Annotated in this window: 28 protein-coding genes (2 of these 28 cut by a window edge); 17 read left to right on the top strand and 11 right to left on the bottom strand. The window is 63.5% G+C overall.

The genetic code is table 11. The features are described from left to right. Together ABC729_RS21420 and ABC729_RS21415 are read right to left on the bottom strand one after the other, a co-directional pair. Positions 1-2224, bottom strand: partial view of an autotransporter outer membrane beta-barrel domain-containing protein gene (locus tag ABC729_RS21420; RefSeq protein WP_495609639.1) — the 5' portion only. The gene continues 398 nt to the left of window position 1, outside the view; the window shows 2224 of its 2622 coding nt (coding positions 1-2224); it begins with the start codon at positions 2222-2224; the stop codon falls past the left edge of the window. A gap of 128 nt (positions 2225-2352) precedes the next feature. Then, positions 2353-3846 carry a tetratricopeptide repeat protein gene (locus ABC729_RS21415; protein WP_495609638.1) on the bottom strand — a complete coding sequence of 498 codons (1494 nt, stop codon included), beginning with the start codon at positions 3844-3846 and terminating at the stop codon, positions 2353-2355. Between the two features lie 122 nt (positions 3847-3968). Between ABC729_RS21415 and ABC729_RS21410 the strand changes: the two genes are divergently transcribed. Continuing rightward, entirely contained in the window at positions 3969-5846 is a 1878-nt protein-coding gene (locus ABC729_RS21410; RefSeq protein WP_495609637.1) for an O-linked N-acetylglucosamine transferase, SPINDLY family protein, read from the top strand. On the opposite strand, the gene ABC729_RS21405 is transcribed toward ABC729_RS21410, so the two are convergent. Together ABC729_RS21405 and ABC729_RS21400 are read right to left on the bottom strand one after the other, a co-directional pair. Continuing rightward, positions 5824-7596 (bottom strand): tetratricopeptide repeat protein, encoded by a 1773-nt coding sequence (locus tag ABC729_RS21405; RefSeq protein WP_495609636.1) that lies wholly within the window; start codon positions 7594-7596, stop codon positions 5824-5826. The genes ABC729_RS21410 and ABC729_RS21405 overlap by 23 nt on opposite strands. Further along, the gene (locus ABC729_RS21400) at positions 7593-10697 is read right to left on the bottom strand and encodes a glycosyltransferase (RefSeq protein WP_495609635.1); all 3105 of its coding nucleotides are present in this window, start codon (positions 10695-10697) and stop codon (positions 7593-7595) included. Before ABC729_RS21400 ends, ABC729_RS21405 begins: the two co-directional genes overlap by 4 nt. 64 nt (positions 10698-10761) lie before the next feature. Here ABC729_RS21400 and ABC729_RS21395 point away from each other — a divergent pair, with 64 nt between their 5' ends. From ABC729_RS21395 to ABC729_RS21370, 6 genes are all read left to right on the top strand, one after another. Then, positions 10762-13506 (top strand): glycosyltransferase, encoded by a 2745-nt coding sequence (locus tag ABC729_RS21395; RefSeq protein WP_495609634.1) that lies wholly within the window; start codon positions 10762-10764, stop codon positions 13504-13506. A gap of 475 nt (positions 13507-13981) precedes the next feature. Continuing rightward, entirely contained in the window at positions 13982-33565 is a 19584-nt protein-coding gene (locus ABC729_RS21390; protein ID WP_495609633.1) for a cadherin domain-containing protein, read from the top strand. A gap of 85 nt (positions 33566-33650) precedes the next feature. Next, on the top strand, positions 33651-34820 hold the full coding sequence (locus tag ABC729_RS21385) for a glycosyltransferase family 4 protein (RefSeq protein WP_495609632.1): 1170 nt from the start codon (positions 33651-33653) through the stop codon (positions 34818-34820). A gap of 26 nt (positions 34821-34846) precedes the next feature. Continuing rightward, positions 34847-35830, top strand: coding sequence for an ADP-glyceromanno-heptose 6-epimerase (gene rfaD / locus ABC729_RS21380; RefSeq protein ID WP_495610179.1), 984 nt, complete (start codon positions 34847-34849; stop codon positions 35828-35830). 4 nt (positions 35831-35834) lie between these two features. Beyond that, positions 35835-37649, top strand: coding sequence for a glycosyltransferase (locus tag ABC729_RS21375; protein WP_495609631.1), 1815 nt, complete (start codon positions 35835-35837; stop codon positions 37647-37649). Next, complete coding sequence (locus tag ABC729_RS21370) at positions 37646-39499, top strand: O-linked N-acetylglucosamine transferase, SPINDLY family protein (RefSeq protein ID WP_495609630.1); 1854 nt, start codon at positions 37646-37648, stop codon at positions 39497-39499. The genes ABC729_RS21375 and ABC729_RS21370 overlap by 4 nt, the downstream gene beginning before the upstream one ends. A gap of 11 nt (positions 39500-39510) precedes the next feature. On the opposite strand, the gene ABC729_RS21365 is transcribed toward ABC729_RS21370, so the two are convergent. After that, positions 39511-40434 (bottom strand): methyltransferase domain-containing protein, encoded by a 924-nt coding sequence (locus ABC729_RS21365; RefSeq protein WP_495609629.1) that lies wholly within the window; start codon positions 40432-40434, stop codon positions 39511-39513. Positions 40435-40636: 202 nt separating this feature from the next. On the opposite strand from ABC729_RS21365, the gene groES reads away from it, so the two are divergent. Together groES and groL are read left to right on the top strand one after the other, a co-directional pair. Next, a complete protein-coding gene (gene groES / locus ABC729_RS21360; RefSeq protein ID WP_495609628.1) occupies positions 40637-40927 on the top strand; it encodes a co-chaperone GroES in 291 nt (96 codons plus the stop codon). 51 nt (positions 40928-40978) lie between these two features. Beyond that, the gene (gene groL / locus ABC729_RS21355; protein WP_495609627.1) at positions 40979-42622 is read left to right on the top strand and encodes a chaperonin GroEL; all 1644 of its coding nucleotides are present in this window, start codon (positions 40979-40981) and stop codon (positions 42620-42622) included. A gap of 253 nt (positions 42623-42875) precedes the next feature. Here the strand turns inward: groL and ABC729_RS21350 are convergent, their stop codons facing one another. Next, a complete protein-coding gene (locus ABC729_RS21350; protein ID WP_495609626.1) occupies positions 42876-43004 on the bottom strand; it encodes a hypothetical protein in 129 nt (42 codons plus the stop codon). A gap of 190 nt (positions 43005-43194) precedes the next feature. Between ABC729_RS21350 and ABC729_RS21345 the strand changes: the two genes are divergently transcribed. The 7 genes from ABC729_RS21345 to ABC729_RS21315 all read left to right on the top strand — a co-directional run bounded on the left by ABC729_RS21345 (position 43195) and on the right by ABC729_RS21315 (position 51012). Next, on the top strand, positions 43195-43914 hold the full coding sequence (locus ABC729_RS21345) for a hypothetical protein (protein WP_495609625.1): 720 nt from the start codon (positions 43195-43197) through the stop codon (positions 43912-43914). A 138-nt stretch (positions 43915-44052) separates the two neighbouring features. Then, on the top strand, positions 44053-46290 hold the full coding sequence (locus ABC729_RS21340) for an LPS-assembly protein LptD (protein ID WP_495610178.1): 2238 nt from the start codon (positions 44053-44055) through the stop codon (positions 46288-46290). Further along, positions 46290-46682: a winged helix DNA-binding protein gene (locus tag ABC729_RS21335; protein WP_495609624.1), complete on the top strand. Its 393-nt coding sequence runs from the start codon at positions 46290-46292 to the stop codon at positions 46680-46682. Before ABC729_RS21340 ends, ABC729_RS21335 begins: the two co-directional genes overlap by 1 nt. A gap of 194 nt (positions 46683-46876) precedes the next feature. Then, a complete protein-coding gene (locus ABC729_RS21330) occupies positions 46877-47932 on the top strand; it encodes a methionine ABC transporter ATP-binding protein (RefSeq protein ID WP_495610177.1) in 1056 nt (351 codons plus the stop codon). After that, a complete protein-coding gene (locus ABC729_RS21325) occupies positions 47901-48560 on the top strand; it encodes a methionine ABC transporter permease (protein ID WP_495609623.1) in 660 nt (219 codons plus the stop codon). Before ABC729_RS21330 ends, ABC729_RS21325 begins: the two co-directional genes overlap by 32 nt. A gap of 20 nt (positions 48561-48580) precedes the next feature. Next, positions 48581-49363 carry a MetQ/NlpA family ABC transporter substrate-binding protein gene (locus tag ABC729_RS21320; protein ID WP_495609622.1) on the top strand — a complete coding sequence of 261 codons (783 nt, stop codon included), beginning with the start codon at positions 48581-48583 and terminating at the stop codon, positions 49361-49363. Between the two features lie 65 nt (positions 49364-49428). Further along, complete coding sequence (locus ABC729_RS21315; protein ID WP_495609621.1) at positions 49429-51012, top strand: GMC family oxidoreductase; 1584 nt, start codon at positions 49429-49431, stop codon at positions 51010-51012. Here the strand turns inward: ABC729_RS21315 and ABC729_RS21310 are convergent, their stop codons facing one another. After that, complete coding sequence (locus tag ABC729_RS21310; RefSeq protein WP_495609620.1) at positions 51013-54051, bottom strand: efflux RND transporter permease subunit; 3039 nt, start codon at positions 54049-54051, stop codon at positions 51013-51015. A 3-nt stretch (positions 54052-54054) separates the two neighbouring features. After that, positions 54055-55104 carry an efflux RND transporter periplasmic adaptor subunit gene (locus tag ABC729_RS21305; protein ID WP_495609619.1) on the bottom strand — a complete coding sequence of 350 codons (1050 nt, stop codon included), beginning with the start codon at positions 55102-55104 and terminating at the stop codon, positions 54055-54057. 89 nt (positions 55105-55193) lie between these two features. On the opposite strand from ABC729_RS21305, the gene ABC729_RS21300 reads away from it, so the two are divergent. Beyond that, complete coding sequence (locus tag ABC729_RS21300) at positions 55194-55874, top strand: TetR/AcrR family transcriptional regulator (RefSeq protein WP_495609618.1); 681 nt, start codon at positions 55194-55196, stop codon at positions 55872-55874. Here the strand turns inward: ABC729_RS21300 and ABC729_RS21295 are convergent. The 3 genes in view from ABC729_RS21295 to ABC729_RS21285 are tightly spaced (at most 51 nt apart) and all read right to left on the bottom strand, a layout consistent with a single transcriptional unit that may run on beyond the window. After that, positions 55871-56419, bottom strand: a complete 549-nt coding sequence (locus ABC729_RS21295; RefSeq protein ID WP_495609617.1) for a gamma carbonic anhydrase family protein — start codon at positions 56417-56419, stop codon at positions 55871-55873. The genes ABC729_RS21300 and ABC729_RS21295 overlap by 4 nt on opposite strands. After that, a complete protein-coding gene (gene argC, locus ABC729_RS21290; RefSeq protein ID WP_495609616.1) occupies positions 56416-57477 on the bottom strand; it encodes an N-acetyl-gamma-glutamyl-phosphate reductase in 1062 nt (353 codons plus the stop codon). Before argC ends, ABC729_RS21295 begins: the two co-directional genes overlap by 4 nt. Before the next feature lie 51 nt (positions 57478-57528). Next, positions 57529-57671, bottom strand: partial view of a GNAT family N-acetyltransferase gene (locus ABC729_RS21285; protein WP_495609615.1) — the final stretch only. The gene runs 319 nt beyond the window's last position; 143 of the gene's 462 nt are visible here — the last part of the coding sequence; its start codon lies beyond the right edge, outside the window; its stop codon occupies positions 57529-57531.

Raw genomic sequence — 57671 nt, 5'->3', positions numbered from 1 at the left:
GGAAGGCGCTGGGCGTGAGTTGCATACCGTCCAGATCAAGACGGTAACCCGCCTCCAGACCGGCCCCGATGCTGTGCCCGTTCGTGTCGCCGCTGGTGTTGCGCACCTGGGTGCCGATGGTGATGGTCCGGGCCGTTTGATAGCTGCTGAATGTCACCCCAGCTTGTGCATCCACGAACAGCGCCTCCTGGTTCCAGCCCAGATAGGTGCCGATATGATAGCTGTCGATGGAAACACGGCCACTGTCCTGGCGACCGGTCACACGGCTGTCGGCATAGCCGACGGCAATGCCCGCCCGCGCCCCTTCCTCAACCCCGATATCAGCACCGGCCATGGCGCCGGCCATGCGGTGACGGAAGCCGGGATTGTTACCGTCGCTGCTGGTGCGTGCCTTGTTGCCGAAGGCGCGGCCCCAGGCCTGCCAGCCCTGCTGACCCGCGCCGTGCAGCCCGCCCTGACGCGTGGCGATCATGCCGCCGAAGCCACGGCTGACATCGGTCGCCGCCAGCGGCAGGTTGGCACTGAACTCCCCCGACAGGGCGGACATGGCCGGCGGCAACGCCGAAATACCGAGCGGGATCAGCGCGTTGAAAATAGGCTGTGCCGCTGGGTTGCGCGCCGCCTCCAACGCATCCACGGCAGCGCCCACCGCGCGCTGATTGCCGGTCAAGCCGGCCAAGCCAGCGTAAGAAGCAACGCCGACGTAAAGATCGATGCTGTTGGCGCTGTACAGTGCCACGATCCGCCCGCTGGCGGGCAGACCGGCCACAGGCTGGGTGATGGTGGCGAAGGTACCCGTTACACCGCCTTCAGCCTGCACCACGCCCGTCAGGCGCTGCCCCAGGCTGAGCGTGTAGCTGTTGGTGCCAGCCGTTTCATCGGCAGCGTAGGTAATACCGCGCAGCACCGGGGTCAGCGTCACGCCGCTGCCGATTGTGTAGCCATTGCCGGCCCCCGTCACGATGACGCGGGAATAGTTCCCAGCCCCGTTGCCCGTTCCCGGCCCATCAATCTCCAGCACCAACGCGCTGCCGGTCTGCTGCGTCACGGGACCAGTGAAAGTCAGGGTGCCGGGGGAATTGCCAGGCCGGAGCGCACCGGCGACAGTCGTGCTGCCAGACACCCGCCCAGCACCGCGCAAGGTGCCCTGGGCACCCACGGTCACCGGGGCCGCCACCACGCTGTTCACGGAAAGCTGACCATTTTCCACCGCAATCGTGCCGCCCGTCAGGCCACCGGTCACGTTTGCCTGACCGCCATTGCGCACCAGGAAGCTGCCGCCCGCATTTTCGATGGCACCGGAGAAGGAGGTGCGGCCCGTGGTGGCCACCACGAGGGTGCCCAGATTGGTGATCTGGCTGGTGATCGCGTCCTGACCTGCACCGATCAGGGTGAAGGGGGTGGCCGCAGAGGCCGTGTTAACGATGCGGCCCGCCAGCCCGATATTCTGGCCTGCATTATCCAGCGTTCCCCCCGCAGATCCGACATTCAGCACCAGATTGACAGGTTGCCCCTGGCTGCCCAGGGCACCCGTGGTGCCGGGGCGCAGCGTGCCGCCATCGAAGGTCAGGGTGCGCGTGCCGGACAGGTTGCTGCCGCTGCCCGCCGCGTCATCGGTCGTGTAGAAGGCCTTGGTACGGTCGATCACAGCGCCAAGATTGGCGGTGGTGCTGGGCGTGCAGGTCGGGCACAACGCTACCGTGACATTGTCGATATTCTGTGCGGCCCCAAGGCTGTCAGCCACAAAGCGCAGGACCGTCTCCCCGCCAAACGCCTGGACATTGAAGCTGTAGGTCTTCCAGCCCGTGGGGGGCGCGCTGTCGCCGACATAATCGAAGATACGGGCATCGCCGAAATAGGCGCTCAGGCCCTGGCCGCCGTCGCTCTTATACTGAAACGTGATCTGGTAGCGATCACCCAGGCCCGTCGCCAGGGCCTGCGACAAAGTGTTGGTGGAGAACAGAAACTCCGCACTGTTGCCCTTGCCGTCGGCACCGACACCGGCCCGCAGGCCCGCCGGATCCGTGCCGGTCCAACCATCGAACGCCACAGCGTCCGAGCCTGCGACCGTTGTCGCAATCTCGAAATCACCGTTGCAGAGAATGGCGCCGGTGCAGGAAGCGGCATGGGACGGAGAGGATAGCAGAACCGGGATCGTCACGCTCATCAGCAGCGCCGCCTTGATGGTGGCCATGACCACCGACCGGCGAAGACATCCCTTCATAGTTCCCTCCCAAGCCCATTAACCAAATCTAACAGACAAAGCATGTTGGCCGCAGGCATACCATGCCAAGGCGGCACAATAACCGAAATTCCAGCTATAGTGCACAATCTATAGAAAATCTTATGATTTTATGAATTCTGACTGTGAACATAGCGTATCTTTCGGATAGCGCCATCAACTATGGCCTGAGCGATCCGGTCCATCACCGCTGCCCATTCCCCCTGTGACTCCGCGCGAAACACACATACGCAATCATACCAGACCGTTCGCGCGGGATCGTTCATCCAGCGCCAGTCGCCCAGGAACGGCAGCGCCAGGAAGGCCGGCTTTCCCATGGCCCCCGCCAGGTGGATCATGGCGCTGTCACAACTGATGACCAGATCCAGATTGGCAATGATGGCGGCACTGTCCAGGAAGCTGCCATGCTCCCGTTCACGCTCCGCATCCGGGAAAACTGTTATTGGAACGTGACCAGTCCAGTCGTTTAGCTGATCAATCCCCACATCCTGCTGCAAACTGAACAGGCGGACACCGGCTATAGCGGCAAGCGGTGCGAAAGCGGCGAGGGGGATGGAGCGGTCGGCACCGGCCGCCTGCCAGTTAATGCCGATGCGTACACCCCCGTTTCCGATTCGAGACGCCCACGCGGCCACACGGTCTGGCGGCGCATGCAGATAGGGAACCGACGCGGCAGGCACGGTTTGGGGTATGGAGCCGCAAAGTCCCGGCAGGCTCATCAGCGGTGCATGGAAATCCGCGTCCGGCAGCGGATCACCATGACAGATCAATTCATCAATCCCGGAAACACCGCGCAGGATATCGCGCAGCGTGGGCTGACATTCAAACAGGGTCCAGGCCCCCCGATCCTTCAACACCGCCATATAGCGAATGAATTGCAGCGTATCGCCCAGGCCCTGTTCGAAATGCACCAGGATGCGTTTGCCCGTCAGGTCGGAGCCGTCCCAGCGCGGTATGCCTGGCACATCGCGCCGCCAGCGCCATACGGACTGCCGGCACCGCCAGTCATAATGGGGCCAGCCCTGCCGCCAATCGCCCAGCTGAATCAGGCACGTACCCAGGTTCTTGTGATATTCGGCGCTTTGCGGAGCGAGGGCCACGGCCCGTCGATACCAGTGGGCGGCATCACCGACCCGTCCCTGCCGGCGCAGCGCCCCCGCCAGATTGTTGATGATTGTTGCCCCGCCCGGTTCCAGCAGTAGCGCCCGACGATAAGCACGCTCCGCCGCCACCGGCTGGTCCACGGCCATCAGGGCATTGCCGCAGCGGAATGCGGCGTCGGGAAAATCCGGCTTGATCGTCAAGAGACGAGACAACAGGGGCAAGGCCTTCTCTGGCTGACCCGATGCCGCGAGCAGACTGCCCAGCCGGAACAGGATTGGGGGATGATCGGGCCGCAGCCGCAGCGCCTCCGCCTGTACCGGCAGGGCTGCGTCGGCCTGTCCTGCATCCTCCAGCGCAATGCCCAGATTGAACAGGGCCACGGGATGAGCGGCGCAAAGGCGGACAGCGTCGGCGAAACAGGCGATGGCCTGTTGCAGATCACCGGCGGCATGGGCGGCCTGACCCGCCTCCATCGCCCGGCGAAAGCCCTCCCCGCTCATCGGCCCGCCCTCCCCGTCTATCTGCGGCTTCATGGATAGGCATGGACAAGTGGCTTGGCAATAGCGGCAGGTCCCGCCATGCTCCGCCCATCCCACCGTCTCGCATCAGGATGAACCCCGCTTTGCATGCCCCCACCCCTACCGATCTGCTGCGGGCCGCGATGGAGGCATATCACCGGGGGGACATGCTGGCGGCGGACACTCTGTGCGGGGACATTCTGCGGGACTGGCCGCATCATGTCGGTGGCCTGTTCCTGCGGGCTGTGCTGTGCATGGCAACGGGGGATGGTGAGGCGGCGGCCCGGTTGTTCCAGAATGTCCTGGCCCTGGACCCGGCCATCGCCGATGCCCATGGCAATCTGGCCATGATCCGGCAGCGCCAGGGACGGGCAGCGGATGCCGCCGGTCTTTTCCACCGTGCCAGCCTGTTGGCCCCGAACAATCCAGACTGGCGCATCGGCCACGCCCTGCTGTGCCTTGATCAGCCCAAACTGGCCCTTCGCCAGTGTCGGGCCGCATTGTCGCTGGCACCGGCATCAGCCACCGCCTGGCGGGCGTTGGGGCTAACGTTGCGGGCCATTGACCCGGCCAGGGCCGCCGCCGCCTTTGAACGCGCCGTCCGCCTGGACCCGTCGCTGGACGTGGCGGAAAGCGAGGCCTTTGCCTGTCGCCTGCAAATTGCCGACTGGCGTCAGTATGATCGTGACCGGGCACGACTTGAAAGCCGAATTGACAGCGATTACACTGTTCTGCCGCTGCTGACGCAGATTGCGGGGATATCATCTGCGCGACAGCGGCGGGCCGCCGAAACGGTCTGGCGACGGCAGGTGGCCTGGGCCCCCTCCCCCCTGCCGCCCCGCCAACGCCAGGATGGCCGCCTGACCGTCGCCTATCTGTCGGCGGATTTCCACGCGCATGCCACCGCCTATCTGATCACCGGTCTTTTTGAACAGCATGACCGCAGCCGGTTTCGCGTTCTGGCCGGATGTTATGGACATGAGGATGGCAGTGCCGCCCGCCAGCGCATACGCGACGCCGTGGACGGTTTCCACAGTCTGCGCGACCTTGATACCGCGCAGGTTGCTGATTGGGCGGCGGCACAGGGCGTCGATATCCTGGTCGATCTTAAAGGCTACACAGCGGGGGCACGGCTGGACCTGTTGTCGCGGCGGCTGGCCCCGATACAGGTGGCCTATCTGGGCTATCCCGGCACCATCGGGGGCGGTGCGATGGATTATCTGATCGGCGACCCGATCGTGACCCCCGCCGCCGATCAACCCTTCTACCATGAGCGTCTGGTCATCCTGCCACGCTGTTATCAGGTCAATGACAGTGCCCGCCCCCTGCCCCTAACCTCACCTGACCGGGCCAGCCTGGGTCTGCCGGCGGACAGTTTCATCCTTGCTGCCCTGAACGCGCCGCAGAAGATCACACCTGAAATGTTTGCCTGCTGGATGCGGCTGCTGCGCGCTGTGCCAGATGCCTGCCTGTTGCTCTTTGATCCAAAGGGCGCGGCAGCGGCCAACCTGCGGACCGCGGCGGCGCGGGCCGGCATCGACCCCGCCCGGCTGGCATTCGTCGGCCCGGCCCCGCTGGCGCAGCATCTGGCCCGATACCGCGTGATCGACCTTTGCCTGGATACGTTCCCCTATACCGGCCACACCACAACATCGGACGCGCTGTGGATGGGCGTGCCGGTGGTCACGCAGCAGGGTGACGGTTTCGCGGCGCGCGTGGCGGCCAGTCTGCTGCACGCTGTCGGCCTGCTCGATCTGATCACAGATGATGCTGCGGGATATGAAGAGCTAGCCCTCTCCACGATCCGTGACCGGGCACGAATTTTGGCGCTGAAAGCTCATCTGGAGAGGGTGCGTGGCACATCGGGGCTGTTCGATACAGCCGGGTTCGCCCGCGATCTGGAGCGCGCCTTTCGCCTGATGTGGGAACGGCACCTCGCGGGGTTGCCGCCAGAGACGCTTATTGTGCCGCCACAAGACTGACCAGCGCGTCACGGACGCGCATCATCACTGGCCCCCAATCGCCGGCCTTTTCCTGCCGAAACAGGCGCATGCTGGGATACCAGAATGTCTGCTCCCCGCTCTGCCGCCAACGCCAATCGGCATTCAACGGTAGGACGGTCCAGACCGGCCGCCCCAGGGCACCCGCCAGATGCGGCGGGGCCGTACAGGAACTGATGACAAGGTCCAGATTGGCCATGATGGCGGCCGTATCGGCGAAATCCGCGACCTGGGGCCCCAAGTCGGTGAAGTTCGCCCCCAAACTGCCGCCCAACCGTTCCATATCCCCCCGCCCAACGCCCTTTTGCAGGGCAAAGAAGGAGATGCCTAGTACGTCCAGCAAGGGCATGAAGGCAGCCAGCCCTGGTGACCGTCGGTGATCATCCTTGAAATCGGGATTGCCGGCCCAGACCAAGCCCACCTTTAAACCAACGAACCCTGCAAGCTGACGTGACCAGTCCGCGCTCAACGCCGGCTCAGTGGACAAGTAAGGCACCAAGTTCGGCGCTTCGTCCACTCCCAGCAGATGCGGCAGGCTCAGCAGGGGCACATGCGCATCATGGGGCGGCAGCGGGGCACCATGGATGATAATAGCCCCTATCCCCGGCAGGGTGGTGAAGATGCGGGCCAATGCCGGGGCGCATTCCACCACCACCCGCGCGCCGCGCCGCGCCAGCAGCGGCAGATAGCGGGCAAACTGAATACCATCCCCCAAGCCCTGTTCATCATGGACCAGAAGGGTCAGGCCCGCTGCGTCACCGCCGGCCCATGCCGGTGAGGGATAGTCACGCCGATGCGCGGGGAAGTCCCGCAGACGGGTGCGCCATTCATAGGCCGCGAAGCCGGCCCGCATCTCCCCCTTCAGCAGCAGACAGGTGGCCAGAAGCGTATGCGATTCCGCATGGTTGGGATCGGCCGCCAGTGCTGCGCGGCAGAATTCCAGGGCCTCATCAATCTGATTCTGGTTGCGCTTAGCCAGTCCCAGGTTCAACCAAGCATCGGCGAAATCAGGCTTCACCCGGATGGCCCGGTTCAGCCAGCGGACAGCTGCCGCGTCGCTGTCACCCAACTGTGACAGTGACAGGCCCATATTGTTCATCACCGCCGCTTCGTCTGGCATCAGGACCAGCGCCCGCTGATAGGCCGCAATCGCGTCGGCATATCGGCGCAGGTTCTTCAGCACGACACCCAGATTGGCATGCGCCCTGCCATCCTCCGGCGTCAGGCGCAGCAACTGCCGCCAGATCGGCTCTGCCTCCGCATGCCGGTCCAGGGCCATCAGGGATGTCGCCAGCAGAAAACGCTGCAAGGTGGCATCCGGCACCAGCGCGATGTAGCGACGCAATGGCTCCAGCGCGCCCGCATGGTCGCCCCGGTCCAGCAGCACGCTGGCCAGATTATGCTGGGCCATGTCCAGACCAGGGTCGATCAGGACCGCTTCCCGTCCCGCCACCTCTGCCTGATCCAGCTGGCCCAGGGCACGCAACGCCGCGCAGAGATTGGAAAAGCCGGCGGCGTTCTGATGCCTCTGCCGCAAGGAACGGGCCAGAAGGGGGACGGCGGCCCGTGCATCCTCCTGCAGCAACGCCGAGACGCCCAGCGCCATCAGGATGTCCGGGTCCTCCGGCCGCTGTTCCAGCGCCTGACGGAACAGCATCTCTGCCGCTGGCAGTTGCCCCGCATTCTGAAGTGCGATGGCCCTGGCCATGAGGTCGTTGGCGGTGACGCTCACCTGCCCGCCTCCGGCGCGATCCAGCCCATCCGCTCAAACTCGCCCCGGCGGGCACGCAGGGTTGCGGGGAAACTGTCATCAATGGGCACCCGCGTCAGAGCCGTCCACATGCCAGGGATGCCCCCCTCCTCAAACCGACCCGTGGCAAAGAACTTTTCCAGCCGGGCGCGGTTGACATCCCCGTCAAGGCCGAAACTGCCCATCATCTCGCGGTGAGCATAGGCACCCAGTTTGGCCAGGAACCGTTCCATCCCGCCCATCCAGGTAAAGTGCCAGCCGGCGGTGGGAATGGTCTGCCCAATCCCCTGCTTTGCCAGATAGCGCATATTGTTGGCCCCCACCTGCCGCACCAGCGCGAACGGGGCCGCCGCCACCGAAACCCAGGGGTCAGGTGCCCGCAGGTTCAGGAAATAGAGATGGATGTCCAGATGCGGGGCGAACAGCGATGGCCCGTCCGGCCCCGCCGCGCGCAGGCGCTGTATGGTTTCGGGCCGCAGGATTTCATCTGCGTCGCTGATCACGACCATGTCGGCGGGGCCGGCCTGGGTCAGGCCGCGCATGATCGCCTGACGCTGATGCCCCTCCCGCACCCAGGCGAAGCCACCGGGATCATCCTCCACCACCACATGGATGATCTTGTCAGCGTAGCGCGCAAACCGTTCGCGGTTCTCCGCATAGTAAAGCGGTTTGGGCGCGCCGGCATGGGTATAGGTGGCCTCCACCAGCACGAAATGATCAACCACCGGCGACAGTTCAGCCAGCCGTATGTCAAGCAGGTCCAACTCATTATAGAACTGGAAACAGTCGTACAGCTTGCGCCCTTCCGGCGGCGGGGTGGGCAGTGGCGGGGCACCCCGCCCGGTGGCGGCAAACCAGGCCAAAAAGGCATCGTAGCCCCGAAGTGAGCACCACATCACCGACCGCTCCGCCTCGTCATTCCCCTCCAGATGCATCAACCCTTCGATCTGCGCGATCAACGCCGATGCCTGTTCCTGCCAGCCCGCCCCCAGGCGGCCATTGGCCCCGTCGGTCAGGACCTGTCCCAGATTTTCCAGCAGCAGCCGCTGCGACAGCGCCATCCGCGCCTCTGCCAGACGCTGTCCGGCGGCAGGCCCCTGCTCCAGTTCCGCCGCCTGACGCAGCAGCTCCACCTGCTCCGCCCGACGTCCAGCCAGACGCTGTCTTGACGCGACCATGCGCAGCAGTAGTGCACGGCGGGCCGTCGGTTCCGGTGTGACGGCGGCCTGTCGGGCAAGGCTGGCATCGCCACCCAGCGCCCCAGTGATCAAGGCCATGGCATGGAAGAACGGTGCGACAGCGTCCACACCCTCGGCGGCCTGTGCGTTCAGTGCTGCCTGTTCCGCCGCATCCAGCCAAGTCTGCAGCAGCCCCCGCGTCTGTCGAGAGGACAGGATGATGGCGCTGTCGATCCGCAGCACCTGCGCCGCCAGTTCCAGGGTCAGCGCGTGATCGCCCAATGCCTGGGCCGCGATGGCCGCCGCCAGCCGGATGCCGGCGTCGTCGGGCGCCAGGTCTGCGGCCAGCAAACAGGCAGAAAGCGTCGCCGCCGCGTCATCCGCCGCCCTGGCCTGCGACGCCAGGTGCCGGACAGCGGCGGTCAGTTGGACGGTCCAGCCGGCATTATCGGACAGCAGTGGCTGTATCCCGCGCAGCGCCGCGATACGAGCGGCAGGCGATGTGCCGTCCGTACCTGTCACCACCCCGGTCAACAGGGCTGGCATCAGGTCCTGCCATTCCGCCGGGGGCAATGGCTCCAGGCGGCAGGCGTGGCCCAGGGACAGCAGCGCCGCCGTATGGTGCGCCAGCGCCGCCTGCACCTGCGCCAGCACACGCCAGACACCGGCATGGGCGGGGTCCAGCGACAATATCCGCTGGCACAGGTCGGCCATGGCGTCCTGGTCATTCAACGCCATGGGGCGCCGCAACTGACCCAGAAGGTCGGGGATCTTCTGGGTCAGCGGCTGCCAGCTGGCGGGGTCGGACAGAAATGAGAGCCAGCGCTGCGCCTGCCGCGTCCAGCCATGTTCAGCGTCAACATGCTGTATCTGCGCACGCCGGTGGTTCTCCGCCGCTTCCGGCTGTTCATGAAGGCGGCGCAGTTCCGCCACCAGGGCGTCGGCAAACCGGGCGGCATGCTGGCCTGGGTCCGTCGGCACGGGGATCAGCCGCGCGAACCCCGCTGCGGTTTCGGGTAGGGCACCCAACTGGCTTGATACGATAAGGCACCCCGCCGCCATCGCCTCCATCACACTGATGCAGGAGGTCTCGGCATAGCGGTTGGGGTAGGCCAGCGCCGTCACCTCCCGCAGGGCCGCCGCCAGGGCAGGCTGCGATACGCTGCCCACATATTCCACCCCCTCGATCGCCCGGCAGCGATCATAGAGCGCGGCGTAGGGATCACGCTCTACCGGCACGCCATAGGGTTCCAATGATGAAAATATCTTCAGCCGCGTTCCCGGTATCGCGGCACGGATCAGGGGCATCGCCGCCAGCAGCACATCCAGCCCCCGGAACGGTGTGCTGGTATAGGCCAGCACCGGCGGCCATTGTTTGGCGGCGGTGATGCTGTCCTTTGGCGCGAACAGCCCGGCAAAGCAGGGGGCCGGGGCGTTGCGGGCGATATGGCAGCGATGACGGGGAAGCCGGAACCGCCGGATATAATCCTCCCGCTGCCACCGGCTCACGAAAATGAATGCGTCCCACAGGCTGGCAACATCGGGGTCAGCCAGATTGGCGATGGCGGGCTGATCCCCGGCATGCTGGGTCCACAGCACAAACCGGCAGCCTCCATCACGGGCTGCGCGAAGGTTGCGCGCACTGTCGCTGTCGCAGCCGCCCATCACCACCAGCACATCAAACCGCGCCAACAGGGAAACGGGCATAGTGCCATAGTGTCGGCACATAACGCCGTCCGCCATCCCCGGCGCAGAGGTGCCGTTCACCAGTGTGACATCTACGCCCATCCGGGCCAGGGCAAGCGCCAGATAACAAGCGGCAGACTGCGTGCCACCCAACGGCGCAGCCTGCATTGTCTGCGGCGTGTAATCGCCAAATGTTGTGTCGAGGAAGGCTAGTCGCATGACCTTTTGAACCACAACGGCATTCAGCTTTTCGTTCCTGTTAGCATAGTTTGGTTGCTATGGAATGCGTGACGAGATCGGCATGGGCACGGCTATGCGAATGAACCCGGTGGAATGCCGCCGCCTTCTGACGGAAAACCCCGCCGATGCGACCGCACTTCAGCATCTGGCGGCACATCTGCGTGAGGCGGGCGACGGGCTGGCCGCGATGCGGCTGTTCCGACGCGCTGCCCGGCTGCATGAAAAGCAGGAGATCCTCAACCAGCAGATCGACGCCACGCTGCATGTGGCGCTGAACCAGATTTCCGCCCTGCTGGACCCCGGTCGGTTCGACGAGGCGGCAGCCCATCTGGAATGGTTGGCGACATTCATCCCGCCCTCCGGCCATCTGGCCCGGCTGCTGGCCACGGTCTGGCTGATCCTGGGACGGGAAGGTGATGCCATTGCCGTGCTGCCAAAGGCGGGTGCGGTCGCGCCGCCAGACAGTGGCATCGGAATCGCGCTGTCCGCACTTGAAACCCATCGCCAACAATATGGGAGCATCGGCACCGTCGTCATCCCGGCGTTCAAAGCTGCGAACACCATTGCCGAAAGCCTGGACAGTATCCTGACCACGCTGGCCCATTACCAAAGCGCCTCCGGCCGGGAAGATGCGCGGGTGCATATCGTGGTGGTGGACGATGGATCACCCGACGATACCGTGGATGTCGTCCGCTCCTGGGGGCGCGCGCATCCTGAACAGGGACTGACGCTCATCGCCAACAACCAGAACCGGGGTGCTGGCCGCGCACGCAATGCGGGTGCGGCGGCGGCGATGGGCCCCTATCTCTGGTTCCTGGATGCCGATGACCTGTTCCTGGACCGTCATTTCCATGTCACCGCCGGCGCGCTTGACGCCAATCCGCAGTGGGATTATGTGCGCACGGACATGCTGTTCGACCGGATCGACGATCAGGTCTCCAGCGCATGGCGCGACGCCTCCATCCGCACCTATCCCTGCAATCTCTGTATCCGCCGCGAAGCACATCTCCGCACCGGCGGGTTCCCGGAGGAAACACCGTTCTGGCCCGCCACTGCCGATGATGTCGCCTATTCCCGCGCCATCTCACAATTGTTGCAGGGCGTGAAGATCGGCATCAAGACAGTCTTCTACCGGATGAGTCCCGGCAATGTGCTGGACCGGATGCAGGCGGAAATGGTCAGCGGACGCGCCCCTGGAGAAGGAGCGAAAGTTGATGGCCGCTTCATGGCGATTGAAATTCTGATCCGCCGTCGTCTGCACGCGCTGTCCGTTGGGCCGGACGTGGGAAAACGCAACCGCACCGGCACCGCCGCCAGCTTGATGACCTTGGCCGGCGAGCGGACAGCGGCGGGTGATCATGCCGGTGCCCATGCCTTACTGCGCCGGGCCACGGATATTGATGCTGATCTGCCTGCCGCATGGTTCGAACTGGGCATGGCATCGCACCGCCTTTCGCGGCGGGCGGAGGCGAGATCCGCCTTTGCCCGGGCGGTTGGTCTGCATCCCCGTCTGGCACCGGCCCGCGTCAATCTCGGCCTGATACTGCTGGAGGATGGGGACGTGGCGGCTGCCCTGCCGCACCTGCACCACGCGGTGGAACTGGCTCCTGGTAACGCCAATGGGCGTTTCCTGCTTGCCCGTACCCTGCGCCGCCTGGGGCAAAGACAGGAAGCAGAAGAACATCTGAGAGTGGTCATGGCCGCCGAACCGACAAAAGTCGAGTATCAGGCGGAGTGGTCGGGTCTGTTACTGGAAATGGGTGACGCATCAGCCGCGCTGGCGGTCGCTGACCATGCCATCGCGCTGTCTCCCGGCCACTATGACGCGCATGCGGCGAAGGCCGCCGCGTTGGAGGCATTGGACCACAAGCCTGAAGCGCTGGCCGCCTGGGATCAGGCCATCGCCTGCAATGCCGGTTTCGGAGAGGCCTTCACCCGCCGTGCCCTGTTGCTGCTGGAACGGCAATGGGGACTGGCACCAGCCCCTCGTGAACCGGCAAGCACGCCGGAGCGGCGGCTGGCCCTGACGCGGTTGGGCAGCAATGGCCGGTTCGGCAACCAGATCCTGCAATATGGCGTGGCCCGCCTTTATGCCGAACGCCATGGCCTGACCTTGGAAACGCCCCCCTGGATCGGGCGGCATCTCTTTGACCTGGATGACCCACTGCCGGGACCTTCACTGCCACGCCTGTCGGAGGAAGAGGCCGGGCTTGCCGCCGGCCTGTCGGCCAATGCCGCAGCGGACGCCGCCGGGCATGACATCGACGGCTATTTCTGCGGCGATACCGGCCCCCTGGCACCGAATGCCGCTACGTTCCGCCATATCTTCACGCAGGGCCAGCGCTGGCGCGACCGTTTCGATCAGGTGCAGGCGCGACTGCGGCAGGCCGGCGACACGGTTGTCTGTCTGCATCTGCGGCGGGGTGATTTCGGATGGGGGCCGTTCTGGATCGCACCCGAAGCCTGGTATCTGGAATGGCTGGACGGGCTGTGGCCCACCCTGCGCAATCCCGTTCTCTATATCGCGACCGACGATCCCAGCCTCATCGCCGCCTTTGCACGGTACAGGCCCGTCCCCTCGCTTGGCCTGCCACCTGTGGATGGGGCTGGTTTCCTGGATGACTTCCAGGCCCTGTGCGCCGCCGATGTTCTGGCCATTTCCAACAGCACATTCTCCTTCACCGCCAGTCTGCTGAATGACCGCGCGGTGGGGTTCTGGCGGCCGGACCGCGCGCAATCAGGCCTCGTAACCTACCAGCCCTGGGCCTCACCTGTCCTTTTGGGGTAACTCATCAAGATCAGCAATTTTCTCTGTTAACAAGTACACATTAACCGATTTACACCAAAAATAAGAAATCAAGAAGTTTGGTTAAAATTTATCTTTTTCTCTGGCTTCCTATCCCAAGGAATAGTTCAGAACCCTTATCGCCCCCGCCCACGTCTCCCCGCAATCTGCGACATGTATCCCGAAGATATACCTGTAGTCTGCTCGCCTGCTGGTTTTTATGTTTCCGTCGCCGCACCGATAGGGTAATACGACAGTATGAGTTATTGTCAGACCGATTCTGTCGGTCGGACCAGGACCTACGCCTTTGGTATAGGCAAGGTCCCTGCGGGTGGGACGAGGAACGGATATGGCTGCTGGCGGTACGTTGACCCTTTCGGGTGGCGCGGACGTAACCCTCTCAACGGGTACCGTCTATTCCTTCGTCAGGGGGGCTGGCGGCTCTCAGGGCCTCGTACTCAGCAGCGCCGGTCAGACCATGACCGTGACGAATATCGATCACCTTTACGGCGTCAGAAGCGTCACGCCGAAGGAAGTGATCACGCTGGGTGGCACCGCCGGCAATACGCTGGGCGTGCAGCATCTGGAAACCATCATCGGGAACAAGGGTGCCGACACCCTGACCATGTCGAGTTTCGGCAACACGATGCTTTTGAGCAACGTGGAGACCCTGATCGGTGCCAGTACGGGCACCGAAATCATGACCCTGTCCGGCACAGCCGGCAATACTGTTGCGATCAGCTTCATTGAATCGCTGATCGGTGACAGTGGTAACGACATCGCCATCTCCACCAACAGCAACGGCACCACCACCGTCATCGGTCTGTTCGAAACGATCATCGGCAACGGCACCTTTGATCTGCTGGCCAGCGTCGGCACGCTGAACGGCAACACAGCACTGGTCATCGGGTTCGATGTGATCCTGGGCCATGGCTCCAAGACCGATGTCTATACGCTGGGTTCCGGCGGCAACACGATGGGCATCTCGTTCGTCGATACGCTGATCGGCAGTAGCAGCTACGACGTCGTTACCAACGCCTATAAAACCGGCACCATCGAGACCCGCACCGGCGGCATGTCGATGAACGTGTCGGGCATCGAGTATGTGGCCGGTGGTTCGAGCGGCAAGGACATGCTGATCCTGGCCGATGCCAGCACGACCATTACCATTGCCGATATCGATACGCTGGTCGGGTCCAGCGGCGGTCAGGATGTCGTCACCATCGAGGAACGGCGGGCAACGCCGATCTACGGCACCACGGCGCTGGTCACCGCGACCAGCATGGGCACGATGTTCATCTCCCTGGTCGAAACCCTGATCGGGTCGGCCGGAGCAGAAGTCATCTGGATGACTGCGCCCGGCGCCAGCGCCGGCACCACCATGGGCATCAGCCTGATCGATACGCTGATCGGCTCCTCGACCAGCACGGTTGATTATGTGCGCATCCTGCAAACCGGTGGCAGCACGACAAATGTCGCGCTGGTGGACACCCTGCAGGGTACGGCCAGCACCGACATTGTCACGATGTCGAAAATCGGCAGCTTCACTAACAGCATGCTGATCCGGGATATCGAGACCCTGATCGGCGGCTCTGGTACCGATCACATCTCCTTCACCAGCGCCAGCACCCTGACGATTGCTGCGATCGAAACGCTGACGGGCAGCAGCGGCATCGACAGGGTTCAATTCCTGGCCACCGACATCACGCAAGCCGTGATGTACAACATCGAGACGCTGACCGGCGGCAATGTCAGCAACATCATCACGCTGGGGGCCGGGTCGACCGTCAGTGTCGACATGCTGGGCACGCTTGTCGGTTCCTCTACGACGGACATTGTAAACCTGTCCACTGCGGCCACCAGCTTGGATGTCCGCAGTGTCGAAACGCTGGTCGGCAGCAGCTTTGTCGATAGTGTCTATTTTGGTGCGGACGGCACGCAGGGCGGCACGATCTCCGTTTCCTTGGTCGAAACGCTGATCGGCAATGGCGTCAACACGGTGGCGCTGGCCGGCAGCAGCGGCCAGACCGTCATGGCCGCCTTGCTGTCAACGCTACAGGGCAGCAGCGGTCGGGATATTGTCACGCTGGCATCCAGTGGCAACACCACCCAAGTCGTGGGTGTTGAAACGCTGATCGGCAGCGGCGGCTCCAACACCATCACGTTCGGCGACAGCAAGGCCACAATCTTCGTGTCCGGCGTCGACACTGTTGTCACAGCGTCGCAGACGCTGGCTCTGGCGGGTGCCGCACAGACGATTGTTATCGGCGGCGTCACCAATATTCTGAACATGCCCGCCACAGGCGGCAGCAGCAACGTCATCCTTCCGTTTGAAACCGTCATCGGCAATGCCAGCACCGACATCGTCACCCTGGCGCAGACGCAGGGCACGACGCTGGCCGTGCAGCTGCTTGAAACCCTGATCGGCAGCAGTGCCAACGAAGTGGTGACGGTCACCGGCACCCATGGCAGCACGATGCTGGTAAGCCAGGTGGAAAGCCTGACGGGCGGCAGCAATTCCGACACCGTCCTTTATGGCACGGCCACGACCAGCATGGCCGTATTGGGCGTGGAAACGCTGATCGGCAGCAGTGGCACCGATATTGTCACCCATCTGAATGCCAACGGCTTCACCATCGCGGTATCGCAACTGGAAAGCATCGTCGGCAATGCCGGCACCAATGTCATCACCAGTACCGGCAGCACGGCCACCCTGGGCTCCACCACCAGCGTCTCTTTGGTGGAGAGCCTGACCGGCGATGTCGGGGCCGACACCGTCATGTTGGATGCCGCCGGCAACACCATTGTTCTGGCCCTGGTTGAAACTGTCCGTGGTGGTGCCGGAACGGACGTGGTCAGCCTTGCCAGCGGCGGCAGCACGCTGACTATTTCCGGGATCGAAACCCTCACCGGCCTGAGCAGCGGCAGCGATGTTGTTACCATCGCCAGTGGTGGCACGACCCTTTTGGCCACCGGCATTGAGACGCTGCTGGGCGGCACCGGCACTGACCTCGTCACGCTGGGTGGCAGCGGCCAGACGGTCACCGCCGGGAGTCTGGAGTCACTGGTCGGTACTGCCGGCAATGATCGTGTCGTTCTGGCATCCGGTGGCAACACCCTTGCCATCACCCTGGTTGAAAGCGTGACAGGCGGTGACGGCAACGACACCGTCTCCCTGTCCGGCACCGCCAGCAGCACCGTGTCTGTCAGTCTGGTTGAAACCCTGATCGGCAACAGCGGTGTCAACGCGCTTACCCTTTCCAGCGCGAGCGGCAACACCCTCTTCCTGTCGCTGATCGAAAGTCTGGTCGGCAACAGCGGCAACGACGTGGTCGCCAGCACCGGCGCCGCTGGTTCCACCGTCAACATCACAGCTGTTGAAACGTTCCTGGGTGGCGGCGGCAACGATCTGGTGACCCTGGGCGGCTCCGGTGCCACCGTCACCGTCGGGGGGGTGGAAGGCCTTACCGGCAGCGCCGGCACGGATTTGGTGAATTTCCTCAGCACCGGCGGCAGCATCGCCGTCTCGCTGGTGGAAAGTCTGGTGGGCAGTACCGGCAACGATCAGGCCACCCTGTCATCCAGTAATGGTAACACCGTCAGCGTCACCGACCTGGAACGGATTATCGGCGGCAGCGGTACGGACCGGGTGACGGTTGTCGGCGGCAGTGGTGCCACGATCCAAATCTCGTTGATTGAAAGCCTGACCGGTGGTGCCGGTACAGAGGTCGTCACCACGACCACCAGCGGGGCCACACTCGCCCTGCAATTGGTCGAAACACTGGTGGGCAATACGGCACAGGACAGCGCCATCCTGGCCGCCGGCGGCAACAGCGTCTTTGTCAGCAAGGTTGAAAGCATTCTGGGCGGCAGCGGCGCAGATACGGTGTTCGTCGGCACCGGTGGCAATACCCTGGTTGTGTCACAGGTCGAAAGCCTGGTCGGCAATACCGGTGCCGATGTCGCGGTCATGGGTTCGGGCGGCGGTACCATCACGGTCAGCAATGTTGAAACCCTGATTGGCGGCACAGGCAGCGACAGCGGTACGCTGGACGGCAACAGCGGCGGCACCTTCACCGTCTCGCTGATGGAAAGCCTGACAGGCGGCAGCGGCACCGAGATTATCACGCTGGGTAACGGCGGGGCGACACTGGCCGTGTCGCTGATCGAAAGTCTGGTTGGCGGCACCGGCACCGACATCGCCGTCCTGGCCGACGCTTCCGGCAACACCCTGTCCGTTACCGGCATTGACGGCGTTACGGGCAGCAGCGGCAATGATCTGGTCACTGTCAGCCAGACATCGGCCAACACCTTGACCATTTCCCTGGTCGAAACCGTGCGTGGCGGCAGTGCGACTGACACGGTGGCGCTGGGTGTCGGCAACAATACGCTGACGGTCGATCTGGTGGAAAACATCGTCGGCAACAGCGGCACCGATACGGTGCGCCTGTCCGCGAACACCAATGGCAATGACCTCACCGTCGCGGCGGTCGAGCGTGTTCTCGGCGACGCTGGCGGCACCATTGACCATGTCAGAATGGCCACAGGCGGCGGCACCATCGCCGTGTCGCTGATCGAAAGCCTGACCGGCACGCTGGCAAATGATGTCGCCTCCATCACGGATAACAGCGGCAGTACTGTCACCGTCTCTCTGATCGACAGCCTGACCGGCGGCAGCGGTACGGACATTGTGGGGCTGGGCGGTACTGCTGGCACCACCATCTCTGTCACGTCGATTGAAAGCCTGACCGGCAGCAGCGGTGCCGACAGCGTGAGACTGGGTGGGCTTGGTGGCACACTGACCGTCACCGGGGTCGAAAGCATTACCGGCAGTTCCGGCAATGATGTGGTGACTGCGCGCAGTGGCAGCGGCACCACCGTCACCCTGTCCGTCTCACTGGTGGAGACCCTGGCCGGCGGCGATGGGACCGATATTGCTCTGTTGGGCAGTGGCGGCAATACGATCACCACAAGCCTGCTGGAAACCATCATCGGCAATACCGGCAGTGATACGCTGTTGTTCGATGCCAATGGCGGCACGATCAGCGTATCAGGCCTGGAAAGTCTGGTCGGCGGCGCCGACGTTGATGTGGCAACCATCCGGGACACCACCGGGACCGTTTTTGTCACCGGCCTGGAAACCGTCTACACGGCCAACGCCACCTATAATCTGGCCGGTGCCACGACCTTCATCGTGGTCAACCCGCCAGAAAGCATCCTGACGGTCCCGAGTGCCAGCGGCAACACGGTCACCGTCGATGCCTATCAGACAATCATCGGTCAGGCCGGGAATGACGTTGTCACCTTCACCCAATCCTCCACTCTGGCCGTGCGGCTGCTGGAAAGCCTGATCGGCAGTACTGGTCAGGATGTCGTTGCCGGCACCGGCACGGACGGGGCCACCCTGAGTGTTTCCAATTTGGAGACACTATTGGGCGGCTCGGGCCTGGACAAGGTGACCCTGGCCGACGGTGGCAACAGCATCGCGGTGACGCTGTTGGAGAGCCTGACCGGCGGCACCGGCATTGATGCCGTACAGGCGCAGGGGACGAGCGGCTTCACCATGTCGGTGGAACTGCTGGAAACCATCACCGGCAATGGCGCCATCAATGTCATCACCGATACCGGCTCCTTCGGCTCCACCCTGTCGGTCAGCGGCCTGGAAACGCTGGTCGGGAATATCGGCCAGGGCACAGACGTTGCGATCCTGGACAATGGCGGCACCACGCTGCGGGTCGGTGAATTCAGCAGCCTGATCGGCGGCACCGGCACCGACATTATCAGCCTGACCACCCATAGCAGTACGCTTTCGGTCTCTGGCATCGAAGCCGTCATCGGCAGCACCGGCCATGATCAGGTCAACCTGACGGATGCCGGCGGCGTGACCATCACTGTGTCGCAGCTGGAAACACTGACGGGCGGCACTGGGGCCGATCTGGCCAGGTTGGGTAGTGACGGCAACACATTCCAAGTCGCCGGCATAGAGACGGTGGCAGGCGGTTCCGGCTTTGATGAATTGCTGGCCTTCTCCGCCGGTACAACGCTGAGCGTGTCCAGCATCGAGAAGTTCACGGGCACCGCCGGCACAGACAAGCTGACAATGGCCGACACAACGGCCAGCACCATCACGGTCGGCCTTGTGGAGAGCATAACCGGCGGCGGCAGCATTGACACGGTTGCACTGGGCGCGGGTGGCAACACCATAGCCGTCTCCCTGATTGAAAAGCTGGCGGGTGGAAGTGGCGTTGACGTGGCGTCGCTGACAGCCGGCACCACGATCACATCTGTCGGCGTGGAAACGCTGATCGGTGCGGGTGGCAGCAGCGTTCTGACGTTGACCGACCCGGAGGCCACTATCTGGGTAGTGGGGATCGAAACGGTCTATACGCCGAATGGCACGATCACGATCACCGAACCCGATCTGAGCAATGGCCGCCAGATTGTTATCAGCAATCAGATCATCAATCTGCCCAGCGGCAACGACATCTTTAATTATCGTACCGTTATCGGCAGCGGCGGAACGGATGTCGTCACCTTCACGAACCCCTCCACCATGTCGGTGGAGGCGGTGGAGACTTTGATCGGTTCCAGTGGAACCGATCTCGTGACCACCACGGGGCCCGCCGGCATCACCATGCTGGTGTCGTTGATTGAAAGCCTGAATGGCGGTGCGGGCCTGGATCATATCCAGTTGGACACCACGGCCGGCACCATGGCGGTGTCTCTGGTAGAGACGATTGTCGGCGGCACCGCCACCGATACGGTCCTGCTGGCAGCATCGGGCAACACAGTTGCCATATCGCTGGTGGAAAGCCTGATCGGTGGGGCCGGCAAGGATGTTGTGACCAATGCCGGCGGTGCAGCCACCTTCTCCGTCAGCGCGCTAGAAACTCTGGTCGGCGGCAGTGGTGCCCAGTTTGTCACCTCCACCGGCACATCAGGCTCCACCATGCTGGTGGAAGAGGTCGAAACCCTGCTGGGCGGCACGGGCATTGACGATGTGACCTTGTCCGCATCCGGCAATACGATGAGCCTCGGCGGCGTTGAGACGCTGCGGGGTGGTGCTGGTACCGACGTCCTGACCCTGTCGAACTTGGGCAACACGATCACCCTAACGGCGGTGGAAGCCCTGACCGGCGGTTCGGGCAACGATCAGGTGACCCTCGGCACGGGCGGCAACACGATCACGGCCACCGCTATTGAACTGCTGAAGGGCGGGGCTGGAACTGACATTCTGACGATTGGTGCTGGCGGCAGCACCTTCGCCATCGCGCTGGTCGAAACACTGACTGGCAGCGGCAGCATTGAAGCGGTGACCAGCACAGGCACCGCTGGCGTTACGCTCCTGGTCAGCGCCATCGACACCCTGATTGGCGACACCGGCACCGACATCGTCACGGTGGATGGCAATGCCGGCAACACCATTACTGTCGCGTTGCTGGAGACCTTGACCACCGGCACGGGACAGGATGTCGTCCGCTTTGCCGACAGCCGCGACACCACCCTGCTGGTCATCGGCGTCGAGACACTAATCGGCGGCACCGGCAGTGACAATGTCATCCTGACAACGGCGGGTACCACCACCACCGTCTCCCTGATCGAACAGCTGACGGGCGGGGCCGGCACGGACAATGTGACACTGGCAGCCGCCACGACACTGGCCGTTTCGCTGATTGAGACGCTGACCGGCTCGTCCGCGCTGACGGATGCCATCAACGGCACCGGAGCGCTGGGCTCCACCCTAACCATATCCAAGGTTGAAACCATCATCGGTGCGAGCGGCACCGACGTTGTTACACTGACGGACAGCGGTAACACGGTTTTTGTGGGCCTGCTGGAAACCCTGATGGCCAGCAGTGGTCAGGATGTTGTCGGCTTCACCAGCGAAGGGGCCACGGTCGCGGTGGCCGGGGTTGAACAGCTGATCGGCGGTGCCGGAACCGATGCTGTGACCCTGACCGACAGCGGCAACAGCGTCACCATCCAGAATCTTGAAAGCGTGACCGGCAGCGTGGGCCAGGATGTTGTCACCTTCGCCGCTGGCGGCAGCACGACGCAAGTCTCGTTGGTCGAAACCCTGGTGGGCGCGTCCGGCATCCAGGCGGCTATTCTGAGCAGCCTGGGCGGGACGCTGGCCTTCAGTATTGTGGAAACGCTGCTGGGCAGCGGCACCGGTATTGATGTGCTGACGGCCGCAGCAACCAACAGCACTTACGTTGTCGGTGCCATTGAAACCCTGATCGGTGGCAGCGCAACCGATAGGGTCACCCTGGCCAGCGGTGGCACCACGATGATGGTAACGCTGGTGGAATCGCTAACCGGTGGCATCAGCACCGACGCTATCAGCCTGGGTAATCAGGGGAATACCATTAACGTCTCGCTGCTGGAGCTGTTGATCGGCGGTAGCGGGAAAGATGAGGTGACCCTGCGGTCCGGCGGCAACAGCATCCAGGTTGGGGATATTGAGACGCTGACCGGCGGTTCCGGGCTTGACGAGGTAAGCCTGGCATCATCCGGCACCACCCTTGGCTTGACGCTGGTCGAGACGATACTGGGCGGTGTAGGCAAGGATGTCGTTATAACCCTCAGCAACAGCGGCAACAGCGTTTGGATTTCCGCGCTGGAGACGCTGATTGGCGGCACGGGCACGGAAGTGGCTACCGTGACCGGCACTGCGGGCAATACCCTGTTGCTGGACAAAATTGAGAGCTTCATCGGCGGTACCGGCACTGACGTGATCGTCATGACCGATGGCGGCAGCACCACAACGATACGCGGTGTCGAGACGCTGACAGGTGGAACCGGCGCCGATATCGTCACCCTCTCCACGGGCGGCCATACCCTCAGCATATCGGCTGTGGAGACACTCACCGGTGGCAGTGGGCTTGACAATGTCACTCTGGACAACGCCGGCAATACCATTCAGGTCTACCGACTGGAGACGCTAACCGGCGGCACCGGTGTAGACGTTGTCAGTTACAATAGTACCGCAGGCAGCACAATCGTCATCGGGCTCCTGGAAACGCTGATCGGGAGCAACGTTTCCGATGGTGCCTTCCTCCACAGCGCAGGCAACACGCTGAACATCAGTGCGTTTGAACGATTGATCGGCACCGGTGACGGGATTGACGTGGTCACCTTGGCGGCGTCCAGCACGGTGACAATTGCTGAGCGGCTGGAAACACTGATCGGTTCCAGCGGAACGGACGTCGTCAGCAGCTTGGGGACGTCCGGTGCCACAATGCTTGTGTCATCGTTTGAATCGATCATTGGTGGCAACGGAACACATGTCGTCACCCTGGCCAGCAGTGCAACCGTCCTGGTGTCGTCCCTGGAAACGCTGGTGGGCGGTACCGGTATTGACGAAATGAAGATTTCCGGCAGCGGCGCTACCATCGCGGTGTCGCGCGTTGAGACCATTACCGGCAATAGCGGCTTAGATGCCATTACAAGCCTTGATACGGGCGGTGGCACCCTGTCCGTGCATCTGGTCGAAGCCTTGACCGGCAATAACGGTCGTGATGTCGCTATCCTGACCAATACAAATAACACGATTTCCGTCAGCCTGTTGGAGACCTTGACCGGCGGCAGCGGCAATGACGTTGTCCGCCTGAGCAGCAGCACCATGACCACCAGCCTGGTGGAAACCCTGGTGGGTACTGGCAGCGGTGCCGCCATCATCCTGGCGAGCAGCAGCGGCCAAACGCTGATGGTGTCCGCCTTGGACACGTTGGTCGGCGGTGCGGGAACCGACGTGGTCACGCTGTTCGGAACCTCCGCCAATCAGACCACCTTGGTCAATTTCGAGACCATCGTCGGCAGCGCGGCGACAGATGCTATCACCCTGGGCAGTGGCGGCAGCACGCTGCGGTTCGAAGCGCTGGAGACGCTGGCAGGTGGTGCCGGCAAGGATGTCGTCACAGCGACGGTCAGCGGCACCTTTGCCATCGCCCTGCTGGAAACCCTGACGGGTGCCAGTGGCACAGATGTCATCACGAACACGGGCAACGGCGGCATTACCGTGGCGATGCAGGGCATCGAAACGCTGATCGGTGGCTCTGGCAATGACGCCGCCAGCCTGACAAGCACCAGTGCCAATGACATCAGGGTCTCGCAGATCGAAACCCTGATCGGCAACAGCGGCATCGACAAAGTGACGCTGGCCAACGGCGGCAACCAGATACTGGTATCGCAGTTTGAGACCATCATCGGCGGCACCGGCACCGACGTTGTGACGCTCGAAGCCACTTTCGTCGTGGTCGACAGCGTCCCGGTCCTGCAGAGCAATGTCATCATTTCCGATGTCGAGACGATCATCGGCGGCAAGGGCAGTGATACAGCAACCCTGACCAGCGGCAACGATATCGTCACCGTTTCGCTGATGGAGAATATTGATGCCGGGGCCGGTGACGACCAGCTGTACATGGCCAGTGGCGGTGGCACAATCACAGTCACCAACCTGGAAACCCTGATCGGTGGGAGCGGTTATGATGCCGCCACCCTGGGTGGCACGTCCGGCAGCACCATCCGGGTCCAGGCGCTGGAGGAACTGACCGGCGGTTCAGGCACCGATATCGTCAAACTGGTGAGCCCTGCCACCAGCGGCAGCACGCTCACCGTCTCGCTGCTGGACACGCTGACCGGCGGCGATGGCAATGATGTGGTCGTGCTGAAAGGCGTTTCGGTTGACCGGCAGGAACTGGACGGCAGCACGACGGTCACCGTTTCGCTGCTGGAATCCGTCATCACCATCAACGATGTCGAAAGTGTCATCGGTGCCAGCGGCACCATCGATATCGTTAAGTTGGGTAACGCTGGCGGCACAACGCTGAGCGCCATCGGCCTCGAAACGGTCATCGGCAACAGCGGTAACGACGTCGTCACCTTCACCGACACCGGCGCCACCATCCTGGTGTCAGGCCTGGAGACCGTCTATACGCCGACGGAAACGCTGTCGCTGGGCGGTGCGCTGACGACGGTCACCATCTTTGTGCCCGCTACGATTCTGTATCTCCCGTCAGCCGGTGCCACGGTCAGCGTGGACGCCTATGCGACCATCGTGGGCGATGTCGGCAAGGATGTTGTGACGCTGAGCAGGGGTGGTGGGTCGAAGGTGGCCGTGGAACTGCTGGAGACCCTGACGGGCAGCAGCTTTGTAGAGAATGTCACCGTTTCCAGCAGCAGCGGCTCCACCATGCTGATTTCGCTTCTGGAGACACTCACGGGTAATACCGGGCGGGACGTCGCTACACTCGGTTCCAATGGCAACACACTGGCCTTTTCACTGTTGGAAACGATCCAAGGTGGCACTGGGACTGACTATGTACAGGCGCTGAGTGGTGCCGGCTTCACTACCGCCGTGACGCAACTCGAAACCCTTATCGGTAACGGCAGCCTGAATGTCGTTACCTCGACCGGGTCGGGCGGTAGCACCATGGTCGTGTCGCAGCTGGAGACGCTGGTTGGCGGGCAGGGCCTGGATATTGTAAGCCTGTCCGGCGGCAGCACGCTGGCTGTCTGGCTGCTGGAAACCGTCATTGGCGGTTCAGGTGGGGACTTCATCACCGTTAAAGGCTTGAGTGCTACTGCGGGCAGCATCAACGCCTATCTGGATGGCCAGGCGGGCAATGACACACTGGTCGGTGGCCTTGGTAACGATACCCTGGCCGGCGGCAATGGCAGCGATACGCTGACCGGCGGCGCAGGCATCGATATGTTCGATATCGGCAATGGCGATACGGTTACGGACCTGGCCGAAACGGAGCAGCTGCGCATAAGCGGGTCTGTTTTCACCGAAAATCAGCTGACCCTGAGCAGCAGCGGCAATGATGCCATCCTTAGTTTCGGCGGAAATCAGGTTGTACTGACCGATCGCGCCAGTCTGACGCTGGATAATCTTTACGTGACGGAGAGCGGTGGCTCGACAGTGATCGCTGTCGATACCACCGCCCCGGCCATCCGTTCGACGGTTGTTAACGGCTCTGTTAACCCCAGCAGCTCTACCGCCTCCTTTACCGTGAAATTCTCCGAGGCGGTAACCGGCATTGGAGTGTCGAGCTTTGTTGCCGTGGACGTGTCCGGTTACAATAAGTCGATTTCGTCCTCTATTCTGTCGGTTACGGGCAGCGGCGACACCTACACGGTCAATCTGGGCAAGATTTCGGGCGAGGGCACCCTACAGCTCGGCGTGGTTCCCGGCAATGTCCGGGACTTGGCCGGCAACCTCGTCACCGCTACCAGCGTAAGCAATTCCTACTCGGTCGATACTGTCGCGCCGACGAACATTGCTAACTCCTTCGTTCCTGTCGTGGAGGGCGCTGCTGCCGGCACCACGGTTGGCTACGTCACCGCCAGCGATATCAGCGCCCTCACCTACAGGCTGGTGGATAGCGCAGGCGGACGCTTCGCGATCAACAGCAAGTCAGGCCTGGTCACTGTCGCGGACGGTAAACTTCTCGATTTCGACAAAGCCACCAGTCATTCGGTGACCGTGGAGGTTTCCGACGGAAATCTGACATCGACACAGGCATTGACCATCAGCATCACGAACGTTCCGCCGAGCATCCCCACAGACAAGGACGCCGCGGCCGACAGCGTGATTGAAGGTGCGGCCAACGGCACCGCCGTGGGGATCACCGTCAATGCAATCGACGGCGGCAGCGCCTCCCTGGTGTACACCCTGACAGACGATGCCGGTGGGCGCTTCCAAATCGATGCCAAAACCGGTGTGGTGACCGTCAAGGACGGCACTAAACTGGACTTTGAAACGGCATCAAAGCACACGATTGTGGCCCATGTCAGTGATGGCCATTCCGGCATCAGCAATCAAACCTTCACCATCGACGTCACCAACGCGCCCCCGACAAAGCCGCTGGATAGCGATAAGACCGCCAACAGCGTGACGGAAGGGGCCAAATCCGGCACGCTGGTCGGGATCACCGCGCAGGCGACCGATCCCGGCAATACCGTCGTTACCTACAGTCTTTCGAATGATGCGGGCGGATTGTTCCAGATCGACGCCAAGACAGGCATTGTGTCTGTCAAAGATGGCGACAAGCTGGATTTCGAAGCATCGGCCAGCCACGCGATCACTGTTCTGGCCAGCGACGGCAAGGGCGGCACCAGCACCGAAACTTTCACAATCGACCTGCTGAATGTTGTGCCGACCGTGCCGGTCGATGATGAAAACATGGCCAACAGCGTGGTCGAGGGATCCAAGGCGGGCGCCACCGTCGGCCTGACCGTCAAGGCTACAGATCCCGGCACCACGCCAGTCACCTACAGCCTGACGAATGATGCCGGCGGATTGTTCCAGATCGACGCCAAAACAGGTGTCGTGACGGTGAAGGACGCCGAGAAGATCGACTTTGAGACGGCAGCCAGCCATTCCGTCACGGCGCAGGCCAGTGATGGCAAAGGCGGTGTCAGCACCCAGACCTTCACCATCGCCGTCACCAACACGCCCCCCACTCTCCCGGTCGATCAAGATACGGCCGAGAACAGTGTGAAGACGGGGTCAGAAGCAGGCACATCCGTCGGGATCACCGCCTTTGCAACAGATCCGGGCACGACCCCTGTTACCTACAGCCTGCTGGCCGATGCCGGCGGCCTAGTTGCGATCGACGGCAAGACCGGTGCCGTAACCGTCAAGAATGGCGTGAACTGGACAGGCGTCCAAACCGGCGACCGTACCGTTACGGTGCAGGCCAGCGATGGTAAGGGCGGCTTAAGTCAGCAGAGCTTCACCCTGGCCGTCCAGGCCCAGACCAAGACGCCCAGTGCGCCGGTCCTGGCCAGCGGCAGCGATACCGGTATTTCGACCACCGACGGCATCACCAAAGCCGGCAGCCTGGTTCTAACCGGTACGGCAGAGGCTGGCGCAAAGGTCAATCTGCTGGTGGGCGGCGTCGCCAGCGGTCTGAGCGGCATTGCGGACGTGAATGGCGTCTACAGCATCACCTTCAACGCCAGCGCCACGACAGGTCCCCTGACCCTGAGCGCCACCGCAACCGGCAAGTCCGGACTGGTGAGCACGGTCAGCACCCCGACCACAATTACAGTTGATGGCCGGGCACCCACCGTGACCGGCGTGTCGGTGGTCGGCACCCCGGCACCGGGCAGCACCAGCCTGACATGGCGTGTCAGCTTCTCCGAAGCCGTCAGCGGCGTCACCGCCGGTGCCTTTGGTCTGGGTGCGACAGGCACGGCAAAGGGTGACATTGGCGCTGTCACTGTCGTGGACCCGCAAACTGTCGAGGTAACGGCCACAGGCGTGACCGGCGGCGGCACCCTGACACTAACAGTCGGTGGTTCCGGCATCACCGACGTCGCCGGTAACTCCATTGCTGGTGGGATTTCAGGCGCGCCCTTCATCGTGGGGCAGAGCCAGATCACGGCCACGGGTCTGTCGCGCGATCTCTCTTATGTGGAAGATGGTGGGGCCGTGTCCCTGGCCGGCGCCACCCTGACCGCGGCACCGAACGCCACCCTGACCGCAACCCTGACCTTGGCCGACCCGACAACGGGCCGGATTGAGGGTGGGGGCATCTATGATGCCACGTCGGGCATCTGGACCGCCACCGGCACGATGGCGCAGATCAATGCGGCGCTGGCAGCGGCCAGCTTTGTGCCGGCCCTAAACAATGACAAGCCAACCAGCGTCAGCCTTATCGTCACCGATAATATCGCCGGTAACGCACCTGTCGGCGGCACCATCACGCTGGCGGTCACGTCGGTCAATGATGCCCCGGTCATCGGAACAGCCATCGGCGATCAGACCGCGTCGGAAGGCAAGGCCTTTACCTTCACCCTGCCCGGCACGACCTTCAAGGACGTCGATACGGGCGACACGCTGACCTTGTCCGCCTCCCTGGCGGGTGGCGGCGCCCTGCCCGCCTGGCTGATCTTCGACGCTGCCACGGGCAGTTTCGGCGGCACGCCCGGGTTCAATGACGCCGGCAACCTGGGCATTAGCGTCACAGCCACCGACAAAACCGGGGCCTCTGTCACGCAGAGCTTTACCGTCGCCATCGCTGACGTCAATCAGGCCCCGAAGGCCGTGGATGACGCCGGCAGCGTCCGTGAAACCGGCGTCCTGACCGGGTCCGGCCTGTTGAGTAACGACACCGATATCGACATCGGTGACACCCGCACCATCATCGGCGTCAATGGTGGGGACGGGGTTGGCAGTCTGATCAGTCTGGCCTCTGGCGCGAAGGTCCAGGTCAATGCTGACGGCACCTACACCTATGATCCCAACGGCGCGTTCAAGGCGTTGCCGCTGGGTGGCAAGGGCCAGGACAGCTTCACCTACACGATCGCCGACAAGGGCGGCCTGACATCCACGGCCACCGTTATCATCACCATCGATGGTGAGAATAACGACCCGGTCATCCAGGCGCCCAAGCAGGTGGTCATCGCCAAGAACTCCGGGGCCATCGGCCTTTCCATCGACATGCCGGTCGATCCGGATGGCAATCAGTTATCCGTCACCATTGGCGAACTGCCGAGCAACGGCGTCCTGCAATATGCCGATGGCCGCGCGGTTGCGGCCGGTGCCGTAGTATCGGCCACTGAACTGGCCGGTCTGGCCTTCCGCGTCAATCCCGGCTTCTCCGGCTCGGCCGGGCGCGTCGTCTACTCCGTCAGCGACGGGCAGCGCAGCATTGCCAGCGCCGTGGATATCAGCATCGCGGAAGAACAGCTGATCGCCATCGGCGTCAGCAGCGGCGCGGCGTCGGTGCAGGTGGAACCGGCGGGCGACGCCCTGGTCGCCTATCGCTTCACAATCAGCCGCACCGCCGGGCAAACTCCCGCTATCGATGGCACGGTCACCGTCGGCTGGCGCATTGACGAAAGCAGCGGCATCGACCGGTTCGACTTCGCGGGGGACACGCTGCCATCCGGCACGGTCACTCTGGCACCGGGCCAGTCCACCCAGGAAATCACCATCCTGGTGAAATCAGACACCCTGATCGAAGGGGATGAAACCTTCACGGTAAAGCTGGAGGGTCTTTCTTCCTCCGGTCTGGTCCTGACCCCGCGTATCAACGACCCGTCCAGCGTATCGGGCACCATCCTGGATGGCGCACGCGACCGCCTGCCGCCGCGGGTCACAGGTGTTTCCGCCCCACCTGCCGGCACCTACTTCGCAGGCGACAGCGTCGAGATCAGCCTGACCTTCAGCGAGGCCGTGACGGTCACCGGTACGCCCGCCCTGGCCCTGCTGGTGGGCAATGCCAGCCGCCAGGCATCCTATGTCGGCGGCTCGGGCGGCTCGGTCCTGACCTTCCGCTATGTCGTGGGTGAGGGCGATGTGGACAGTGACGGCATCTCCGTCTCCGGCAGCATCATCAATGCCGCCGCCATCAAGGATGCGGCGGGTAATGCCGCCCTGCCTGACTTTACCCTGTCGGGCGCCAGTTTCGGTGGCGTTGTCGTCAACTTCATCCGCGGCAAGACCGTGGACGGCTATATCAGTGGCGCCCGCGTCTTCGCGGACGCCAATGGCAATGGTGTCCTGGATGCCGGCGAGGCTTCCTCCGTCACCGACGCCACCGGCAACTACACCATCGCCGGCGGCAGCGGTGCCTACATCATGGTGGGCGGCACCGATATCTCCACGGGCCAGACCTTCGACGGCGTGTATGAAGCGCCGGCCCGCGCCACCGTCATCAACCCGCTGACCAGCGCCATCGTCGGCCTGGCGGGCAAGCAGGCCAGCGTCGCAGCCAATCAGGCAGCGTCGGCTCAGCTGAAGGCGGTGCTTGGCATTGATGCTGGCCTTGACCTGATGAATGTCGATCCGCTGCAGGCGGCGACGGCATCGGGTGCCAACACCGCGCAGGTCGCGGCGGCCGTGAAGGCCCAGGCGGAGGCGGTGAAGATCGCCAACCTGATCGTGGATGGTGCCGCCGTGATGAACGGTGCCGCCACCACCACGCTGGGGGCTGGACAGGCGGGCCTTGCCATCCTGGATGCGCTGGCCGATGCTATCCGGGCCGTGCCAGTCGGGGCGACCCTGAACCTGGCCGACCCCGGCACACTGGCCACCATCCTGCGCGGGGCCGCCTCCCGGCTGCCCGGTGTGGATGCCGCCAAGGTCGGGGCCGTTGCCGCCAATGCCGGTATCATCATCGCGGCGGCCAATGCACAGGTGAATACCGCCGCCGCAACAGCCGACCCGACGGCAGCCCTTACCGCAATCGCCCGCGTTCAGGTCGTCGCCCAGACGACAACAGTCACGGCCCTGCGCAACGGCACCGCCGCCGGCAACCTGGATGCCGCTGTCGCCGCCCTGACGGGCAGCAGCCTGGATGCGGCGGTGGCCGGGGCGCAGGTTGGAACCGTCATTCCCACCCGTCTTTCCATCACAGCCGTCGATACGGCAAAGGCGGAGGGCGACAGCGGCTTCACCAACTTCACCTTCCAGGTCACCCGTTCGGGCAGCGCCCTGGGGGCCGCAACGGTCGATTACCGGGTCAGTGGCAATTCCGGTCTGGACACCACCGATTTCGGGGGCACCCTGCCCGCCGGCACCGTCAGCTTCGCCGCTGGCGAAACGGTGAAGACCATCACGGTCCGGGTGACCGCCGATACCGTCATCGAACAGGATGAACGGTTCACCGTCACCCTGTCCAACCCGTCATCCGGCATGGATATCCTGGTCGCCCAGGCCTATGCCACCATCGTGAATGACGACCCGGCCAACCCGCGCCTGTCCATGCCCACGACCACCGCCGTCCTGGCCGGTCGCAGCAGCATGGTGAGCGGTATCGCGGTTCAGGCCGCACAGGGCGGCACCGTCACGGTCACTCTGGTCGCCACGGGCGGTGCCATCACCCTGGTCGGCCCGGCCAGCCAGAGCCGGGGCAGCGGGGCCGTCACCCTGACGGGCACGCTGGCCGATGTGAACGCCACCCTGGCGGGCCTGTATTTCACGCCCAACAGCGGCAGCACAGCCGGCAGTATCCAGGTTGTGGCTGGCAACAACACCCTGCCGCGCAGCGACGTGGCAACGCTGGACCTGCGCGTGGCGACGGCACCGGAAAACATCCTGCCCGTCAAGCCGCTGGTGACTGCCGGTATCGCAGGCGAGATCATCGGCGTCAGTGTCGCCGACACCGACAGCCCAGTCCTGACCGTCACCCTGACCCCCACCGATGGTATCGTCAATGTGACCGCCATGGGTGACGTCACTGTCACGCGCAGTGCCAACGGGGTGCTGGTCCTAAACGGTGCCACCGCCGCCGTGAAACAGTCGCTGGCGACGATGGAGTTCACGGGCCTGTTGGGCAAGCCGGATGCATCGCTGCGGATTGAGACGGACGATCATGACCCTGTCACGCCCAATGACAGCGACATGATCCTGATCGAGGTGTTGCAGCCGCCGCAGACGGTAATCCCCGATGGCATCAGCATTCCGCGCGGCACCAGCGCCCCGATCAAGGGCATCAGCGTCGCCGACGCCGACAGCCCTGTCCTGTCGGTAACGCTGACGCCGACCAGTGGCACCGTGGCAGTGACCGCCGCCGGCACCGCCACCGTGACCCAGGTCAGCAATACCGCGATCCGTGTCACGGGCAGCGTGGCCGATGTGAACGCCACCCTGGAGACACTGCTTTTCACCACCATCGACGGGGTGGAGACGGCACAGCTTCTGGTCCAGACCTCCGACCTGGACGCCCGCACCTTGGACAGCGAGAAATTGCTGACCATCCGCGCGGTGGATGATGTGCTGCGCCTGCCGGCCGCTGGTGCCACGCTCAGCATCGACCGCTATGCCACGGTCATCGGCAATATCGGCCAGGATGTCATCACCCTGGCTCGCACCGCCGGCACCACCATCGCCGTGACACAGCTGGAAACGCTGATTGGCAGTGCCCAGAATGACGTGGTGACCAGCACCGGCAGCGTCGGTTCCACGATGAGTGTGGAAATGCTGGAAAGCCTGACGGGTTCGCCGGCCACCGATCTGATCTATCTGGGCGGTGCCTCCAGCACCATCTGGATCCAGCAGATCGAGGAACTGGTGGGCAGCCGTGGCCGCGACCGCGTCACCCTGGGCGATGGCGGCAACAGCATGACTGTCTCCGCGCTGGAGACGCTGATCGGTGGCCGTGGCCTGGATCAGGTCACGTTGGCCAGCGGTGGTGCCACCCTCTCCGTTGAGGGCATTGAAAGCCTTATCGGCAGCAGCGGCACCGACTTCGTCTTCACCGGTGCCGTGGGTGGTACGCTGTGGGCAAAGGGTATTGATGTCCTGGTGGGCGGTGCCGGCACGGATGCCGTCCGTCTGGCCGATGGCGGCAACAGCCTGCTGGTCCGTGGTCTGGAGACCCTGACCGGCGGCAATGGCACCGACATTGTGACGATCGGCAACAGCGGGGCCACCATGCTGGTCAGCGGGATCGAAACCCTGATCGGCGGCGCATCACGGGAAGTGATTACCCTGGGCAGCCAGGGCGGCACCATCCAGGTCAACGGGGTCGAAACCCTGACGGGCGGTAACGGGGCGGACGTCGTTACCGTGGCCGACGGCAAGGCCATCCGCTTCGAAGGCGGGGCCGGTGCCGATCAGATCGCACTGGGTACCGGTCAGGTGGCAGACCAGATCGTCTATCGCAATGCCGGTGACGGTGCGGCGGCGGGTGCCAATATAGGCTTCGACCGTATCACCAACTTCCAGACGGCTCTGGACAGTCTGGCCCTGGTCGGCAGCCTGCGCAGCCTGTTGGACCGCAACAGCGACGGGATTGTGCAGGGGGCCGACCGCGCCACCGGGCAGATCGATATGGCCAATGACGAGGTGGTGCGCCTGACCACCACGGCCAGCAGCCTGACCGATGACAGCCTGATCGCCATCCGAACCGCCATTGGCGCCCTGAAGAACCCCAGTGCCGGCGGCAGCGTCATGGTCCTGGCCAGCGACAATACCGATACGGGTGTCTATGTGATCACCAAAACTAATGGTGAGCAGAGCATCACATCTGGGGAGATCAAGCTGCTGGGTGTCGTCTCCAATGCCAAGCTTGGAACCGGCAACCTCACCTTCGGAGGATAGTTCCGGGTACTGACAAGGGGGCCGGCTGGTGCCAAGCTGCCAGCCTGCCCCCTTTATCCGGTGGTCGTTGCTTCGGGGATTGGATTTGGCGCGTAATCTGGCACTGACCTGGCAATTGACGGAAATCCATGGCTGGGGCCTGGTGGGTGTCCACACCGCCCTGTGTCTGGTTGACCGGAACCAGCCACCGCTGCTGCTGGAGAAACCAGCCTTCATCACCATGCGCCCGTCCACGCGGGAAAAGCTGGAACCGCTGATGGATGGCTATAACCAGATTTCAGCCCTTTCCGCCAAGCATGGCGGCAAGAAGCTGAAGCTGCATGACTGTACGGCCCTGCATGCGCTGGGGAACGGCTTCATCCCCGGCCCTACCAGCGACCTCTATCACGGAGAGGCCAATATCGGCGTCATCGCGTTCGAGGATACAAGTCTGGACAAATCCACCCTGGAACGGGCCCGCCAATATGACCGGATCATTGTTCACTCAACCTATAACAGGGACCTGCTGTCCCAGCGCGGCCTGCGTGATGTGCGGGTGACGTTCCAGGGTGTGGACCCGTCCGAGTTGCCGCTGCTGCCCCGCACGGGCCTATTTGGTGACCGGTTCGTGGTGTTTTCCGGTGGCAAGATCGAGTATCGCAAGGCCCAGGACGTGGTGCTGGCGGCCTTTCGCATTTTCCATGCACGCCATCCCGAGGCGCTGCTGGTCACGGCCTGGCACAACGCCTGGCCGCATACATCCGCCGACATCGTGGAATCGCCCCTGTCGGTCAGCGCACCGCGCATCGACACTGCAACCCACCGGCTGCGCATCACCGATTGGGCGGCCGACCATGGTGTGCCTTCTAATGCCTTTGTCGATCTGGGTTTCCTGACCCGTGCGCAGATCGCGCCCATCCTGGCCGAATGCCATGCCGCCCTGTTCCCCAACCGGTGCGAGGGGGCGACCAATCTGGTGGCGATGGAGGCCATGGCCTGTGGCGTGCCCGTCATCCTGTCCGACAATACCGGCCATCGCGACCTGATCGGTGAGGAGAATTGCCTACCCTTGCGCCAGCAGACCCCCGTCCCCAACCCGCACGGCGCACGCCAGGGTTGGTGCGAAAGTTCAGTGGACGAAGCCGTGGCGCATCTGGAAACGCTGTATGCGAAGCGTCAGGAGGCGCGGGCCATTGGCGACCGGGGCAAGATCTTCATCCGCACCGAACGCACATGGCGGGATTTCGCGGAAAGCTTTATTGATGCGGCAGCTTGACCCACAGGTATGACGCGATGACGGGCTTGATCCTCATAACCGGCGGAGCCGGCTTCATCGGTTCCAACCTTGTCGCGGCACTGGCCGCGCGGGGGGAGGAGGTGGTGGTCTGCGACCGGCTGGGGTCGGGTGACAAATGGCGCAATCTGGCCAAGCATCTGGTTTCCGGCTTTGTGGCACCCGATCAGCTACCGTCTTTCCTGACCAATCGTGCCGGGTCGGTGAAAGCCATCTTGCATATGGGGGCCATCTCCGCCACCACGGAAACCGACGCGGACCTGATTGCCGATACCAATATCGGTGTTTCCACTCTGCTGTGGGACTGGTGCAGCGGCCATGACGTGCCCTTGATCTACGCATCGTCGGCGGCGACCTATGGCGATGGCAGCCAGGGTTTCTCTGACGATAATGACCCGGCGATGCTGGCGCGGTTACGCCCGCTCAACGCCTATGGCTGGTCAAAGCTCGTCTTTGACCGGTTCGTGATTGATCAGGTCCGGCGTGGCCGCCGCCGCCCGCCACAATGGGCCGGCCTGAAATTCTTCAATGTCTATGGCCCCAACGAATATCATAAGGGCGAGATGATGAGCGTGGTCGCCAAGAACCATGCCATCGCCGCCGCCGGGGGCCGCGTCCGCCTGTTCAAATCACACCGCCCCGACTATGCCGATGGCGGCCAACTGCGCGACTTTGTCTATGTCCGCGACTGTGTGGATGTTGTGCTCTGGCTGCTGGATCTTCCTGGGGTCAGCGGCATTTTCAATGTCGGGTCCGGTCAGGCCCGATCCTTCGCCGATCTGATCACGGCCCTGTACCGCGCCGTGGGCCGGGAGCCCGCAATCGATTATGTCGACATGCCCGACCATCTGCGCGCCAAGTACCAGTATTTCACGCAAGGCCAGCTGGACCGGCTGCGCGCCGCCGGCTACACGGCCCCTATGACGGCGCTGGAAGACGGAGTGGGTGATTATGTCCGCCACTTCCTGTCGCAGCCCGACCCCTACAGGTAACGCGATGGACGCCTATACCCACGCCATCGCCCTGCATCGCGCCGGTCAGGTCGCCGAGGCCACCGTCGCCGCCCGGCGTGCCGTGGCAGAGGCACCCGGCGACCCCATGGCCCACAATCTGCTGGGCGTCTGTCTGACCACGGGGCAACCGACGGCGGAAGGGATCGACATTCTGCGCGCCGCCGTCGCACGCTGGCCCGACCATGAGCATCTGGTCACCAACCTTGCCATCGCCCGGCTGAATGCGGGGGAGCAGAAGTCGGCCTGGCGGTGGTTGCGGCATCTGGCCGTACTGAACCCGGCCAGCGCCGTCGCCTTCGACCGGCTGGGATTACTGTGCAATACATGGCGGGGTGACCGGGAGGCCGCAACCCGGCTGGCTGACCGTGCGGCGCGGCTGTCGCCGCAGGATGAGGGCATCCGCATCAACCAGTCCCTGGCCTGGGCTCCGCATGATCTGGACCGGACAATGAAGGCGCTGGACGCCGCCGTCACGCTGAACCCACAGAACACCTACGCCTATGTGCAGCGGGCGGGTGCGATGATGCGTCGTGGACAGTGGCACGCAGCCCTGCACCCGCTGCGGCGCGCGTTGAAGATCGACGCCAGCCATGATGACGCCATCAAGCATGCGCTGCGCTGCCAGCGCTACCACGCTGCCGGCCAGTCTGCGGCGGCCCGCGGGCCCGGCCCCGGTGACGGTATCCTGCTGCGCGGTCCCTTCTCCACAGCGTCGGGCTATGCCCATATGGGGCGCCGCTATATCCAGACCTTGCGGCAGCAGGGCGTGCCCTTGCAGGTGGTCGGTATCTTCGGGCACGAAACCTGGAGCGAGGAACCGCTGGAGGCCCCGGTGGGGGCCAAGGCCGCCATCAACATCATGGTCCCCCTGGCCGTCGAACCCATTCCCGGTCTGACCACCATCCTCTATTCCATGTTCGAAGGGCCGCGCATCTCCCCCACCTGGGCGAAACAGAGCCTGAATGCCGACATGGTGATTGTCCCAACGGAAAGTTCCCGTCTGGCCTGGGCCAGCCAGGGCTATCCCGAGGATCGGATCCGCGTATGCCCCCTGGGCGTGGATGCGGAACCGGCGGCTGCCGATGCGCCGCCGCTGGTTCTGGTTGATGGCAGCGGGCGACAGGTGGCCAGCTATCGCCACCGGTTCCTGAATGTCTCTGACGCGATCCCGCGCAAGAACCTGGACGGGGTGCTGCGCGTCTGGCTGCGTGCCACCAACCGGGGCGATGATGCCGTCCTGATCCTGAAGCCCGGCAAGGGCGGGACAGAGGCGGCGCGACGGCACCTTCAGACCATCGTCCGTCAGACACAGGAACATGTGGGCCGTTCCTTCGCTGATGCCGCCCCCATCGTCCTGGTCGACCAGCCGTTGAGCGAGGCGGAAATGACAGGCCTGTTCCGTGCTGCCAATTACTATTGGAGCCTGTCGCATGGCGAAGGCTGGGACCTGCCCTTGTCCAAGGCGGGGGCCATGGGAATGGGTCTGATAGCACCTTCCCACAGTTCCTATCTTGATTACCTGGATAGCCGCTTTGCCCGCATGATCCCGTCCACTACCGGCCCAGCCCACCTGCCCTACAGCGCGGAACCGTGGGAGCCCTTCTTCGGGCTGGACTGGTGGAACCCCGATGAGGACGCCGCCGCCGGGATCATCGCCGACATCATTGCCGGGCGCGACAGCACCCTGCCCGATGCCAGTGCCCATCTGCTGAGCAATTTCACCTGGGGCCAGGCAACGCATAAACTGCGTGCCATCCTGGCCGATGCCGGCCTGCTGCGCCAAGGGAGCACGCCTTGACCGACCTGTTCGAAACGGCGCTGACCCGGCATAAGGAAGGAAGGCTGGCAGAAGCAGAGGCCCTGTATCGGCAGGTGCTGGTCACCAATCCCGATCACCCTTATGCCAACAATAATTATGCCATCCTGCTGCGCGCCCAACGGCGCTGGTCAGATGCTGTAGCCTGTTACGAGCGGGCCGTGCGCGCCAATCCCGACGATGCCCAGGTTCTGAATAACCTGACCTGCGTGCTGTCCGACATGGGGCAGGAAACACAGGCGGCCAAGGTCGCGATGAGGGCGGTCGCGCTGAAGCCCGACTATGCCGAGGCCTGGTTCAATCTGGGCAACATCCTGCGCGACCTGGGGGGAGCCGATCAAGCCCGTCAGGCCTATCGCCGCGCGGTCCGCATCCGGCCCGATATGGCAGAGGCCTGGTCGAACCTGGGCGACATGCATAAATCAGCGTCCGAGCTGACCCAGGCTATGGAATGCTATCGCACGGCCCTGCGCCTGCAGCCCGGCCTGCCGCAACCCTATGTCAATCTGGGGGAGGTGCTGAAAGAACAGGGCCGCGCCACGGATGCCATCACCTTGCTGCAACATGCGCTGGAGCAGCACCCGACCCTGTCATTGCTGCATTCCAACCTGCTGTTCGCCCTGCATTACACGCCGCATGTACCGCCGGAAGTGATTTTCCGTGCCCACCGGCATTGGGGTGAGCGCCATGCCGCCGCCCTGACCCCGGCTGCCCCTTCCTTTGCCAATGACCGCACACCGGACCGGCGGTTGCGCATCGGCTATGTCTCCCCGGATTTCTGTGGCCACGCCGTCTCCTGCTTTCTGGAACCGTTGTTGCGCGGACATGACCGGTCGCAGGTGGAGATCTTCTGCTACCCCATCTCCCGCCGCAATGATGCCGTCACCGACCGGTTCAAGGCCATTACTGGCCACTGGGTCCCCCTGACCGGGCTGACCGATGATGAGGCTGCCGACCGTATCCGCGCCGACGGGATTGATGTCCTGGTTGATGTGGCGGGCCATACCTGTGATTGCCGCCCGCTGATTTTCGCCCGCAAGCCGGCGCCCATCCAGGTCTCCTGGCTGGGCTATCCCGACGGCACGGGCATGACCGCCATGGATTACCGCCTGACTGACGCCATTGCCGACCCGCCGGGTGTCACTGATGGCTGGCATGTGGAGAAATTGGTCCGGCTGCCCGATGGTTTCCTGTGCTTTCGACCGGCACAGGAAACGGGTGCGCCAAGCCCCCTGCCCGCGCGCCGGAACGGCCATGTCACCTTCGGTTCGTTCAACAACAACGCCAAGATCAGCCCGGAAGTGGTGGCGCTCTGGTCCGCCCTTCTGCACCGTGTACCCGGTTCGCGCCTGATCCTGAAAAGCCGGCCCTTTGCCGATCCGGCCACAAAGGCCCGCTATCAATCACTGTTCACCGCCAACAAGATTGCGTTGGACCGGGTGGACCTTCTGCCGCAGATCCCCGATCAGGGCGATCATCTGCGTGCCTATGACCGCGTCGATATCGCCCTGGACCCATTCCCCTATAACGGGACGACCACAAGCTGTGAGGCCCTGTGGATGGGGGCACCGGTGGTGACCTTACGCGGGACCCACCATGTCGCCCGCGTCACGGCCAGCCTGCTGCACCGGTTGGGGTTGGACGAACTGGTGGCCGATACTGAAGACGCCTATCTCGACATTGCCGCCGCGCTGGCGGGTGATCTGGACCGGCTCGACGGTCTACGGCGAGACCTGCGTCAGCGCATGAAGGACAGTCCGCTCTGCAACCCCGACCGTTTCGCCGGACAGGTAGAGGCGGCCTATCGGCAGATGTGGCACGACTGGCTGTAGGCCACAGCCCCTCAGTGCGGCTTTACACCCGTCGACTGCTCAATACTGTTCAATGCTTCGGCCAGCCGGTGTGAGGCGCTGCCGCGCTTGGCCGGCTGCTGCTGCACGCTGGCGTCGGGCGACCATCCGGCCAGGAAGATCACCTCGAACGTGGCCGGCACGGTGCCGTCTTCCTCGCGGAACAGGTCCATGTAGCGCTCGGCGGCACGCACGATGACCTCACGCCGCGTCGGACGCTTCAGGCGCGACAGGGCGGCGTTGGTTTCCCCCATGCCGCGCAGATCGCGCATCAGTCGGAACGGGTCGGGATAGCTGACCGTCAGCGTGTCCATATCCGCAACCGGCAGGGCGAATCCGGCACGTTGCAGCAGGCCCGCCGCATCGCGCAGACCGGCCATGGGGCTGATCCGGGCCGAAACACCGCCCGTCACCTCCATCTCCGCCTCCATCAACGACCGGCGCAGCTCAAACAGACTGTCCCCACCCAGCATGGCGGCAATGAACAGCCCGTCGGGCCGCAGCACTTGACGCGCTTGGATCATGGCACCCGGCAGGTCGTTTACCCAATGCAGCGACAGGTTGGAGATGACCATGTCGAAACTGTTGGGCGCAAAGGGCAGGACCTCCTCGTCCGCGGCCAGGGCCGGGCTGCCGGTATTCGCGCCGGCCAGCCGCGCCATGGCAGGGGACAGGTCGGCATGCACCATGTGCGTGATACCATTGCGCCCCTTCAAGGCGGCTTCGGCCTCACCGCCATGGCTGCCCAGACTCAGCACACGGGGAAATTCCCGACGGATCATGTCCAGCCGTTCGCCCAGCCGTTCCGCCACCTCGCGCAGCAAGAAATCATGGGCGGAAAGCCCCGATGCCGCGCGGTCGCGCCGCTGGCGGATCAAAGGGCGGTCGAACAGGAACATCGTATCGGCGTCGCTCATGCCCTTGCCATACTCCGGCGGACGGCCGCTGGCAACCCATCCCGCCGCCGCTCTTCCGCTGTGTCATGGCAACTTCACTGATTTATGACAGAGCGCTTCTTGACAGTTGGGGGCGGGATGATTAGGTCATTGGCACTCACCGAGCGTGAGTGCTAACAACAGGCTCACGCCAAACCCTTTTGCCTTTTCAGGGAGAGATCCTATGAAGTTCCGTCCGCTGCACGACCGCGTCGTGGTCAAGCGCATCGAGTCCGAACAGAAGACGGCCGGCGGCATCATTATCCCCGACACTGCCAAGGAAAAGCCCCAGGAGGGCGAGGTGGTCGCCGTGGGTCCGGGTGCCCGTGACGAGGCTGGCAAGCTGGTCGCTCTCGACGTGAAGGCCGGCGACCGCGTCCTGTTCGGCAAGTGGTCCGGTACCGAAGTGAAGATCGACGGTGTCGAATACCTGATCATGAAGGAAAGCGACATCATGGGCGTTCTGAACGCCTGAGTCGGATCACCGATCCATACCTGACAACAACGAAATTCAGAGGATAGAGCAATGGCTGCCAAGGAAGTAAAGTTCGGCTCCGACGCCCGCGCCAAGATGCTGCGCGGCGTGGACATTCTGGCCGACGCCGTGAAGGTGACCCTGGGTCCGAAGGGCCGCAACGTCGTGATCGAGAAGAGCTTCGGCGCTCCTCGCATCACCAAGGACGGTGTCTCGGTCGCCAAGGAAATCGAACTGTCTGACAAGTTCGAGAATATGGGCGCGCAGATGGTCAAGGAAGTGGCGCAGAAGACGGCCGATCTGGCTGGCGACGGCACCACCACCGCCACCGTTCTGGCCCAGGCCATCGTCCGTGAAGGTGCCAAGGCCATCGCCGCTGGCATGAACCCGATGGACGTGAAGCGCGGCGTTGATCTGGCCGTTGCCACCGTTGTGGCCGACATCCAGTCGCGTTCCCGCAAGGTCACGACCAACGACGAAATCGCCCAGGTCGGCACCATCTCCGCCAACGGCGAAGCCTCCATCGGCAAGCAGATCGCCGAGGCCATGGCCCGCGTCGGCAACGAAGGCGTCATCACGGTTGAAGAGGCCAAGAGCCTGGAGACCGAGCTGGACGTCGTCGAAGGCATGCAGTTCGACCGCGGCTATCTGTCGCCCTACTTCGTGACCAACGCCGACAAGATGGTCGCGGACCTGGAAAACCCCTACATCCTGCTGTTCGAAAAGAAGCTGTCGGGCCTGCAGGCCATGCTGCCGGTGCTGGAAGCCGTCGTGCAGTCCTCGCGTCCGCTGGTCATCGTGGCCGAAGACGTGGAAGGCGAGGCGCTGGCCACGCTGGTGGTCAACAAGCTGCGTGGCGGTCTGAAGATCGCTGCCGTCAAGGCCCCGGGCTTCGGTGATCGTCGTAAGGCGATGCTGGAAGACATGGCCATCCTGACCGGCGGCCAGGTCATCAGCGAAGATCTGGGCATCAAGCTGGAAAACGTGACCCTGGACATGCTGGGTCGCGCCAAGAAGGTCACGATCTCCAAGGACAACACCACCATCGTTGATGGTGAAGGCGCCAAGGCCGACATCGAGGCCCGCATCGCCCAGATCAAGGCCCAGATCGAAGAGACCACCAGCGACTACGACCGCGAGAAGCTGCAGGAGCGTCTGGCCAAGCTGGCTGGCGGTGTTGCCGTTATCCGCGTCGGTGGTGCGACCGAGGTTGAGGTGAAGGAGCGCAAGGATCGCGTTGATGACGCGATGCACGCCACCCGCGCCGCCGTGGAAGAAGGCATCGTCGCTGGCGGCGGCGTGGCCCTGCTGTACGCCACCAAGAAGCTGGAAACCCTGGTCGCCCCGAACGCCGACCAGAAGTTCGGCGTGGACATCGTCCGCAAGGCCCTGCAGGCCCCGGTCCGTCAGATCGCCCAGAACGCCGGCTTCGACGGCTCGGTGATCGTCGGCAAGCTGCTGGAGCAGGCTGACACCAACCACGGCTTCAACGCCCAGACCGGCGAATATGGCGACATGTTCAAGTTCGGCGTCATCGACCCGACGAAGGTCGTGCGCGCCGCCTTGCAGGACGCCGCCTCCATCGCCGGCCTGCTGATCACCACCGAAGCCATGATCGGCGAAAAGCCGCAGCCGAAGTCCGCTCCGGCCGGTGGCCCGGGTGGCATGGGCGGCATGGGCGACATGGACTTCTAAGAAGTCCGACGTCGTTCAGCCGAACAGGCCTGAATGCGAAGACCCCCGCCGGCGTGATCCGGCGGGGGTTTTTGTTTTAAGATTGTTGCATTTCTTGAAACTGATAACGGGCTGTGGGCCTGTCCGGCGGCCGCCCGTGCCGCCGAAGTTTGACATACCGATGAGTCGGCATCCTAAGCCACGGGACCAGATGATAGCCCAAATTCATTATAAGCCGCGTTATAGCCTTTAAACGCATATTCCGAACATGATTTTATACGAGCGCCGCCAGCACAATTAAGTCATATTGATTGTCTGCGGTGAAGTGTCCAACTCCAGCCTCAATGGGACATCCCTCACTGTAAATCGTCGGGTTGGCCACCTTGTCGAAAAGGGCGCTCATGACCAAACGCCTTCCTCCCCCACCGACTCAGTCGCGGCGGCCGGAGCGGAGATTCGCCCCTCCTCCCGTTGCCCCGATGCGCCCCATGCCGGGCGGCATTGTGCAATGCAAGCCAGTCGTCAAACCAGCAGCACCTTCGGCACACCGCTCGGGATTTCCCGCGCCACCGCCAACCGCCCAAATGAAGCCCTTGGCCGGAGCAATCAAGAAGCCGCCAACCGCCTTCATTGCACCCGGTCGCACAGCGCCAGCCATTCAGAAAATGGAGCAAAAGCTACTGGATGTGGACGACCAGCCCCGATCATACGGGCTGGCGATCGGGCCCAGTTCAGCCACCTTCACATTCACCAAAGCGGGACCACCCACGCCACCAACTAAACCCAAATACGATGGTGGCGAGGTTCCGAAGTTGCACAAGGATGCTGGTGACACTGCGCGTCAAGTCGTTAAGCTTACAGTCGGCGATGGCATCAGCATTGATGGTACCTATACCGCTTATCGCGAAAACGGAGAGGTAATATTCTCTAATAGAATCTACGTAACAGCAGAATATCGTTCGTACACAAAGGTAACTGGCTTCTGGTGCTGCAAGCGAAGAGTGAGAACACCCGTTGCGATGGTGCATTATATGGCAGCAGACCCACCGCAGCAGGGTGTCGGCGCGCTCATGGTGTATGTATTCGCGGGCAAGCTCGAACAAGACGGCGTCAGAATGGTCGCCAGCGGGACGCATACACCCGCCGCAGACGGTCTTATCCGGGCAATGGGTGCCCAACGGACTTCGGCGCCCGGTGGTTACGTAGAGAGCGTTGAAGAAGGCGCGGTTACTTTCTTCACCGCCGATCCCGGAGCGTCCAAGAGAAGTGCAGAGGTGAAGTTCAGGCAGAGCGGCTGGACACGCTCTGCCTGAACCTATCGGACAATATCCAGCCTACCCCTTCTCCCGCCTCTATGTCCCACCTGCCTCCCCCCGGCATCAGTTGACAGCGCACCCTTCGTCGGGGACAAGCTAGCACCCGTCGACCGTAAGCCTGAGACGCTGTTGAAAATGCATCCTGCCTGGACCTATCGCCGCCTGCTCCTGTCCACGGTGCTGGCTTTCGGCCTGTCGGGTGCGGCGCTGGCTCAGCAGGTGCCGACGGCTGGCAAGGCCGACAAGGCAACGGGTCAGCCGGTGCTGCTGTCTGCCGACAGCGTGGATTATGATGAAGACCTGGGTGTCATCACGGCCCGGGGCAAGGTGGAACTGTCGCAGGGCGGGCGGCTGCTGCTGGCTGACAGTGTCAGTTTTTCCGAAAAAACCAATGTCGTCACCGCGTCCGGCAATGTCTCCATCATGGAGCCGACGGGCGAGGTGATGTTTGCCAACTACACCGAACTGACCGACGACCTGCAGCAGGGCTTCGTGGATCAGGTCCGCATCCTGCTGTCCGACAATTCCAAATTCGCGGCCCTGCAGGGGGAGCGGCGCGAGGGCCGCTATACCCGCATGGAGAACGCGGTCTATTCCCCGTGCGAGCTGTGCGCGACCGATCCGACGCGTCCGCCCATCTGGCAGATCCGGGCGGCCCGCATCACCCATGATCAGCAGGCCCACGATGTCTATTACCGTGATGCGACGCTGGAGGTGGCGGGCGTGCCCGTGTTCTGGCTGCCCTTCTTCGGCCATCCCGACCCCACCGTGGAACGGCGCAGCGGTTTCCTGACACCGGGCGGCGGCATCAGCTCCGACCTGGGCACCTATGCAAGGCTCTATTATTTCTTCGACATTGATGAGAGCAAGGATTTCACCCTGGAGGTGACGCCCAGCACAGAGGACGGTTTGCTGCTGGGTGGCGAATACCGGCAGCGCTTCGCAACCGGGTCCATCACCGTGTCGGGCAGTGCGGTCTATACCGACCGGGCGCGGGAAACCACGGGCGGCGTGGTGGAAAAGAAGGAATTCCGGGGACACATTTTCGGCACGGGCCGGTTCGACATTGATGAGAACTGGCGCTGGGGTTTTGACGCGCGCCGCGTGACCGATAACACCCATCTATTGCGCTACGACTACAGCAAGGAAGATATTCTGGCCAGCCGCGCCTTTGCGGAGCGGTTCGAAGGCCGCGACTATCTGGCCCTCAATGTCTATGATTTCCAGGATCTGCGCCCCGGCAACCCGGAGGAGGAGCCGGTCGTTCTGCCCATGGTGACCTACAGCGCGCTAGGCGAACCGGGGGGTCTGCTGGGCGGTCGCTGGTCCGCCGATGCGGGCTTCCTGTCGCTGCTGCGCTCATCGGGCAATGACACCCGGCGCGTGTCGTCCGCCGCCGGCTGGCGCCGCGATGATATTACCGGCTTCGGCCTCGTTTCCGTGCTGAAGGCGGAGGCGCGCGCCGATGGCTATTGGGTGTCGAACCTGCGCCGGGCCGACGGCAGCGTCGAACCGGATGACAAGGTGCGGTTCCGTGCCTTCCCGCACGCCGACTGGACTGTCTCCTATCCGCTGGCGCGCCAGGATGCGACGGTGCAGACCCTAGTCGAACCCATGGTCATGCTGTCGGCGGCCCCGAACTACGACAATAATTCCAACATTCCGAATGAGGACAGCCAGGATATCGAGTTCGATTATACGAACCTGTTCCGTGCCTCGCGCTATCCCGGCATCGATCGGCTGGAGGGCGGGCAGCGCCTGACCTATGGCGTGAAGGCGGGGTTGTATGGGTTTGGCGGCGGCTCCTCCACCCTGTTCTTGGGCCAGAGCCAGCGGCTGGAAGGTGACGCGGATTTCCCCGGCGGCTCCGGCCTGCGTCGCCGCAAGTCGGACGTGGTGGGCAAACTGGAACTGACGCCCAGCCCGTGGATGGACATTTCCTACTCCTTCCGGCTGGACAGCGAGACGGGGGCGCAGCGCCTGCATGATGTCTATGGCGTGTTCGGACCGTCGCAGTTTCGGGTCTCGGGCTCCTATGTCTATCTGGACAAGCTGACGCAGGATGGCGGCCTTGCCACCCGCAACCGCGAAGAACTGACGCTGGGGATCTCGTCCGCGCTGACCGACCGCTGGTCTGTCGGTCTGGCACACCGGCGCGATCTGGCCCCCGGCGGTGGTCCGGTCCTGTCCAGTGCCAGCATCACCTATCAGGAAGAATGCCTGACCTTCTCCCTGGTGGCGGAACGCGACAATACGCGGCGTACCGGCATCGACCGTGGTGACCGCGTCTTCTTCCGCGTGGCCTTCAAGAACCTTGGTGAATTCATGAGCCCCGCCCTTTCCGGCTCCGTCTTTGGCCCACAGGATCGCTGATGGAACAGCCGACGATCAGCGACGAGGACCTGTTCCGCTGGCTGGGCTTCCTGGAGGATTATGCGCGCGACTGGGACCGCGCGTTTGAGAACCGGCCCGGCTATTTCACGCAGGAATATTGGTATCTGTTCGTGGGCTGTACCGTCGGTTACTGGCGTGGCTCCCCCCTGACGGTCAGTGCTGCCTGCCAATCCATGAAAAGCGGGTCGAACCGCACCCGCGAAGACCGGATCAAACGGGCCGTCGATGACGGCTATCTGGAAAAGCGCCGCGCCGACCTGGATGGCCGCAACGCCCTGGTGGTGCCGACGCCAAAGCTGGAACAGGTCATCCGCGGCCATTTCCAGCGCACCCTGCACATGGCCCGGCAATCTATCGGACAGGGCAATTAATACAAACCGTCTGTGTAATATGCGGCACATCACATATCAGCCGCGTAAATTCGCCGATTGTCCATATGCCGCCCCCACTTCACTCTTTGCGGCAGCAGCAATCCAGGGCAGGATCGACCAACGACCGCCCGATGAGTGACATGGACCCGATTGTGACAGGACAGGACGCGCCCGGCGACGCCCCCCCGATGGGCATGGTGCAGCTGGCGGGCATTGCTAAGACGTTCCACGGCAAGGATGGCCGTACCGTGACGGCCCTGGCCGGCATCAACCTTGATATTGCGCAGGGCGGCATCACCGCCATTGTCGGACCCAGCGGTGCCGGCAAAAGCAGCCTGCTGCGCGCCGTCAATCTTCTGGAACGGCCCGATGCCGGCACCGTTATTGTCGGCGGTCGCGACCTGACCAGCCTGGATGAGGCGGCGTTGCGCCGCGCCCGGCAATCCATTGGCATGATTTTCCAGCATTTTAATCTGCTGGCCAACCGCACGGTGGCGGGCAATGTCGCCCTGTCGCTGGAACTGGCGGGCTGGCCGGCGGCCAAGATCGGCCCCCGCGTGGCCGAACTGCTGGACCTTGTCGGGCTGACCGACAAAGCGACGCAATATCCGGCCGCCCTGTCGGGTGGGCAGAAGCAACGGGTGGGCATCGCCCGCGCACTCGCCCCCAACCCTCAATTGCTGCTGTGTGATGAGGCGACATCCGCGCTGGACCCCGAAACCACGCGGCAGATCCTGGCCCTGATCCGCAAGATCAATCGTGAACTGGGGCTGACCGTCCTGCTGATCACCCACGAAATGGCGGTGGTGCGCGAAGTTGCGGATCAGGTGGTGGTGCTGGAGGCGGGCCGCATCATCGAACAGGGACCGGTGGCCCAGGTCTTCGCCCATCCCCAGCATCAGACGACCCGCCGTTTCCTGCTGGGGGAGACGGGCACGGAATTGCCACCTGCCCTGGCCGCCCGCCTGTCGCCCACGCCTGTTGGCGATGGTGCCACCCTGATCCGCCTGCATGCCGTGGGTGATCTGGCAGCAAGCCCGCTTCTGTCCGATCTGGGGGCCGCCGGTATTGGCGTGCGTCTGGTGGCGGGGCGGGTGCAGCCGCTGGGCGAACAGCCCTTTGCCGGCCTGATCGCCGCCCTGACGGGTGATGCCGGCGCCATCCACACCGCCATCCACCAATTGCGCGCCCAGGGCGCGGAGATCGAGGTTCTGGGCCATGTCGCCACAGATGCTGTCACTGCTGGCTGACGCCACGGTTCAGACCCTGCTGATGGTTGCGGTCGCGGGCGGGCTGGCCACCTTGGCTGGCGTGCCGCTGGGGCTGTTCCTGGCCCTCTCAGGGTCGGGCGACCTGCTGCCCAAGCCGGCCTTGCAGCGCACGGTCGGCCTGATCGTGAATGCCACCCGCTCCACCCCCTTCATCATCCTGGTGGTGACCATCGTGCCGCTGACAAGGTTGTTGACCGGCACCTCCATCGGCACCGCTGCCGCAACGGTACCGCTGACCCTGGCCGCCATCCCCTTTATTGCGCGGGTGGTGGAAGGGGCCGTGCGGGAGGTGGATAACGGCCTGCTGGATGCCGCCCGCGCCATGGGGGCGAAGCCGGCTCAGGTGGTGACCAAGATCCTGCTGCCCGAAGCGCGGGCCGGCATCGTGCGCGGCCTGACCTTGGCCGCCGTCAATCTGGTGGGCTATTCCGCCATGGTCGGCGCGGTGGGTGGTGGCGGTCTCGGTGATCTGGGCATCCGTTATGGCTATCAGCGCTTCATGCCGGAAATGATGCTGGCTGTGGTGCTGATCCTGATCGTCGTCGTGCAGGTCCTGCAATCGGGTGGTGAGGCGCTGGCCCGCCGCCTGGACAAACGTAACCCTTGAGAATGTGAAGGCCCGAAACCATGCGCATTTCCGCCCTGCTGGCCGTTACCGCCGCCCTGCTGGCCGCCGCCCTGCCCGCCCAGGCAGAGAAAGTCCGGATCGGCGTCACCCCCGGCCCGCACGCCCAGATCATGGAAGTGGTGAAGAAGGAAGCAACGGCCCAGGGTCTGGACCTGGAAGTGCTGGAATTCAGCGACTATGTCGTGCCCAACGCCGCCCTGGACAGCGGCGACCTGGACGCCAACAGTTTTCAGCATCAACCTTATCTGGATAACCAGATTGCCGACCGGGGTTTCAAGCTGGTGACCGTTGGCAAAACGGTGACCTTCCCGTTGGGTATCTTCGCGGCCAAGGTCAAGTCGCTGGACGCCCTGCCCAAGGGGGCCAAGGTCGCTATCCCCAACGACCCCACCAATGGCGGCCGCGCCCTGCTGCTGCTGGCCCATGAGGGCCTGATCAGCGTTGACCCCAAGGCGGGACTGAAGGCCACCGTCCTGGACATCACCCAGAACCCGAAGAACCTGAAGATCGTGGAACTGGACGCCGCGCAGTTGCCGCGCAGCCTGGGCGATGTCGACGCCGCCGCCATCAATGGCAATTACGCGCTGGAAGCCGGCCTGGACCCGGTGAAGGATGCCATCGCGCGGGAACCGGCCAACGGCCCTTACGCCAATGTCATTGTCGTGCGCACCGCAGACAAGGACAAGCCCTGGGTAAAAAAATTGATTTCTGTTTACAATTCAGCCCCAGTAAAAAGCTACATAGAGACCACTTTCAAAGGCGCTGTTGTTCCAGCCTGGTAACCCCTTTTCTTTCCACCCAACCCGTGAGACGCTTTACGATAATGTAAAGAAGAACGGTGTCAGGGATGGAAGTGGATTACCTTGTTATCGGTGGCGGGTCGGCCGGCTGTGTCCTGGCGGCCCGACTATCCGAGGATTTCAGCCGTCAGGTGGCCTTGGTTGAAGCTGGGGGCACCGATGACCAGTGGGTGGTGCGAACGCCGGCGGCACTGGTGGCCATGCTGCCGACCAAGCTGAATAACTGGGGGTTTCAGACGACGGTACAGGCGGGGCTCGCAGGCCGCCGCGGATACCAGCCACGCGGTCGTGTCCTTGGTGGGTCCAGTTCGACCAACGCCATGGTTTATCTGCGCGGTGCCCCTGAAGATTATGATCAGTGGGCAGCTGAAGGTAATTGCGGATGGTCCTTCAATGAGGTGCTGCCCTACTTTCGGAAGTCGGAACATAATGAGCGGTTCGACGATGATCGTCACGGCAAGGGCGGACCGCTGAATGTTGCCGACTCCCGAACTGGAAACCGTGTCACCGAGATGTTCGTCCAGGCCGGTATCAATGCCGGTCTTCCCAGGGTGGATGATTTCAATGGCCCGTCACCCGAAGGCATCGGCATCTATCAGTTGACCCAGAAGAATGGGGAACGCTGGAATACCGCACGGGCCTATCTGGACCCCGCACGATCACGGCCAAACTTGGCAATTCTGACAAGAAGCCGCGCGTCACGATTGACCCTTGAGAACCGCCGGGTGACCGGAGCAGTAATCCGCCGCAATGGCGCCGATATGCACGTAAAGGCGCGGGCCGGTGTGGTGCTGGCCGCCGGCGCCTTTCAGTCGCCGCACCTGCTTATGCTGTCCGGTATCGGCCCTGGACAGCATCTGATAGACGCTGGAATTCCGGTTCTGCACAACCTGCCCGGCGTGGGCGGGAACCTTCAGGACCATGTCGATTACATTTTCAGCTTTCGGGCGACGCATCCCGATCTGGTCGGCACCACACCGTCCGCTGCCAAACACCTCATGCAGGAGCTATTCCGATATCGACGTGATCGGATGGGCATGTGGACAAGCAACTACGCCGAAGGCGGCGCTTTGTTCCGTCGTAATGACGCCTCTCCCAGGCCTGACTTCCAATTACATTTCGTTGTGGCCATCGTCGAAAATCACGCACGCCGCATCCGCCTGGGGCAGGGCTTTTCCTGCCATCTTTGCCTTCTGCACCCCAAGAGCAGGGGGACTGTCCGGTTGGGGGGGGCGGACCCGCTATCCGACCCCGTGATTGATCCCAACTTCTATGATGACCCGCGTGATCTGGACGCGATGGTGGACGGTTTTCGGCTGACCCGTCGTCTATTGGACGCCGATCCGCTGCGTCGAGTACGGGGTGCCGCCCTGCACGGCGAACTGCTGGAAGAAGACGCGGACATTCGTGAGGAGCTGCGGCAGCGCTCCGACACGATCTATCACCCGGTTGGGACATGCCGGATGGGAACCGACGCTGACGCCGTGGTTGATCCACATCTGCGCGTCCACGGCATTGACGGGCTTTGGGTGGCGGACGCCAGCATCATGCCAACCATCATAGGCGGCAACACCAATGCGCCCACCGTGATGATTGCAGAAAAGGCGGCGGACATGATCCGACGGGTATGATCAATCCACCTCCTTAGGTGCCAGCAGCAGATACATGGCTGGCGTCACCAGACGGGACAGGACCGTGGACGACACCAGCCCACCGATAATGACGGCGGCCAGGGGGGAGTAGAGGCCCGAGCCGCCCAAAGCCAACGGCATCAAGCCGCCAATGGCCGTAACGGAGGTCAGGAGGACGGGCAGGAACCGCACCTCCCCCGCCTCCTCAATCGCGGCCTTCAGCGGCGTGCCGGCCCGGCGCAGCTGTGTGGTGAAATCGACCAGCAGGATGGAATTCTTGATCTCGATCCCGATCAGGGCGATGAAGCCGATCACTGCCGTAAAGGACAGCGTGTAACCGGTCACAAACAGCGCCACCATACCGCCGATAATGCCCAGCGGGATGACGCCGGCCACCACAGCGGTCGTAGCGAAACTGCGGAATTCCAGGATCAGGACGGCCATGATGCCAAACATGGCGACCAGGATCGCACCCGACAGGCCGGCGAAGCTCCGGGACCGCGACTCTGCCTCCCCACCCGTCATCAACCGGTAACCGGGCGGCAGGCCCAGGGCCGACAATTGCTCCCCGATGGCGCGGGTGACGCGGTCGGTATTGTAGCCGGTGGCGGTGAAGGCCGTAATGGTAACGGCGCGCTCACGGTTGAAGCGGTCGATGCGGGCCGGGCTGGTGATGAAATGCGGGTCGCTGAGGGCGGACAGTGGCACCGCCCCCGCCGCACCCGGCACGCGAATGTCACCCAGCACCGACAGCTCATGCCGGCCCTCCATCGGCAGGCGCAGGGTGACGGGGTAGTCATCGCCATCGCTTTCCCTGTAGGTCGCCACCGCCTCCCCCGACAGGGACAGGCGCACGGCACGGTCCACGGCCCCCGCCGGCACGCCCAGCACGCCGGCCTTGTCGAGATCAATGCCCAGATCCAGGTCGGTACGGTCCAGGCGCAGCGGATTGACGACATCGCGCGATCCGGGCGTGCCCTCGATGATCGAGGTCACCTTGGCGGCCAGTTCCTTCAACACCGGCAGTTCCGGGCCCAGGATGCGCACGGCAATGGGTGCTTCGATGGGCGGGCCATTCTCAAACACCCGCACAATGATCTGGGCACCGGGATATGCCGCCAGCCGGGCGCGCAGCTTGTCCAGTTCCGCCGTGCTCTGCCGGCCTTTCCATTCCGTCAGGCCGACAAAGATGGCGCCGTGCGTGGGGTCATCCTCCCGCGGGGTGATGTTGTAATAGATGCGCGGATTGCCATGCCCGGCATTGGCCATGACAAAGCGCACATCCGGCATCTGTTTGACCTGCGCCTCCACGAACTTCACGGCCTTGTCCGTCTCCGCCAGGGGTGCGCCGTCGGGCAGGTCGATCTCGATCAGGAACTGCGGAATGTCGGCGGATGGGAACAGGCTGAACCCGATGCGCGGCACCAGGGCGATGGAGCCGGCAAACAGAACTGTCGCGATCAGCACCGTGATGCCCGGACGTTCCAGCGCCCGGTGCAGAACAGGACGATAGACGGCATGGATAGCACCCATCACCCATTGCAGGGCCTTGTTCCCCTCCGGGTCCTCATGTCGCGACAGGATGCGCGCCGCCAGGAACGGGATCATGGTCAACGCCACGAACAGGGAGGCGGCGACGGTCGCCAGCACGGAGACGGGCAGCGATTTGATGAACTTGCCTGACCCTTCCGGCAGGAACATCAACGGCAGAAAGGCCAGCAGCAGCGTAGCTGTACAGCCCAGCACGGCCACCGCGATCTGCCGCGTACCCTCAATCGCTGCCTCTTCCCGGCTTTTGCCCATGCGCAGATGGCGGGCGATGTTTTCCGTCACCACGATACTGTCATCAACCAGCAGGCCCAGCGACAGCACGAAGCCGGCGATGGACAGCTGGTTCAGGGTGAAGCCCGTGAATTGCAGCACCGTCACGCCGATGGCCAGCGACAGCGGAATGGCCAGCATCACCACCAGCGAGGCGCGGAACCCCAGCGGGATCAGGGTGATCAGCACCAATCCCAGGGCAATGGCGAAGTCGCGGAACAGGGCCGACAGGCGCTTGGCCACATTCTCCGATTGATCAAAGCCGCGCTCCAGTTTGATGTTGGGCGGCAAGGACCGCTCAAACTCATCCAGCGCCGCATAGGTGTTTTTCTTCAGATCGAAGATATTCTGGCCGGGCTTCTGGTTGGCCGTGATGAAGACGGCGCGGGTGCCGTTAAAGCGCGCGATGTGGTTGGCCTCATCCGACGCCCAGGTGACATCCGCCACATCGCGCACCCGCACCACCCGGCCATCAGCGGCGCGGACCACGGTGTTAGCGATATCGTCCAGCGTGTCGAAATCACCCTCTGTCTTGACGGTAAAACGCCGTTCCCCGGCATGCAGCGCACCCAGGGGCACGGCGGCCCCTTCCGCCTTCAAGGCGTCGGCCACCGCCGTGACGGGCAGGCGTAGTTCGGCCAGACGCCCGGCATCGACGGCAACGCGGACCTCCGTCCGCTCCTCCCCCCAGATATCGCTTTCCCAGACGCCGGGCACCCGGTCGATGATGTCGCGCAGGTCATCGGCACGCTTGCGCAGTTCCAGTACCGAAACACCATCACCGATTAAGGCCACCTGCATGAAATTGGTCAGCGCCGTATTGAACTTCTTCACCTCCAGCCGGACAAGGCCGGCAGGAAGGGTCGGGCGGATGGCATTCACCTCCCGCACTACCTGATCATATTTGCGTTCCGCGTCGGACGACCAGTCGAACTCCACGGTAATCACCGCCACCCCGTCGCGGGTGCGCGATGTAATCTTGGTGATGTCGTCCAGGCTGTCGATGGCGTCTTCCAGCGGGTCGGTAACCTGCTTTTCCAGGTCGATCGTGTCGGCCCCTGGCAGCACCGCCACCACCAGCATGGTGGGGATGGGGAAGCTGGGGTCCTCGGCACGCGGGATGGACATCAGCGCGCTGACGCCCATGGCGGCCAGCATGGCAAACAGCACCAGTGTGAATTGCCACTGGCGCACAGAAAAGGCGGCGATATTGCCCATGGCTTACTTCCCCGCCGGCGCGATGGTGATGGCGCTGTCGGGCCGCAGATAGGCACCGCCGGCCGAGATCACGCGTTCACCCTGCGCAAGGCCGCCGGCCACAAGCAGATCGGAACCGCGCAGGCCCGCCACCTTCACCTGCCGTCGTTCCACCCCCTTACCATCGGGCTTCACGACATAGAGCGTGGCCAGATCGCCGAAGCCTTCGATGATGGCAGAGGCCGGAACCGCCAGCGGGGGGGCTGCACCACCGGGCCGGGGCGCGATGAACAGGGTCAGAATGCGTCCGCTGGACAGGTGGGCCGGTGCCGATGGCAACGTCACCTCCACATCGAATACGCCGGTGCCCGTGGCACTTTTGGCGGCGATGCGGGTGACCTGACCCGTCAGTTTGCCTTCGGGCAGGTCCAGTTCCACCGCATTGCCGGTCCCGATGCGGGCCACGTCACGGTCGGACAGGCCGGCCCGCACGATGACCCCGCTTTCACGATCCCCGATGACCAGGGCTGTGGTCCCCGCCGGCACGATCTGCCCCGGCTCCAGCGGTCGTGCCAGCACCACACCATCGGCAGGGGCCGTGATCTCTGACAGGCCCCGGTTGAAGGCGATCGCGTCACGGTCGGCCTGCGCCGTGTCCAGCGCCGATTTGGCCGCATCCACCCGCGCCTTCTCCACAAAACCCTTGGCGACCAGGGGCAGCAGCCGGTCCAGATCCTGCCGCGCCTTGGTGACGCGGGCATCGGCGGCCCGCAGCTGTGCATCCACTTCCGTCACCTGAATACGGGCCAGACGCTGACCGCGCGTGACCGGGTCGGCGATATCGACCTGGAAGCCTTCCACCTTGCCCGCCACCTTGAAGGAAAGCGGGATTTCCCGCTTGAAGGCGACGGTGCCCGTAGCCTTCACCATCTGCGCCTCCGGGGCGGGGCGGGCCACGCTGACCGACACGGGCACGGGCGGGGCTGCGGGGGCCGCCTGTGCCGCATCGGGATCACCCTTGCCGCATGCGGACAGGGCCAGGACAAGGATCAGCGGGATGGACGCGCGCAGCATGGCACACCTAACCTAACGGCGATAAGTTTACGGTGTTAGGTTTAGTCCGACTGGGCTATAGGTCAATAGGGATTCTGAAAGTTGATGGCATGGTTAACGAAAAAGGCACGCGTGCAGTAAAGTCGGGCAAGCGGACACGGCTTCCCGCCGCCGAACGGCGCGCGCAGATCCTGGCCGTGGCCCGTGACCTGTTCGTGACCCAAGGGTTTGAACAAGCCAGCATGCGCCGCATCGCCGATGCCGCAGGCATCACCCCCACCGCCATCTATGATCATTTCGCCGATAAGGAGGCGCTGCTGACCGCCATCGCGGCGGATTTCTTCGATGGTCTGGTGGCGGCCATGACAGTGCCGCCCGACGCGGCGATCGATCCGTTGGGCCAGTTGCGGCAATTGATGATCAATTATGTGCGCTATGGTCTGGCGCACCCCAACGAATACCGGCTGGTTTTCATGACCAGCCTGTCACGCTTCGTGCCCACTCTGGGCCATCGCGGCCTTCCCTGCTCCGGTGTGGTGCCGGAGGAGGTGGCGCAGAAAGCCGTCAAGGCGATGCAAAGCTTCGGTATTTTGCAGACTGGGATTGAGCGGCTGGTTGCCGCCGGCCTATTGCGCGCCGACGATCCGGAAGGTTTCGCCGACAGTGTCTGGGCCATGGGCCACGGAATTGTGTCCCTGGTCATTACCAAGGGCGACAGCAACTTCACCCCCATCGACCGCTGGCTTAATACGTCTATCGGGATATTGATGGAGGGGATGCGGCCGCGTTAACCGATGCCGCCCCCAACTTCGTCCAGATAGACCTTCGCCATCTCCGCATAATGCGGGGCGATGGACATCTGCATCTTGATATCGTACTCGGTCAGGGGGCGCAGGAACTTCGCGGGGCTGCCGCCCCAAAGCTCTCCCGCCTTCACCCGCTTGCCCGGCGTGACCAGGGCACCGGCGGCAACCATGGCACCCGCTTCGACCACGGCCCCATCCATGACGCAGGCCTTCATGCCGATAAAGGCCCCATCTTCCACCACGCACCCATGCAGCAGGGCCAGATGACCAACGGTGACATTGTCACCGATGGTCGTGCTGAACCGGTTGCGGGTGCAGTGGACGACGCTGCCATCCTGAATGTTGCTGTTACGGCCAATGCGGATGGCGTTGACGTCGCCGCGAACGGTGACGCCAAACCACAGGTTCGTCCCCGCCCCGATCTCCACATCGCCGATGACCGTGGCATTGGCTAGGAACACTGAAGGGTCGATGACGGGCAGCTTGCCCTTGAAGGGCAGGATGGTGGGGATGGGGCGGGGATGGATCACGGGAACACCGGTACAACGTCCAGGCCCAACGTCTCCTCAAACCCGTTCATGATGTTGAAATTCTGCACCGCCTGACCCGACGCGCCCTTCATCAGATTGTCGATGACGGAGACCAGGATGGCGCGACCGGGGATACGGTCAGCAAAAACATTGATCAGCGACAGGTTGGAGCCCGCCACATGGCGCGTCTGCGGGCCGACGCCGGGGGCCAACAGCTTCACAAACGCCTCACCGGCATAGGCCTTCTCCAGGCTGGCGCGCAGGGCCGCCACGTCCACCCTATCCTTCATGCGGACATAGGTGGTGGCCATCATGCCCCGGTTCATGGGGATCAGGTGCGGGGTGAAGGCGATGCGGATATCGCCGCGGCCGGCGGCCCAGCCCAGGCTCTGCTCAATCTCCGGCGCGTGGCGATGCGAGGCGATGCCATAGGCATGCATGCCTTCCGCCACTTCGCAGTAAAGGCTGCCCTGCTTGGCATCGCGGCCCGCGCCGGACACGCCTGACTTAGCGTCGATGATAATGTCATCGGCGGAAATCAGCCCGTCCTTCAACAGCGGCAGCAACGGCAGCAGCGACGCTGTGGGATAACAGCCGGGATTGGCGACCAGCCGGGCCTTCGCCACCTGTTCGCGCGCCACCTCCGACAGGCCATAGACGGCGGTTTCCTGCAAATCCACGGCCTTGTGCGCGTGGCCATACCATTCGGCATAGGTGTCGACATTGAACAGCCGGAAATCCGCCGACAGGTCGCAGACGCGGACATGGGCGGGCAGGCCGGCGATCACCTCCTGCGTGGTGCCATGCGGCAGGCCGCAGAAGACGAAATCCACATCGTCCCAGTTCACATCGGCGATCTTGGTCAGGGCCGGCAGGTCATAGGGGGCCAGATGCGGGAACACGTCTGCCACCGGCTTGCCGGCCGCACGCTCCCCCGTCAGGGCCGTGATGCGCACACGCGGATGGCGCAACAGCAATCGCATCAGCTCGGCACCCGTATAGCCGGAAGCGCCCAGAATGGCGACGCGGACGGGGGGGACGGCGGAAGCGGTGCTCATTTACGGCGATCTCCTGGTCAAAGATGGGCGCCACACTCTGGCACCCGTGCGTTACAAATACAGCTTCATGCCCTCATGCGAAGCATCAAAGCCAAGGCGCTGGTAGAACCTGTGCGCATCGGTCCGCCGCTTGTCAGTGGTCAACTGCACCATGCCGCAGCCACGGGCACGGGCCATATCCAGACAATTTTCGA

It is taken from the genome of Niveispirillum sp. CC-CTL257 (assembly GCF_059489915.1).
This window is presented reverse-complemented; position numbering and strand designations above follow the sequence as displayed.

What these genes read in the sequence shown, in the direction of transcription:
- ABC729_RS21415 (WP_495609638.1), bottom strand. Translation starts at nt 3,846, where the DNA reads ATGAGCGGGGAGGGCTTTCGCCGGGCGATGGAGGCGGGTCAGGCCGCC.
- ABC729_RS21400 (WP_495609635.1), bottom strand. Translation starts at nt 10,697, where the DNA reads ATGCGACTAGCCTTCCTCGACACAACATTTGGCGATTACACGCCGCAG.
- ABC729_RS21395 (WP_495609634.1), top strand. Translation starts at nt 10,762, where the DNA reads ATGCGTGACGAGATCGGCATGGGCACGGCTATGCGAATGAACCCGGTG.
- ABC729_RS21390 (WP_495609633.1), top strand. Translation starts at nt 13,982, where the DNA reads ATGACCGTGACGAATATCGATCACCTTTACGGCGTCAGAAGCGTCACG.
- ABC729_RS21375 (WP_495609631.1), top strand. Translation starts at nt 35,835, where the DNA reads ATGGACGCCTATACCCACGCCATCGCCCTGCATCGCGCCGGTCAGGTC.
- ABC729_RS21365 (WP_495609629.1), bottom strand. Translation starts at nt 40,434, where the DNA reads ATGAGCGACGCCGATACGATGTTCCTGTTCGACCGCCCTTTGATCCGC.
- groES (WP_495609628.1), top strand. Translation starts at nt 40,637, where the DNA reads ATGAAGTTCCGTCCGCTGCACGACCGCGTCGTGGTCAAGCGCATCGAG.
- groL (WP_495609627.1), top strand. Translation starts at nt 40,979, where the DNA reads ATGGCTGCCAAGGAAGTAAAGTTCGGCTCCGACGCCCGCGCCAAGATG.
- ABC729_RS21350 (WP_495609626.1), bottom strand. Translation starts at nt 43,004, where the DNA reads ATGAGCGCCCTTTTCGACAAGGTGGCCAACCCGACGATTTACAGTGAG.
- ABC729_RS21340 (WP_495610178.1), top strand. Translation starts at nt 44,053, where the DNA reads ATGCATCCTGCCTGGACCTATCGCCGCCTGCTCCTGTCCACGGTGCTG.
- ABC729_RS21335 (WP_495609624.1), top strand. Translation starts at nt 46,290, where the DNA reads ATGGAACAGCCGACGATCAGCGACGAGGACCTGTTCCGCTGGCTGGGC.
- ABC729_RS21330 (WP_495610177.1), top strand. Translation starts at nt 46,877, where the DNA reads ATGGTGCAGCTGGCGGGCATTGCTAAGACGTTCCACGGCAAGGATGGC.
- ABC729_RS21325 (WP_495609623.1), top strand. Translation starts at nt 47,901, where the DNA reads ATGTCGCCACAGATGCTGTCACTGCTGGCTGACGCCACGGTTCAGACC.
- ABC729_RS21320 (WP_495609622.1), top strand. Translation starts at nt 48,581, where the DNA reads ATGCGCATTTCCGCCCTGCTGGCCGTTACCGCCGCCCTGCTGGCCGCC.
- ABC729_RS21315 (WP_495609621.1), top strand. Translation starts at nt 49,429, where the DNA reads ATGGAAGTGGATTACCTTGTTATCGGTGGCGGGTCGGCCGGCTGTGTC.
- ABC729_RS21310 (WP_495609620.1), bottom strand. Translation starts at nt 54,051, where the DNA reads ATGGGCAATATCGCCGCCTTTTCTGTGCGCCAGTGGCAATTCACACTG.
- ABC729_RS21305 (WP_495609619.1), bottom strand. Translation starts at nt 55,104, where the DNA reads ATGCTGCGCGCGTCCATCCCGCTGATCCTTGTCCTGGCCCTGTCCGCA.
- ABC729_RS21300 (WP_495609618.1), top strand. Translation starts at nt 55,194, where the DNA reads ATGGTTAACGAAAAAGGCACGCGTGCAGTAAAGTCGGGCAAGCGGACA.
- argC (WP_495609616.1), bottom strand. Translation starts at nt 57,477, where the DNA reads ATGAGCACCGCTTCCGCCGTCCCCCCCGTCCGCGTCGCCATTCTGGGC.